The 57,671-nt window shown below is 69.1% G+C and carries 50 protein-coding genes, 1 tRNA gene and 3 pseudogenes (2 of these 54 running past the window's edge); 36 read left to right on the top strand and 18 right to left on the bottom strand.

The window, feature by feature from the left end:
- Both ABZT06_RS33515 and ABZT06_RS33510 read left to right on the top strand, forming a co-directional pair.
- Positions 1-325, top strand: a pseudogene (locus ABZT06_RS33515) (ABC transporter permease) (its annotated part extends 188 nt beyond the left edge of the window); the annotation flags it as partial.
- Between the two features lie 295 nt (positions 326-620).
- The gene (locus ABZT06_RS33510) at positions 621-2,783 is read left to right on the top strand and encodes an ATP-binding SpoIIE family protein phosphatase (RefSeq protein WP_355749522.1); all 2,163 of its coding nucleotides are present in this window, start codon (positions 621-623) and stop codon (positions 2,781-2,783) included.
- 97 nt (positions 2,784-2,880) lie between these two features.
- On the opposite strand, the gene ABZT06_RS33505 is transcribed toward ABZT06_RS33510, so the two are convergent.
- From ABZT06_RS33505 to ABZT06_RS33495, 3 genes are all read right to left on the bottom strand, one after another.
- Entirely contained in the window at positions 2,881-4,065 is a 1,185-nt protein-coding gene (locus tag ABZT06_RS33505) for a type III polyketide synthase (protein WP_355749519.1), read from the bottom strand.
- Between the two features lie 325 nt (positions 4,066-4,390).
- Positions 4,391-4,678, bottom strand: a complete 288-nt coding sequence (locus ABZT06_RS33500) for an SHOCT domain-containing protein (protein WP_355749516.1) — start codon at positions 4,676-4,678, stop codon at positions 4,391-4,393.
- 40 nt (positions 4,679-4,718) lie between these two features.
- Positions 4,719-5,162, bottom strand: coding sequence for a DUF6325 family protein (locus ABZT06_RS33495; protein ID WP_355749513.1), 444 nt, complete (start codon positions 5,160-5,162; stop codon positions 4,719-4,721).
- Positions 5,163-5,314: 152 nt separating this feature from the next.
- Between ABZT06_RS33495 and ABZT06_RS33490 the strand changes: the two genes are divergently transcribed.
- From ABZT06_RS33490 to ABZT06_RS33475, 4 genes are all read left to right on the top strand, one after another.
- Entirely contained in the window at positions 5,315-6,664 is a 1,350-nt protein-coding gene (locus ABZT06_RS33490) for a hypothetical protein (RefSeq protein WP_355749510.1), read from the top strand.
- A 243-nt stretch (positions 6,665-6,907) separates the two neighbouring features.
- The gene (locus ABZT06_RS33485) at positions 6,908-8,326 is read left to right on the top strand and encodes a DUF2252 domain-containing protein (protein WP_355749507.1); all 1,419 of its coding nucleotides are present in this window, start codon (positions 6,908-6,910) and stop codon (positions 8,324-8,326) included.
- A 51-nt stretch (positions 8,327-8,377) separates the two neighbouring features.
- On the top strand, positions 8,378-8,788 hold the full coding sequence (locus ABZT06_RS33480) for a hypothetical protein (RefSeq protein ID WP_355749504.1): 411 nt from the start codon (positions 8,378-8,380) through the stop codon (positions 8,786-8,788).
- A 203-nt stretch (positions 8,789-8,991) separates the two neighbouring features.
- Entirely contained in the window at positions 8,992-10,299 is a 1,308-nt protein-coding gene (locus ABZT06_RS33475; protein WP_355749501.1) for a chloride channel protein, read from the top strand.
- A gap of 78 nt (positions 10,300-10,377) precedes the next feature.
- Here the strand turns inward: ABZT06_RS33475 and ABZT06_RS33470 are convergent, their stop codons facing one another.
- Positions 10,378-11,205 (bottom strand): YhjD/YihY/BrkB family envelope integrity protein, encoded by an 828-nt coding sequence (locus tag ABZT06_RS33470; RefSeq protein WP_355749498.1) that lies wholly within the window; start codon positions 11,203-11,205, stop codon positions 10,378-10,380.
- A gap of 324 nt (positions 11,206-11,529) precedes the next feature.
- Here ABZT06_RS33470 and ABZT06_RS33465 point away from each other — a divergent pair, with 324 nt between their 5' ends.
- Positions 11,530-11,787 (top strand): hypothetical protein, encoded by a 258-nt coding sequence (locus ABZT06_RS33465; RefSeq protein ID WP_355749495.1) that lies wholly within the window; start codon positions 11,530-11,532, stop codon positions 11,785-11,787.
- A gap of 671 nt (positions 11,788-12,458) precedes the next feature.
- Here ABZT06_RS33465 and ABZT06_RS33460 read toward each other — a convergent pair.
- Entirely contained in the window at positions 12,459-12,635 is a 177-nt protein-coding gene (locus tag ABZT06_RS33460) for a hypothetical protein (RefSeq protein ID WP_355749492.1), read from the bottom strand.
- Between the two features lie 532 nt (positions 12,636-13,167).
- On the opposite strand from ABZT06_RS33460, the pseudogene ABZT06_RS33455 reads away from it, so the two are divergent.
- The 4 genes and pseudogenes from ABZT06_RS33455 to ABZT06_RS33440 all read left to right on the top strand — a co-directional run bounded on the left by ABZT06_RS33455 (position 13,168) and on the right by ABZT06_RS33440 (position 16,967).
- A pseudogene (locus tag ABZT06_RS33455) lies at positions 13,168-13,364 on the top strand (hypothetical protein).
- Positions 13,365-13,896: 532 nt separating this feature from the next.
- Positions 13,897-15,231, top strand: coding sequence for a diacylglycerol kinase family protein (locus ABZT06_RS33450; RefSeq protein WP_355749488.1), 1,335 nt, complete (start codon positions 13,897-13,899; stop codon positions 15,229-15,231).
- A gap of 37 nt (positions 15,232-15,268) precedes the next feature.
- Entirely contained in the window at positions 15,269-15,751 is a 483-nt protein-coding gene (locus tag ABZT06_RS33445; protein ID WP_355749485.1) for a potassium channel family protein, read from the top strand.
- Between the two features lie 379 nt (positions 15,752-16,130).
- On the top strand, positions 16,131-16,967 hold the full coding sequence (locus tag ABZT06_RS33440) for a class II glutamine amidotransferase (protein WP_355749482.1): 837 nt from the start codon (positions 16,131-16,133) through the stop codon (positions 16,965-16,967).
- Positions 16,968-17,007: 40 nt separating this feature from the next.
- Here the strand turns inward: ABZT06_RS33440 and ABZT06_RS33435 are convergent, their stop codons facing one another.
- Positions 17,008-18,375, bottom strand: a complete 1,368-nt coding sequence (locus ABZT06_RS33435; protein WP_355749479.1) for a glutamate decarboxylase — start codon at positions 18,373-18,375, stop codon at positions 17,008-17,010.
- An 878-nt stretch (positions 18,376-19,253) separates the two neighbouring features.
- Between ABZT06_RS33435 and ABZT06_RS33430 the strand changes: the two genes are divergently transcribed.
- A complete protein-coding gene (locus ABZT06_RS33430) occupies positions 19,254-19,757 on the top strand; it encodes a lamin tail domain-containing protein (protein WP_355749476.1) in 504 nt (167 codons plus the stop codon).
- Between the two features lie 247 nt (positions 19,758-20,004).
- On the opposite strand, the gene ABZT06_RS33425 is transcribed toward ABZT06_RS33430, so the two are convergent.
- Positions 20,005-20,460, bottom strand: coding sequence for a hypothetical protein (locus tag ABZT06_RS33425; RefSeq protein WP_355749473.1), 456 nt, complete (start codon positions 20,458-20,460; stop codon positions 20,005-20,007).
- Between the two features lie 156 nt (positions 20,461-20,616).
- On the opposite strand from ABZT06_RS33425, the gene ABZT06_RS33420 reads away from it, so the two are divergent.
- Positions 20,617-21,279, top strand: coding sequence for a hypothetical protein (locus ABZT06_RS33420; protein WP_355749470.1), 663 nt, complete (start codon positions 20,617-20,619; stop codon positions 21,277-21,279).
- Between the two features lie 547 nt (positions 21,280-21,826).
- On the opposite strand, the gene ABZT06_RS33415 is transcribed toward ABZT06_RS33420, so the two are convergent.
- Positions 21,827-25,126, bottom strand: a complete 3,300-nt coding sequence (locus tag ABZT06_RS33415) for an FG-GAP-like repeat-containing protein (RefSeq protein ID WP_355749467.1) — start codon at positions 25,124-25,126, stop codon at positions 21,827-21,829.
- Positions 25,127-25,305: 179 nt separating this feature from the next.
- Here ABZT06_RS33415 and ABZT06_RS33410 point away from each other — a divergent pair, with 179 nt between their 5' ends.
- The 5 genes and pseudogenes from ABZT06_RS33410 to ABZT06_RS33390 all read left to right on the top strand — a co-directional run bounded on the left by ABZT06_RS33410 (position 25,306) and on the right by ABZT06_RS33390 (position 31,721).
- A complete protein-coding gene (locus tag ABZT06_RS33410; RefSeq protein ID WP_355749464.1) occupies positions 25,306-27,612 on the top strand; it encodes a hypothetical protein in 2,307 nt (768 codons plus the stop codon).
- A 258-nt stretch (positions 27,613-27,870) separates the two neighbouring features.
- Positions 27,871-28,193, top strand: a pseudogene (locus ABZT06_RS33405) (ATP-binding cassette domain-containing protein); the annotation flags it as partial.
- Positions 28,194-28,530: 337 nt separating this feature from the next.
- Complete coding sequence (locus tag ABZT06_RS33400; RefSeq protein ID WP_355749461.1) at positions 28,531-28,950, top strand: hypothetical protein; 420 nt, start codon at positions 28,531-28,533, stop codon at positions 28,948-28,950.
- Between the two features lie 499 nt (positions 28,951-29,449).
- Positions 29,450-30,919, top strand: a complete 1,470-nt coding sequence (locus ABZT06_RS33395) for a hypothetical protein (protein WP_355749458.1) — start codon at positions 29,450-29,452, stop codon at positions 30,917-30,919.
- A 223-nt stretch (positions 30,920-31,142) separates the two neighbouring features.
- Entirely contained in the window at positions 31,143-31,721 is a 579-nt protein-coding gene (locus tag ABZT06_RS33390; protein WP_355749451.1) for an SMI1/KNR4 family protein, read from the top strand.
- Here the strand turns inward: ABZT06_RS33390 and ABZT06_RS33385 are convergent.
- The 5 genes from ABZT06_RS33385 to ABZT06_RS33365 form a co-directional block, all read right to left on the bottom strand.
- Positions 31,711-32,519, bottom strand: a protein-coding gene (locus ABZT06_RS33385) for an IS5 family transposase (protein ID WP_355749449.1) whose coding sequence is annotated in 2 segments (ribosomal slippage) — positions 31,711-32,165 and positions 32,165-32,519 — 810 coding nt in all. Because the reading frame shifts where the segments join, the coding sequence is not laid out codon by codon here. The genes ABZT06_RS33390 and ABZT06_RS33385 overlap by 11 nt on opposite strands.
- 216 nt (positions 32,520-32,735) lie before the next feature.
- Entirely contained in the window at positions 32,736-33,155 is a 420-nt protein-coding gene (locus tag ABZT06_RS33380) for a hypothetical protein (protein ID WP_355749446.1), read from the bottom strand.
- A gap of 54 nt (positions 33,156-33,209) precedes the next feature.
- Entirely contained in the window at positions 33,210-33,563 is a 354-nt protein-coding gene (locus tag ABZT06_RS33375) for a hypothetical protein (protein ID WP_355749595.1), read from the bottom strand.
- Positions 33,563-33,991 (bottom strand): ATP-binding protein, encoded by a 429-nt coding sequence (locus ABZT06_RS33370; protein WP_355749443.1) that lies wholly within the window; start codon positions 33,989-33,991, stop codon positions 33,563-33,565. The genes ABZT06_RS33375 and ABZT06_RS33370 overlap by 1 nt, the downstream gene beginning before the upstream one ends.
- Before the next feature lie 46 nt (positions 33,992-34,037).
- Complete coding sequence (locus tag ABZT06_RS33365) at positions 34,038-34,445, bottom strand: NUDIX hydrolase (RefSeq protein WP_355749592.1); 408 nt, start codon at positions 34,443-34,445, stop codon at positions 34,038-34,040.
- A 109-nt stretch (positions 34,446-34,554) separates the two neighbouring features.
- Here ABZT06_RS33365 and ABZT06_RS33360 point away from each other — a divergent pair, with 109 nt between their 5' ends.
- From ABZT06_RS33360 to ABZT06_RS33315, 10 genes are all read left to right on the top strand, one after another.
- On the top strand, positions 34,555-35,346 hold the full coding sequence (locus tag ABZT06_RS33360; protein ID WP_355749440.1) for a GntR family transcriptional regulator: 792 nt from the start codon (positions 34,555-34,557) through the stop codon (positions 35,344-35,346).
- A gap of 170 nt (positions 35,347-35,516) precedes the next feature.
- Positions 35,517-35,873: a hypothetical protein gene (locus ABZT06_RS33355; RefSeq protein ID WP_057608710.1), complete on the top strand. Its 357-nt coding sequence runs from the start codon at positions 35,517-35,519 to the stop codon at positions 35,871-35,873.
- Complete coding sequence (locus ABZT06_RS33350) at positions 35,873-37,249, top strand: FtsK/SpoIIIE domain-containing protein (protein ID WP_355749437.1); 1,377 nt, start codon at positions 35,873-35,875, stop codon at positions 37,247-37,249. The genes ABZT06_RS33355 and ABZT06_RS33350 overlap by 1 nt, the downstream gene beginning before the upstream one ends.
- Before the next feature lie 82 nt (positions 37,250-37,331).
- A complete protein-coding gene (locus ABZT06_RS33345) occupies positions 37,332-37,961 on the top strand; it encodes a DUF2637 domain-containing protein (protein ID WP_355749434.1) in 630 nt (209 codons plus the stop codon).
- A gap of 265 nt (positions 37,962-38,226) precedes the next feature.
- A complete protein-coding gene (locus tag ABZT06_RS33340) occupies positions 38,227-38,418 on the top strand; it encodes a mobile element transfer protein (RefSeq protein ID WP_355749431.1) in 192 nt (63 codons plus the stop codon).
- A 16-nt stretch (positions 38,419-38,434) separates the two neighbouring features.
- Positions 38,435-38,638, top strand: coding sequence for a hypothetical protein (locus tag ABZT06_RS33335; protein ID WP_355749428.1), 204 nt, complete (start codon positions 38,435-38,437; stop codon positions 38,636-38,638).
- A 17-nt stretch (positions 38,639-38,655) separates the two neighbouring features.
- Positions 38,656-38,904 (top strand): SpdD protein, encoded by a 249-nt coding sequence (locus tag ABZT06_RS33330; RefSeq protein ID WP_355749425.1) that lies wholly within the window; start codon positions 38,656-38,658, stop codon positions 38,902-38,904.
- Positions 38,905-39,024: 120 nt separating this feature from the next.
- Positions 39,025-40,344, top strand: coding sequence for a replication initiator (locus tag ABZT06_RS33325; protein WP_355749422.1), 1,320 nt, complete (start codon positions 39,025-39,027; stop codon positions 40,342-40,344).
- Entirely contained in the window at positions 40,341-40,553 is a 213-nt protein-coding gene (locus ABZT06_RS33320) for an excisionase family DNA-binding protein (RefSeq protein ID WP_212669479.1), read from the top strand. The genes ABZT06_RS33325 and ABZT06_RS33320 overlap by 4 nt, the downstream gene beginning before the upstream one ends.
- Entirely contained in the window at positions 40,553-41,746 is a 1,194-nt protein-coding gene (locus ABZT06_RS33315) for a tyrosine-type recombinase/integrase (RefSeq protein ID WP_355749418.1), read from the top strand. The genes ABZT06_RS33320 and ABZT06_RS33315 overlap by 1 nt, the downstream gene beginning before the upstream one ends.
- 49 nt (positions 41,747-41,795) lie before the next feature.
- Here ABZT06_RS33315 and ABZT06_RS33310 read toward each other — a convergent pair.
- Positions 41,796-41,869, bottom strand: a tRNA-Gly gene (locus tag ABZT06_RS33310).
- A 514-nt stretch (positions 41,870-42,383) separates the two neighbouring features.
- Between ABZT06_RS33310 and dcd the strand changes: the two genes are divergently transcribed.
- Together dcd and ABZT06_RS33300 are read left to right on the top strand one after the other, a co-directional pair.
- Positions 42,384-42,959 carry a dCTP deaminase gene (dcd, locus tag ABZT06_RS33305; RefSeq protein WP_037735257.1) on the top strand — a complete coding sequence of 192 codons (576 nt, stop codon included), beginning with the start codon at positions 42,384-42,386 and terminating at the stop codon, positions 42,957-42,959.
- A complete protein-coding gene (locus ABZT06_RS33300) occupies positions 42,956-43,465 on the top strand; it encodes a phosphoribosyltransferase (RefSeq protein ID WP_355749414.1) in 510 nt (169 codons plus the stop codon). Before dcd ends, ABZT06_RS33300 begins: the two co-directional genes overlap by 4 nt.
- Positions 43,466-43,957: 492 nt before the next feature.
- Here the strand turns inward: ABZT06_RS33300 and ABZT06_RS33295 are convergent, their stop codons facing one another.
- The 3 genes from ABZT06_RS33295 to ABZT06_RS33285 all read right to left on the bottom strand — a co-directional run bounded on the left by ABZT06_RS33295 (position 43,958) and on the right by ABZT06_RS33285 (position 49,217).
- On the bottom strand, positions 43,958-44,908 hold the full coding sequence (locus ABZT06_RS33295; RefSeq protein WP_355749411.1) for a YIP1 family protein: 951 nt from the start codon (positions 44,906-44,908) through the stop codon (positions 43,958-43,960).
- A 58-nt stretch (positions 44,909-44,966) separates the two neighbouring features.
- Positions 44,967-46,382, bottom strand: coding sequence for an FG-GAP and VCBS repeat-containing protein (locus tag ABZT06_RS33290; protein WP_355749408.1), 1,416 nt, complete (start codon positions 46,380-46,382; stop codon positions 44,967-44,969).
- A gap of 552 nt (positions 46,383-46,934) precedes the next feature.
- Positions 46,935-49,217 (bottom strand): (Fe-S)-binding protein, encoded by a 2,283-nt coding sequence (locus tag ABZT06_RS33285; protein WP_355749405.1) that lies wholly within the window; start codon positions 49,215-49,217, stop codon positions 46,935-46,937.
- Between the two features lie 207 nt (positions 49,218-49,424).
- On the opposite strand from ABZT06_RS33285, the gene ABZT06_RS33280 reads away from it, so the two are divergent.
- The 5 genes from ABZT06_RS33280 (at position 49,425) to ABZT06_RS33260 (ending at position 54,697) form a co-directional block, all read left to right on the top strand.
- The gene (locus tag ABZT06_RS33280; protein WP_355749402.1) at positions 49,425-50,444 is read left to right on the top strand and encodes an MraY family glycosyltransferase; all 1,020 of its coding nucleotides are present in this window, start codon (positions 49,425-49,427) and stop codon (positions 50,442-50,444) included.
- 94 nt (positions 50,445-50,538) lie between these two features.
- The gene (gene dnaK / locus ABZT06_RS33275; protein WP_355749398.1) at positions 50,539-52,389 is read left to right on the top strand and encodes a molecular chaperone DnaK; all 1,851 of its coding nucleotides are present in this window, start codon (positions 50,539-50,541) and stop codon (positions 52,387-52,389) included.
- Complete coding sequence (grpE, locus tag ABZT06_RS33270) at positions 52,386-53,027, top strand: nucleotide exchange factor GrpE (RefSeq protein WP_355749395.1); 642 nt, start codon at positions 52,386-52,388, stop codon at positions 53,025-53,027. Before dnaK ends, grpE begins: the two co-directional genes overlap by 4 nt.
- A 36-nt stretch (positions 53,028-53,063) precedes the next feature.
- Complete coding sequence (gene dnaJ, locus ABZT06_RS33265) at positions 53,064-54,245, top strand: molecular chaperone DnaJ (protein WP_355749392.1); 1,182 nt, start codon at positions 53,064-53,066, stop codon at positions 54,243-54,245.
- A 5-nt stretch (positions 54,246-54,250) separates the two neighbouring features.
- On the top strand, positions 54,251-54,697 hold the full coding sequence (locus tag ABZT06_RS33260) for a helix-turn-helix transcriptional regulator (protein ID WP_355749389.1): 447 nt from the start codon (positions 54,251-54,253) through the stop codon (positions 54,695-54,697).
- 62 nt (positions 54,698-54,759) lie between these two features.
- Here ABZT06_RS33260 and ABZT06_RS33255 read toward each other — a convergent pair whose 3' ends face one another.
- Positions 54,760-56,799 carry a PA14 domain-containing protein gene (locus ABZT06_RS33255; protein ID WP_355749386.1) on the bottom strand — a complete coding sequence of 680 codons (2,040 nt, stop codon included), beginning with the start codon at positions 56,797-56,799 and terminating at the stop codon, positions 54,760-54,762.
- A 241-nt stretch (positions 56,800-57,040) separates the two neighbouring features.
- On the opposite strand from ABZT06_RS33255, the gene ABZT06_RS33250 reads away from it, so the two are divergent.
- Positions 57,041-57,671, top strand: the 5' portion of a protein-coding gene (locus tag ABZT06_RS33250; protein ID WP_355749383.1) for a substrate-binding domain-containing protein. The gene runs 473 nt beyond the window's last position; 631 of the gene's 1,104 nt are visible here — the first part of the coding sequence; its start codon is at positions 57,041-57,043; its stop codon lies beyond the right edge, outside the window.

Below are 57,671 nucleotides of genomic sequence, written 5' to 3'. Positions count from 1 at the left end.
CGCCCTCGTCTCCCTGGCACTGACCTGGATCGCGGTCGGCATGGGCCTGTCCAGCCCGAACCCCGAGGCCGCCAGCAACAACGCCCTGCCCCTGATGGTCCTGCCCCTCCTCTCCAGTGCCTTCGTCCCGGTCGACGCGATGCCGGGCTGGTTCCGGCCGATCGCCGAGTACCAGCCCTTCACCCCGGCCATCGAGACCCTGCGCGGCCTCCTCCTCGGCACCGAGATCGGCCACAACGGTTGGCTCGCCGTCGCCTGGTGCCTGGGGCTGGCCGCGCTCGGCTACGCCTGGTCCAGGTCCCTGTTCGACCGCGACCCGAAGTAGAACCCGACAAGCGCTCGCGACCGGCCCGTACGGTGAGCTGCCGTACGCGCCGGTCACGTCGGCGTCCGGCCGCCGACCTCGAGGGCTGGACCGGCTGACCGACACTGACACCGCGCGGACCCCCGGAAACCGGATCCCGCTGTCCGCGCCGACCGTGCGGTCCGCTGGTGTGGGCGAAGCGGCCCCGGGTGTTATTGAATGAGGTTTGCGGTCAGGAATCCCGGGACTCTGCCGCCCGGGTTCTGGTACGGCTCCGGCGTGGCGCCGGGGCTGGCGAGCGAGCTGAGAGAGCCGCATGGACTCCACCCCACCCCCCTCGTCTGCGTCACCGTTCGACATGGTCAGCAGCGCCTTGGGGCAGTACATGCCAGTCGGCGCAGCGGCAGCGGCCGCCGGTTCCGCCGACCCGCGGGGAGACGACGCCGCCCGCCGACCCATACCCGCCGATGCGCCCCCCGCCCGTCAGGAGCAGATCCTCGGCGCGGTCAATCTGGACTGCGATCTGAGAATCACCCGCTGCAATCTGGACGCCCCCGTCTTCGCAGGGGTGGAGGCCCTGCCCGGGAGCCCTTTCGTCGACCTCCTGCCTTCCTGGGACGTACCGACGGTCACTCGGCGGTTGCGGCAGGTCCTCGAGACCGGGGAGCCGCACGTCGCCCGGGTCCAGCGCCTGCGGCGCGGCGACGGGTCGCAGCTGGTGGTCTCGATGAGCATCCTGGCCGCCGCGGCGCCCGCGGAGGGCCTGACCGTCTCCCTGATCGCCATGGCCAAAAGGCTGCACCTGTACGCCGCCGAGACCGCGATCGGCACCTCGCTGGACATCGGCGAGACCGCCCAGTCGCTGGCGGAGTCCCTGCTGGCCTGGGGGGACGTGACCGCCATCGACCTCGACTTCGCCGTGTGGACGGGCGAGGTGGCCACCGAGCAGCCGCAGGGGCGCATCCGGCTGCGGCGGGCGGCCCTGGTGCCGGACCGGGCGTGGCCCGACGGCTACGTGACGCCGGGCGACGATCTTCCCGGCGATGCGAGTCGCCTGCTGGCGCAGGCGATACGGCGGGACGACGCCGCGCAGGCCCTCGTCATACCCGACCGGAGGACGATCGAGCGGGTGCTCGGCAGCGCGCGGTTGGTGCGTGCCCTGGTGCCCGGTGACGAGGCGGCGGGTGTGGCGTGCATACCGCTGGTCCTGGAGGGAGCGCCGCCCGTCGTACTGGGTGTCGCGGAGGTCTGGCGGCGGGCGGACCGCCCCTTCGCGGACAGCGAGCTCCTCGACCTGCAGGAGCTGGTGGCCAGGACCTCTCACCACGTCGACCTGGCCCGTCAGCACCAGCGCGAGCACACGCAGGTGCTGGCGTTGCAGCGCCGGCTGCTGCCACGGTCCGGCGGCGACACCATCGAGACGGCCAGCGTCTACCAGCCCGCCACCCCCGACAGCGCGGGAGTCGGCGGGGACTGGGTGAACAGCTTTCCGCTGCCGGACGGCCGTACCGCGCTGGTGGTGGGTGACGTCGTCGGGCACGGTCTGGGAGCCGCGGCGACCATGGGGCAGCTGAGCATGGAGGCCCGCGCGCTGCTGTCGGCGGGGCTGGCGCCCGACGAGGTGCTGGAGCACCTGGACGAGACCGTGTCGCTGCTGGACGACGCGGAGTCCGGGCTGGCGGCCGGTTACAGCGCCCTCGGGTCGACCTGCTGCATCGCCGTGTACGACCCGGTCGGCCACCACGTGGCGCTGGCGAGCGCCGGCCATCTCCCTCCGGTCCTGGTACCCCCCAACGGCCCCGCCGGCCCGGTCGCGATACGCCCCCACCCCGGGCTGGGCGCCGAGTTCGCGCTGCGGGAGCCGTATGACGTGCACGTCTTCTCCGCACCCCCGGGCTCACTGCTCGCCCTCTACACCGACGGCCTGGTGGAGGATCCCGCCCTGTCGATCGACGAGGGCATCGACAGGCTGACCGTGGCCGTGTCCGCGGTGCACCCCTGGGACGCCCTGCAGCAGGCCGCGCGGGGCATGGTCTCGGCGCTGGCGCCGAGACGCCGGCGCGACGACGTGACCCTGCTGCTCGCGCGCATGATCGGTCACCGCAAGGGGGACACCGCGACCTGGCGTCTGCCCGCTCGCGGCGACGCGGCCGCCCGGGCCCGCGCGCTGGTCTCCGAGCTGCTGGGGCGATGGGGCCCCAGAGCCGACACCCGGGACAGCGTGCTGCTCGTGGTCGACGAACTGGTCGCCAACGCGGTCCGCTTCGCCGACGGACCCATCACGGTCCGGCTGATCAGGACCGGCCACGGGCTGCTGTGCGAGGTGGGCGACACCGGCAACGGCAGACCACGACTGGGCCATGGCGGGCTCCTCGACGACGGTGGCCGTGGCCTGCACGTCGTGCACGGGCTCACCACCCGCTGGGGGGTGCGGTGGACGGACACCGGCAAGGTGGTCTGGGCGTCGGTCGAGCGGTGACGCGGCTTCGGCCGGGCGGCGGCGCGTGCGTTCGTCAGGCGGTGCCACCCACCTGCGCCACCTTCGCCACCGGCGGTACGCGTGGCGCGAGTTCGCGCTACAGCCACTGCCCTTCCAGGGCGGTGGCCGTGAGGCCCGGGGCCGCCGCGTACAGGACGGCACGGCTGCCCGGCTTCTGCCCCGCGTCGTAGGCCCTGCGCATGATGTCGAACACGGCGGCGCCTCCGCGGTTGCCGGTGGTGTAGCTGTCCCGGCTGTGGTCCAGCAGCCCCGAGGGCCAGCCGTCGGGCATCGTCTGCTCCATGTACTCCAGCACGCGCGTCCCGCCGGGGTGCGCGAGCAGAACGTCGGGGTGCCAGGAGTCGGGGTCGTCCCGGTAACGGAGGCGCAACCACTCCCACATCGCGGTGACCGTCTGCTGCACGGCGCGCGGCCCGCGCCGGTCCATCACGAAGTGGGTGCCGTCCTCGCGTGTCTCCAGGCGGTGCAGGTCCTGGGTGCCGGGCAGCGTGTGGTGCCAGGCTGAGTCCAGCCGCAGCACCGACTCGGGCCTCGGGCGGCCCGTGACCACCGCGGCGACCGCGGTGTCCGCGAACAGCAACCGGACGATCAGGGACTCCAGAGTGTCGTCCGCGGGCTGGTAGGTCGTGCTCAGTGCCTCCGCGATCACGATCAGGACGACCCGGTCGGGGTCCGCGGCCACGAGATCCGCCGCCAGCGCCAGGGAGCGGGTCCCGGCTATGCAGGCCCACTGTGTGGCCGGCAGCAGCATCACGTCGCCCCGGAGCGGGAGCCTGTTGGCCAGCGAGACGTCCAGCCCCGGCAGCGCCGGGGTGGTGGAGTGACTGGTGATCAGACAGTCGACGTCCGCGGCGTCCAGCCCGGCGATCTGCAGGGCCCCGCGCGCCGCACGCTCCCCGCAGGACTGCACGGCCGCCCAGGCCGGCGCGGTGCGCTCCTGGACGGTCTGCGGCGCGGGTATCGACTCGAGGGCGGCGATCACGCGATCCACGTCGTGTTCGGTGAACCCCTCGGCGGCCAGCGTCTCCCGGGTCGGCCCGACACCGGCTGCCGGCAGGCCGCTCCCGTTGCCGGCCGCGACGGCGGCCTCCAACGGCAGCATCCACCCGCGGGTCTCGATGCCCGTACTGGCCGCGATGCCGTCGATCCGCGGCGCCCACGCCGCGTGCGGGTGCCGACCGCGCACCTCGTCCACGATCTGGCTGGTCCGGACGGCGTGCTCGCCGTGTATCACGGCAGGCGGACAGAGGTAAGCGGCCATGAGCGGCACCTTTCTGCAGAGAACGAGATGGAACGTCACGAACGCTGCGTCATGGTCCACTTAGGAGTGATCAATCCAAGTTGATGACAGTGCGCTCCAGTTCGGTATTCCGAATCCGTTTCGAGCATGGACGCCAAACGGGCATGTGCGCTGTGGTCTGGGCAACTTGGGAGGTTCTTCGATGCGTGAAACGACGCACACTGCCGCGGAGGGGGCCGGGACGCACACGGCCCGCCCATGCGAAAGCCCCAGGCCGCCGGCCTGGGGCTTCAAGAAGAGCGGGTGACGTGCTCGCCGAACAGCGGTGGGCCGGGACGAGGCCCGGTCACGCCTGCAGGAGCCTGTGTTTCTGGTCCTCGAACTCGGCCTGGGTGAGTACGCCCTGGTCCTTCAACTCGCCTAGCTGCTTCAGCTGCTCGATCTTGCTGGACATATCGGGGGCCGGCGGAGGCGCCGGCGCTTCGGCGTAGGAAGCCGCCTGGGGTGGGGGCGTCTGGTACGGCTGCTGGGCTGCCCACCGCCCCTGCTGCCGGCGTGACACACGGTTCGACACGGCGGTCGCCGTGCCGGCGACGACCGCGGTGCGCGCGACCCCGCGCAGGAGACCTGGCATGACTCTTTCCCTTCTGTCCGTCGGCGTCATCGATCGTTGTTCACTGAGCGGCCTCGGCCGCGTCGAGGGCGGCGACGAGCGCGGGCACCGGGATCCGCCCGGAGGCGACCATCCGGGCCCCGCCGCGGCGCAGGGCGGCGGCGAAGGGCGCGGCCCACCGGTTCTCGTAGAGCAGGATGCCGGCGGAACTCCCCGGCTCCAGCGCCTTGGCCGCCTCGTCGATGTCGTCCTGGCCCAGGAGCCCCGAGGACGCTCCCTCGAAGACGGCCAGGTCGAGCTCGCCGTCACCGGTGAAGTCGGCGATCTCCATGCCGGTCACGGAACCGTCGTCGTCCTTCCTGACGAACATCAGGTCCAGGATCCGAATGAGTCCGCGGTCCACGAGATCGACGAGGATGGGGAAGCCCTCGCCCGTCATCCGGTTACCGGGGAACTCGACGACCAGGTAGTCGATCGGACCCACTTCTTCGAATTCGTCGCTCACGGCGTCACCTCTGGTGCTCGTGGCTGTCGTCCCCCACGAAACCCCTGAGCCAATTGCATCACCGGGGCGTGGCCCCCGCACCTCGGTCCGTCGTTCACCCGACCGGCCCGCCCGGATCGCGGGCTCCTCGCCGAACAGCTCCGCTTGTCACCATGAGCGGAAGCGGTGACGAACAACTCTCGGCCCAGGAGCGCGGCGAACTGGCCGAACTGCGGCAGCGGGTCCACGCCCTGGAGGGCGGCGGACCACCCAGACCGGCGCGGCACCACCCGCTGCGCTCGCTCGGCTCGGTCCTGCTGATCCTCCTGGCCGCGCTGCTGTCGCTGCTCTCCGTCGTCGCGGTGTGGGCGAACAGCATCGTGAGGGACACGGACCGCTACGTCGACACCGTCGGGCCGCTGGCGAGTGATCCCGACGTGCAGCAGGCGGTCACCAACCGCGTCACCGCCGCCGTGCTGGCGCAGGTCGACGTGGACGCGATCGTCAAGCAGCTGACGGACGCCGCCGCACAGAAGGGTGTGCCGCCGAAGGCGGCCAAGTTGCTGGGCGATCTGGACGGCCCGATCGAGAGCGGACTCAAGACGCTGGTCAGCGGAGCGGTGGAGCGGGTGGTCACCAGCAGCGCCTTCGAGAAGGTCTGGGTGAACGCCAACCGCAGGGCGCACACGGCGCTGGACAAGGCCCTGACCGGCGAGGCCAGTGGCCCTGTCCAGCTGAAGAACAACCAGGTCGTCATCGACCTGGGGCCGATCGTCGCCGACGTCAAGGACCGACTGGTCGCGGCCGGCTTCTCACCCGCCGCGAAGATCCCGGCCGTTCACACGGACTTCGTGGTGTTCGCCTCGAAGGACGCCGGAAAGATCAGGACCTATGTGAGAGTGCTGGAGATCCTCGGCGGCTGGCTGCCCGTCATCGCGCTGCTGATCGCGGCCGCGGGGGTGTACGTGGCGTTCAACCGCCGGCACGCGCTGATCGGGGCCGCGCTCGCGGTGTTCCTCGCCATGCTGGTTCTCGGCATCGGTCTCACCGTCGCCCGCGATGTCTACCTCAACCATCTGCCCCCCGGCGCATCCCAGGCCGCCGCGGGATCCGTGTACGACGCCCTGGTCAAGTTCCTGCGGGCCGGCGTACGTGCCCTCGCCGCGGTCGCCCTCTTCACCGCCGCCGGCGCCTTCCTCGCCGGGCCGTCCCGGATCGCCGTCGTCACGCGCACAGGTTGCAGCAGGAGCATCGGCGCACTGCGTGACGTGACGACGTCGGCGGGCCTTCGGCTCGGTGCCCTCGGGCGGTTCGTCCATCGCTTCAAGCGCTGGATCGGGGTGGCCGTCCTGGTGGTCGCGGCGATCGTCCTGTTCGCCTGGAGCTACCCGACGACGGCGGTCGTGGTCTGGACCGCGGTGATCACGCTGGTGGCCTTGGCGATCCGCGAGTTCCTGGACTACGACGGCGGCACCCCGCCCTCGGACCCCGACTCCGCGGGCGGTGCCACCGCCGCGCGCTGACTCGGCTCGCCGGGTGCCTCCCCCGGGGATACGTTGGTTGAGGAAGCCTGTGAACCGGCCGTCCCGTGGGTGCTGGAGCTCGACCACGGCGAAGGCGGAACACGCTCCGAGAGTGCCCGCCCCGCCGCGCCCTGGCCGCGACGCGGCCCACGGCCCGCGGGTGACCCGGAGCGATCGATCCTCCGTCGGCGGCCCGTCGCCACCGCCGTGTGCGGAGGTGGCCAACCCCCGGGAGCCGCTGCCATGACCGAGATCCACGTGGACGGCCGCGCGATGCGGCACCGTACCCCCAAGGAGCGAGCGGCGCTCGGCAAGGCGGCGAGGGCCGATGTGCCCCGCTCCAGCCACGCCGAGTTCGCGCCGGGACGCAAGCGGCCGGATCCGCTGGAGATCATCGAGAAGCAGTCGGCGACGCGGCTGCACGAGCTCGTACCGGTTCGCTACGGCCGGATGTCCGAGTCACCCTTCCGTTTCTACCGGGGGGCCGCCGCCATCATGGCGTCGGACCTCGCCGAGACGCCGAGCACGGGTTTCAGGACCCAACTGTGCGGCGACGCCCACATGCTGAACTTCCGCCTGCTGGCCTCGCCCGAGCGCCGCCTCATGTTCGACATCAACGACTTCGACGAGACACTGCCCGGCCCCTGGGAGTGGGACGTCAAACGCCTGGCTGCCAGCCTCGTCATCGCCGGCCGGCTCAACGGCTTCAGCACCAAGGAACGGGCCGCGATCGTACGGGCCACCGTGCGGTCGTACCGCGAGAACATGCGCACGTTCGCCGGAATCGGCAACCTGGGTGTCTGGTATGCCCAGTTCGACGAGAAGTGGGTGCTGGACCGGTTCGGACCGGACCTGTCGGCGCGGAGCCAGGAACGCTGGGCGCGTGCCGCGACCAAGGCGCGTTCTCACGACACCCTCCAGGTCTTCGACAAGCTCACCGGGGTCATCGACGGCAAGCGCCGTATCCTTCCCGACCCGCCGCTCATCACCCGCCTCGAGGACCTGCTGCCCGACGATCGGCGCGGCCGACTGGAGCAGGAGATCAGCCGGTTGATCGAGCACTACGGCAGGACCCTGCAGTCGGACCGGCGGTTCCTGCTGGAGCAGTACCGGGTGACCGACATAGCGCGCAAGGTCGTCGGGGTCGGCAGCGTGGGCACCCGGTGCTGGATCGTGCTCCTGCTGGGGCGGGACGGCCAGGATCCACTGTTCCTCCAGGCCAAGGAGGCCGACCGGTCGGTGCTGGCGCCCCACGTCGGAAACACCGAGTACCCGACGCAGGGCGAGCGGGTCGTCTCCGGGCAGCGACTGATGCAGGCCACCAGCGACATCTTCCTGGGCTGGGAGCGGGTCGAGGGCATCGACGGCCGACGGCGCGACTTCTACGTACGGCAGTTGCGGGACTGGAAGGGGGTCGCCGTCGCCGAGGAAATGGTGCCGAAGGGCATGCGGACGTTCGGCGCTCTGTGCGGCGCGACGCTGGCTCGTGCCCACGCCCGGTCCGGCGATCGCATCGCCATCGGCGCGTACCTGGGCGGCGGGGACTCCTTCGACCGGGCGCTGGTGACGTTCGCCGAGCTCTACGCCGACCAGAACGAACGGGACCACCAGGCACTCGTCGACGCCGTCGCCGCCGGGAAACTGCCGGCCGAGGCTGCCTGAGAAGGCGACGGCACTCTCGGATTCAGTCACCGACAAAGTGAGGAACGCACCATGGCCACGACCACGACCCACCGCCACTCGGCGACCACCGAGGCCGCCGCCGGCGGACTGACGGTCTTCGCCGCCGTCCTGCTGTTCATCGCCGGTGTCCTGGACCTCTTCCGGGGCATCATGGCCATCGCCAACGACGACGTGTACCTCTCCACCCCCAACTACGTCTTCAAGTTCGACCTGACCAGCTGGGGCTGGATCCAGCTGGTCCTCGGTGTGATCGCCATGACCGTCAGCGTGGGCCTCTTCTCGCGTGCCACCTGGGCCCGGGTCGTCGGGGTCGGCATCGCGGGGCTGCTGGTCATCGCCAACTTCCTGTCGATGCCGTACTACCCCGTCTGGTCGCTCACCCTGATCGCGCTGTACGGCTTCGTCATCTGGGCGCTGTGCGTCGTGCGCCGGGAAGACTGAGGGCCGAGGGAAGTCCTGGCCGTCGGGATGCTCCGGCGGCCCGGGCGGTCGACGGCGTCACCCGTCCCAGGCGGACGCTCTGACCGACGCGACCACATGACGTGGCGCCGAACCCGGGAGGACCCATCGCCGGAACGACGTCGGAGAGCGGCTCCAGGGCCGCCGCGCGGAGTCAGCCCCCGGAAGCCGACCTGCTGAGGACCATGCTGGGCCGGCCGGAATACCGCAAGGCCTTGCTGTTCTGCGGGCTGATCGGTGTCCCGGTGGCACTGATCGCGTTCTGGTTCCTGGTGGCGCTGAACCAGCTGGAACAGCTGATCTGGACGGACTGGCCCAAGGACCTGGGCTGGAAACGGGCTCCCTGGTGGTGGGCTCTGCCCCTGCTCACGGTGGCCGGTCTCGTCGTCGGCCTGGTGGTCGCGCGGTTTCCGGGCCGGGGCGGACATCTTCCGGCCGGGGGCCTGCACTCGGGCGGCATCACCTGGCAGGCACTGCCGGGAGTCCTGGTCGCCGCTCTGGTGGGTCTGCCGCTCGGTGTCGTTCTGGGGCCCGAGGCACCGCTGATCGCGCTGGGCGGCGGACTGGCCCTGCTCTTCGCGAGGCTGGCCCGGGCGCCCCAGACCCAGGCGAGCACGGCGCTGCTCGGTGCGGCCGGGGCGGCGGCCGCCATCTCCGCGCTCTTCGGGAACCCGATCGTGGGCGCGGTGCTGCTGATGGAGGTGGCCGGGGTCGGCGGGCCGCAGCTGTTCGCGGTGATGCTGCCGGGCCTGCTGGCCAGCGGGGTGGGCGACCTGATCTTCACCGGATTCGTCCGCTGGACCGGCTTCGAGACCGGAAGCCTGGACATCGGCCTGCCCAAGCCGCCGCCGCTCGACTGGGGGGACGTGCCGTGGGTGCTGGTCCTGGCACCCGCCCTCGCGTTCCTCATCCACTGGATCTTCGTGGGCGGACGGTTCACCGCGCGCTTCGTGGCGACCCGGACGGTGCGCAACACCACCCTCTGCGGGCTGGGCGTGGCGGGCTGCATCACTCTCTACGCGGTCACCACGGGCCGTTCGCCGGCCGAGGCGGCCCTGTCCGGGGAGGCCACCCTGTCCGCCCTGGCCAAGGACCCGCACGCCTGGCCGGTGGGCGCTCTGATCGCGGTACTGGCCTTCAAGGGCCTGGCGTACGCGCTGTGTCTGGGCAGCCTGCGCGGTGGCCCCGTCTTCCCCGCACTGTTCCTGGGCGGGGCGGCCGGTGCGCTGCTGGCGCCGTTGCCCGGTCTGGGGCTGGTGCCGGCGATGGCCATGGGGATGGCGGCCTCGGTGACCGCGGCCCTGCGACTGCCCGTGAGCAGCGTCGTCCTGGTCGTGCTCCTGCTGGGAAACGTGGACACGGTGGCGCTGGTGGTGCTTGCCGCGGTCGTGTCCTTCGTGATCACCCAGTGGCTGCCGCTGGGCCCGCCCATCCCGGCGCCCCCCGAGCGGCCCGCCGATCAGACGGCCGGCTCGACGTCGCCACGGTCGTGACGAGCGTCATCCGGTGTCATACGGGTGATGGCCGGCGCGGTCCGCATGACTGCGTAGTTCTATCGCTCGGCAGGGCGGCTATTTCGGTGACGAGGTGCCGGGTGGGTGGCCGGAGGGGGGTGCCGGGGGTTCGGGTGTGCCCAGTCGGCGGGTGACCCAGGGTTCGCGGGCGATGACCGCGCCGGCGGTGACGCACAGGGTCGCGACCACGCAGAGCGTGATGAGCCAGGACAAGAGGGTGAAGACCGCGCCCAGCGAGCCGTACTTGTCCAGGCTGTGGTTGAGGGCCCGGGGCACGTACAGCGGTGCGGTGGAGGTGAGGACGCTCAGGGCCGTTCCGGTCAGCAGTGCGCCCGGCAGCAGTGGCAGCCACGGTACGCGCGCGGTCAGCAGCAGGTGCTGGGTCCACCACCAGATGCCGACCTCGGCGGCCAGCAGCAGCGGCACGCCGAGCCACAGGCCGAGGCCGAAGCCGTTGCGCAGGCTGCCCTGCAGTCCGAACATGACCAGCCAGGTCGCGAGCCAGGCGAGCCAGCGCCAGGCGGCCACCCGCGCGCTCGCCCCGGGCAGGCTCCAGGCGCGCTCGCACAGCCGTTGCATGGCGCGGCTGCACGCGGTGGCCGAGACGAGCACCATCAGGCCGCCGACGACGCCGGTGGTCTGCCGCAGTTCGTCGGACGGCTTGCCGGTGCCCTTGAGGGCCTTGCTCAGTTCGGTGTCCGCGTTCCCGGACAGTCCGAAGGTGTCGTGCAGGGACCTGACGAGCTGGTCGCGCACGGCTTGCGGGGCGATGGAGGCCACCACGAACAGCAGGGGGACGGCGGTGAGGAACGTCTGGGCTGCCAGCCGAGTCGCCGAGTCGAGTACGTTCACCGAGATCAGGTGCGACAGCAGATGCGTGATCACCGGGAAGCGTGTCTCGGCCCGGGTCCGCACTCCCTTGAGCCGGGACTTCGTTGAGGCGACCCGCTCCCGCCGCGACGCCCGGCGTGACGGACGGTCCGGGCGGCCTCCTCCGGCTCCTGTCCCTGGCTGCATACCGCCAGCCTGCCGCCGCAGCGACCGCCAGGCCCTCGGCGGGAGCGTCACACAAGGCCGAACGGGTGAACATCTATGCGGACGTTCAAGTCGGCTTTCCCCTGCGCTCGCCCGCCAGACCGACGGTCACGCTGTGGAGTGGTAGCCGGACTTCGGGATGCGAGGTGATTTCCCCCGTCGGACAGTGGAGTCATGAACCATCACCAGTCCCATGGGGCGATCGAGATCGACACCCGCCTCGTCACGGCCGGTGTCGTGCTCACGGCGACCGGTGCCGTGTTGGCGTGCGCCGGCATGGCCATCGGGGCCTTCGCTGTGTTCACGGCGGGTCGGCGCATGCTCCGCGACATGGACGTGCCCCCGGCCCAGCAGGCGGCCGCGAAGTGGCAGCAGGCCAAGGAGGCGTCCCGAGCGGGTGTACGGGCGTGGCAGTCCGCGTCTGACGCCTAGAACGGGTCGCGGGTGGGGCGTTGCGCAGGTACGCGCGGCTCCGCAGAAGCGTCAGCGGGTTCCGGGGTAACGCGGCCTCGGATCCAGTCTTGGCGCCCGGCATACGCACGGTGAGAACCACACCCCTCTCATCCAGCGGACTACCCGACTGGGCGAGGCGCATGTTGGGCGGGTCCGGCAGGCGTGAACAGGATTACAGCAGGGCTGAGTTGGAAGAGACGGACCTCTACATCCGCGAGACGTCCGGGCAGAGGCGCCATCGCCGACGAGGAATTCCGCCAGGCCAAGGAGGGCGATCCACGCCAGGACGGAAGTGCCCGGGGCTTCCCCTCAATCGGCCCGCTCAGCCGACGGTGCGGTCGCCGCTGTACCGGGCAGGGCGCCTCCATCGGTCCGAATCCGACGCGACAGGGCACCGGCTGGGGCATGGGCCGGGTCGGCGACAGAGCCCAGGGGCGGTAAAGCCCACGCAGCTGTGACGGCAGCGCTCTCCCGCGCCGACCCGGCATACAGCACCTTCGGCCCTGGCGTCCGCAAGTCGTCGGCGACGCGCTGTCACTCTGCGCCTGATCGGATGCGTAGAGCACCCGAGCGGACGAGTCGGCAGGTCAGATCGCAGGCGGCTGAAACAGCTCGGAGCGGCGGCGAACAGCGCTTTCGCACCTACCCTCTCAGCCCCGGGGCGCCTCGACCGGGCTCTCCCTCACCGGTGCAAGGCCCGGGGCCGACGGCATGACCGCCGCCTGCGAGCGGATGACGTTGATCGTCTCGACGAGCTGGTCACGCAGCAGCCGGCAGGCCCCCGCCCGCCCCTCCGGAGCCCAGGTCGGTCCGTCCGGACCACTCATACACACCTCCTCCGGGCGACCCCGCCCTGAACGCTGTCCGTCAGATGCGACGACCCGGTCCGCGACCAGCACGACATCACGCATGCACGGGCACCGGGTGTCGGCGAGGTCCGGCCAGAGCCTCAGCTCGCGGCAAGCTCTCTCACCCCGGCAAAGCTGGTCACCTGCCGACATCGGCACGGCGGCCCCCGCTCTGCCACCGACGCTGACCACCGTGCCGCACCGTCATATCGTCCCCAACGACGCCATCTCGATCCCGGTGGCCCGCCGAAAGGGTGGCTTCGGTCGCCGCCCACCCCAGAAAGGCCGGTGACGGTATGAAAAGCGGAGCGGCCTGATCCCGGACAGCCGTGGCCGATTCCGTGACACATGCCATCGCGCGTTCCGGCCGACGCATGTCACGTCTTCCAGCGGACCGACGGCCGGTCCGCCCTGCCTCACTCACCCGAGTGGCCCCGCTTTCTCAGGCGACGCAGGGTGGAAACGAGGAGCCACGAAGCCGGTGGCCCCAAGCGGGATCGAAGGACGCACCATGACAACAACCGCCACTCCCCGCCGATCGGAGACATCCGCGGCAGCCGCCGGCGGACTGGTGACCTTCGCCGCCGTGATGGTCTTCATCTCCGGCGTTCTCGGCATCTTCCGCGGCATCATGGGTCCATCCCCGATTACCCGGCGTGGTCGATCGCCCTGATCGCGCTGTACTCATTCGTCATCTGGACGCTGTGAAGCCCGCACCACCGACGCCCGTCCCCACGGTGAACGGCCGGCGGCCGGGCCCTCCGGCGCCGCGGAGGCTGCGCGGCGGAGCAAGGGGAAGAGCGGCAAGAGGACGGCGAGCTCGGCTGCGCTCAGGGGCCGGACATCGCTGCGGCCCGGTGAACCCGTCCAGGCCCGTCGGTATCAGTGCCCGCCCGGCGAACCCGTGCCGGACCGCACCGCGCGGTGGCCGTGGTTCTCCGCCGCGCTCGGGTGCATGTCGGAAGCGGAGCAGCGGAGCACTCTCGTCAGTTGCCCGACACACGACGTGCCGGTTGTCTGTCACCGGACACCCTTGCCACCGGCCACCGACCCCTGACAGCCGCCCGAGCCGCCCTGAGCCGCCACCGGACCGGGCCACGTACCCACCGGCCCGCGCGCTGGCCGCTACCGCCCGTTGCGAGGGACGCTCGGTCCGAAGAATCCCCCGGAGCGGGTGATGGAGGACCGGGTGGAAGCGCGGTGACATGGTCCGAGCGCACCCCGCTCGTGGGAGGTCGACATGTCCGGTAGCCGTTCCGCGCTCGCTCCGCGCTGGGCCGCACGCATGGCTGTCACCGCGGGCGCCGGGGCGATCATCGTGCTCCTGCTGTTCGGCGGACTCGACAGCCTGCTGCTCGTGCTCGTCGGGGCCGCCGGACTGGCGGTGACGGCGGCGGGCGTCTGGTGGGCGCTGGTGCACACCGGTCTGGTCAGACTGCTGGCCGCGACACTGGCCTTCGCCGCTCCCGCCGCCGTCGTCGTGCTCTACGTGGTGGCCGGGCTGCTGTGGGTGGTGCTCGTCTCGCTCGCGCTGTGGGTACTGGCCGTCTTCTGCGGCCGGGTCGCGCTGGCAGGCGCCGAGGCCGCCCCGGCACCGGCCCAGGAACGTCCGGAGGAGCCGCCGCGGCGGCCGTACCTGATCATGAACCCGCGTTCGGGCGGCGGGAAGGTCGGCCGATTCCGCTTGCGGGAGAAGGCCGAGGCACTCGGCGCCGAGGTCCTCGTCCTGGACGTGACGCGCCGACAGGACGTGGCCGCGCTCGCCCGCCGGGCCGCCGACGCGGGCGCCGATCTGCTCGGCGTCGCGGGAGGCGACGGCACCCAGGCCCTGGTCGCGGCCGTGGCGGCGGAGCGCGACCTGCCGTTCATGGTGATCTCCGCCGGCACCCGCAACCACTTCGCCCTGGACCTGGGACTGGACAGGGACGACCCGTCGACCTGTCTCGACGCACTCACGGACGGCGTCGAAGTCCGCATCGACCTGGGCTTCATCAACGACCGTGTGTTCGTCAACAACGCCTCGTTCGGTGCCTACGCGGCCGTCGTCCAGAGCCCTGCCTACCGCGACGACAAGGTCCACACCACCCTGCAGATGCTGCCCGATCTGCTGACACATCACCACGGCCCACGCCTCGCCGTGCATGCCGGGAGCACGACCGTCGAGCAGCCGCAGGCGGTACTGGTCAGCAACAACCCCTACCGGACGGACGACCCGGCCGGTCTGGGTCGCCGGGACCGGCTGGACTCCGGCAACCTCGGGGTGCTCGGCGTCAAGGTCGACAGCGCGGCGCAGGCGGCGGGGATGCTCCGAGGCCACCGTGCACCCGGGCTCACGCAGTTGACCGCCCAGGAGGTGGTCGTCGACGCCGATGCCGACGCGATCCCGGTCGGTGTGGACGGCGAGGCACTCACCCTGCCGACTCCGGTGCGATGCCGTGTCCAGCAACGCGCCCTGCGGGTGCGGGTCCCCCGCGACCGGCCCGGAGTGGCGCGTGGCAGACCCCCGATGGACTGGCATCGGGTGCGGCGACTGGCCCTGACGACGATCCGGAGGGCTGCGGGACATGGGGGATGACCGAGCAGGACCGGGCAGGCGCGCGACCCTGTGGGCCGTGGCGCGGTCGATCGGGTTGTCCGCCGGACTGGTCGTCGCCTACTACCTGCTGCCCATGGACGCGCCCTTCGACCGCGGCACGGTAGCCGGCCTCGTCGTCGGCCTGATCGCGGTGACGGCGCTGTTCCTCTGGCAGGTTCGCGCGATCGTACGTTCCCCGTATCCCGGACTGCGTGCGGTGGAGGCGCTCGCCGTCGTCGTCCCTCTGTTCGCGCTGCTCTTCGCCACCTCGTATTTCCTGCTGGCGCGGGCCACACCCGGCAGCTTCACGGAGCCCCTCACCCGTACCGACGCCCTGTACTTCGCGCTCACCGTGATCAGCACCGTGGGCTTCGGCGACATCACCGCCCAGACCGAAACGGCACGCGTCATGACCATGATCCAGATGGCCGGCGGAATCCTGCTCGTCGGGGTCGCGGCCCGGGTGGTGGTCAAGGCCGTCGAAACCGGCCGGCGGCGACGAGACCTTAAGAACAAGTGACCGTGCTCTGCGCTGTGCGTGGCCGCCGTCCTGGCAGGTCTGTAAACCAAGGGCAGCGGAGCAGTGATCTCCGGGCAGTCGGCCGCACCTCGCCCCAACGGCTCACCTCGACGTGCCAATGGTCCAGCCGACGCGCCGCTCGGCCCGCTGTCGGTGCCACCCCGAGGCGGCCGCCGGAGGGGCAGGCCATACGTGCCTCAGCCGAGAAGCGGCGGCCAGTACACCTCGTCCCGTTCTCTCGTCACTCACCTGTCCTGGGCGATGCGGAACCGCACCCAGCGGGCCCACAGTGGAAAGCACCCTGAGGAGCAGCAGCCGGCCCTCCGTCGGGGGATGACCTGCTGCGGCGTAGTTCGAACACCAGGAAGGTGGTGGCCCCATGTGCCGGTGGCTCGCTTACACAGGAACGCCTGTCCTGCTCGACACCGTGCTCTACAAGCCGGTCCACTCGCTGATCGACCAGAGCCTGCACTCCCGGATGGGCGTCGAAACGACCAACGGCGACGGGTTCGGCGTCGGCTGGTACGCACCGGACAACGGCACCCCCGCGATCGTCCGGGAGATCGGCCCGGCATGGAGCAATCGCAATCTGCGGGAGATCGCCGACCACGTCCGGTCCCCGCTGTTCTTCGCTCACATCCGGGCCACGACCGGCACCCCGGTGCAGCAGACCAACTGCCACCCCTTCCGTCACGGCCGTTGGATGTGGATGCACAACGGCGGAATCACCGACTTCCACCGGATACGGCGTGAACTCGCCCTGGCGGTCGATCCGGAACTCTTCCTCGACATCGAGGGATCGACGGACTCCGAGATGATGTTCTACCTGGCACTCACCTTCGGTCTGGAGCAGGACCCGCCGGGCGCCGTCGCGCGCATGGTCGGCATGGTGGAACGGACCGGTCATGAGCATGGGGTGGAGTTCCCCCTGCAGATGACGGTCGCCGTGACCAACGGGCAGCAGACGTGGGCGTTCCGCTACTCCAGCGAGGGAGCCTCCCGTTCGCTGTACTACAGCACCGAGGTGGAGGCGCTGCGAGCACTCCACCCCGACATGGCGTTCCTGCGGGAGGTGTCCGACGAGACCCGTCTCATCGTGTCCGAACCGCTGGGTGATCTGCCCGGCGCCTGGAACGAGGTCCCCGAGAGCAGCTACGGCGTGGTGGGGCGAAAGGGGGAGGACGACCTGCTCCCCTTCACCCCACAACCCGTGTAGTGAGGCGGCGGCTTCGCCGCCCTCCCCCTGGGAGCGTGCGTCAGTAGCCGGTACCGCGCTTGACCTGGGCCCGCTCGATCCCGTGGGCCGCCCCCTTGTCGTCCAGAGTGCGGCACGCGTCGGCGATGTCCTGGCTCAGACGGTCGATCTGCTCGCGGCTCAGGGTCTCCTTGACCAGGGCGCGCAGGATCTTCACCCGCTGCGCGTTGGGCGGGAGCGTGTATGCCGGCACCATCCAGCCGCGCTCGGCCGAGAGTTGCCAGGCGATGTCGGACTCGTCGTAGGCGTTGCTGCCGCTGAGGCGGAAAGCGACCAGCGGCAGTTGCTCGAGATCGCCGCCGATCACTTCGAAGCGGCCGCTGTCGCGCAGGTTGCCCGCCAGCGCGTGGGCGTTCTCCTGCATCATCTTCATGACGTAGGTGTAGCCCTGGCGGCCGAGCCGCACGAAGTTGTAGTACTGCGCGAGCACCATCGCCGCGCCGGTGGAGAAGTTCAGCGTGAACGTCGCGTCGGTCTTGCCCAAGTAGTTCTCGTAGAACACCAGGTCACCGGCCAGGTCGGACTCCTCGCGGAAGACCAGCCATCCGATGCCGGGGTAGACCAGACCGTACTTGTGTCCGGAGACGTTGATCGAACGGACCTGCTCGAGCCGGAAGTCCCATTGCGAGTCCGGGTAGAGGAAGGGCCACACGAAGCCACCGCTGGCGCCGTCGACGTGGATCGGGATGTCGAGGTCCCGCTTTTTGCGGACGTCCCGCAGAAGCTTGTCGATCCCGACGACATCGTCCTTGTGGCCGGTGAACGTGGTGCCGAGGACGGCGACGACGCCGATCGTGTTCTCGTCGAGATGGGGCTCCACGTCCTCCGGGCCGATCGTGTACTTGTCCTCGGCAAGCGGCACGATCCGCGGCTCGACGTCGAAGTAACGGCAGAACTTCTCCCACACGACGTGGACGTCCCCGCCGAAGACCAGGTTGGGCCGGTCGACCGACAGGTTGGCCGCCTGGCGGCGCTCGCGCCACTTCCACTTCAGCGACAGCGCGCCGAGCATGATCGCCTCGGACGAGCCCTGGGTTCGGCATCCGGTGGCCTTGCCCGGCGGCGCGTGGAAGAGGTCGGCGAGCATGCGCACGCAGCGCTGCTCGATCTCGGCGGAGATGGGGTACTCCGCGTGGTCGATGAAATTACGGTGGAGGTTCTCGGCGATCAGCCGTTGCGCCTCCGGTTCCATCCACGTGGTGACGAAGGTGGCCAGGTTGCGCTGTGGGTCGCCCTCCATGGCGAGGTCCTCGCCCACCAGCCTCATGGCGTCCGTCGCGGCCATGCCTTCCTCGGGGAAGGTCTCCGAGGGGGCGGGCACGGTCAGGAATCGGTTGCCGAAGAGAGCCGCGTCGTCGCGCTTAGTCATGCCGACGATTCAAACAGTGACGGATCCTCCCCTTGGTGAGGGACACACCGGGTCGACCGGCGAGCTGTGTCAAGGGCCTCCGCGGCACGTCCGCGCTGTTCCGCGGAGCCGGCCGACGACGGTCCGGGCGCCCTGATCGCCCTCTTCCGGCCGGCGATCGCCCAGGCGCACACCGCCGAGACCCACGGGGAGCGGTGGAGCCCGGGCGCGGAGCTGACGCGGGCGGGCTTCGACATCCAGCACCGCCGCCTACGACGACATCCAGCGGCACTTCGCCGGCCGTCCGGAGACCCCGATCGAGCCCAAGAGGATCGGCGGGACGCTCACCAGCGTCCGTGCGGTCCGCCGCCGGATCGAGCCCGCTCTCGTGCAGGGCCTGAAGAAGGCTTTCGACCTCGCCGAGATCCGCCCCGGCCTGCTCCGTCAGGATCCGGCCGGTCCCTCAACCTGCCGGATCGCTTCCATGCCACCGCGGCGCAGCCGGCTGACGTCCGGCGGGGTCCGAGGCGCCCTTCCTGTGCGCGCCGTGCTCCGCGTTCTGTGACGCACTTTCGGGTGAGCCACTCGGACGGGCCGGGGTGGCGCAGCGTGGCGGCCAGGGCTGAGTGATCAGTACCTGCACGGGATAGCGGCCGGCGAGAGCGTCAACCTGGTGCATTCGACGCATGGATGGACGTTACAGGCGAGAGTTACGGCAATGTGGGCGAACAGTAACGGAGTGCTCGTATCGCGTTCACAACCTGCACGGGTTGGCCATGGTGTGGATGTGCGGCCGACCGGCCGCCACCCGCACACCGCACCAGCCCGTCCCACCCGGCCCGTTGGCCAGGGACGTGAGGGTGCTCGTACAGCCTGGGGGCTTTGTGTCTTCTTCCACGGTGACCGCCCGTCGTCTCTCCGCTGCCGCGCTCGCGGCCGCCGCGATCGTCGGGGCGGTGGCGCTGCCGGCGTCGGCCGCCGACCACCACGCCCGGCCCGACCGGCAGAAGGTGGAGATCAGCGCGGTCCAGTACGACTCGCCCGGCCCCGAGGACCGCTCGCGCCGCTCACTGAACAAGGAGTGGGTGGAACTCACCAACACCGGCCGCCGGGACGTCAACCTCGACGGCTGGACCCTGACGAACAAGGACGGCCGCACCTACACCTTCGACCACTACCGCCTCGAGGGCCGCGCCACGGTCCGCATCCACACCGGCGAGGGCCGCGACAGCGACAGTGACCTCTACATGGACCGCCACAACTACGTGTGGGACAACTACTCCGACACCGCCACCCTGCGCAACGACCACGGCCGCTTCATCGACGACGCCTCCTGGGGCCACCACCGGGACGGCGGTGACCGCCACGGTGGTGGCCACCACGGCGGTGGCCACCACCACTGACCCTTCTTCCCGCACCCGCGGCACCAAGTGATGCTGCGAGGCGACGGAATGCAGCCCCGGCCGGTCCGCCCGGCCGGGGCCTCCGTCGCTTCGCGGGACACAACCCCGGCCGCGCGGAGGGCCTGGCGGAGCGTCGCAGCGCGGGCATACGCGTTCGGCTGCCATGACCAGCACGGCACTCCGAGCGAGAGCGCACGCATAGGCCCCCGCCGGTTCCGGTCGACGGGGGCCTCGGGCCAGCCGTGTGTCAGCAGGCGTCGTACTTCCAGGCGCTGCCCTCAAGCGTCCACGGCTGCGCCTGCTGGTCGAACTTCGGCAGGCCTTTCACCTTGTACGAGACGCGGCCCATGCTCCCTGAGACGGTGGCGTGCAGGTCCGTCGCCGGGTGGTCGGGCCCGTAGTCCTTCGCGGCCTGCTCCACGGTGGCCGTGTACAGGGCCGGGTCTGCCTTGGCCTGGCAACGCTTCGACAGGAAGGCGTACGCGCTCTTTCCGACCCCTGCAAAGTAGAGCGACGTATACGTGTCCGCTACGCGCTCCAGGTCTGCGGCGGCGACGTCGGCCGGCGTCGGTGTGGCGGTCGGCTCCTCAACGGTGGCCGGGCTGCTGCTTGCTGGGGCGTCGGCGCGGTCGTCGGACGACGAGCAGGCGGTGAGCGCGAGGAGCGCGGAGGCGGTCGCGAGTACGGCGGTGGTGGTGCGCATGGTTCCCCCCATGACGGCGTGGCTGAGGGGGCATCGTGCCATGAGCATGGCGGAGCCCTGGCCCAGCCGCAGATCCAACCAGCCCTGTCTATGTTCCGGTGATTGCCTGGTCGAACACAGCTCCCTGGCGTCGGTGATCATTGATACGGTCCCGCCATGGCTGAAGCGCAGGGATCACCGAGCGGCCCGGTCACCGCGGCCGATGTCGAGCAGGCCGTCCGTTTGGCGCTCGCCGCTCTGCGCGGGGCGGACGCGCCGGACTGGAGTGTCAAGGCCGGTTCCCTGGAGTGGGACTGTTGGGAGACCGTCGAGCACCTCGCCGACGACCTGTTCTCTTATGCCGTCCAATTGAGCCCAGCGAACCCGCCGTTGGACACCCATGTCCCGTTCGCGTGGAGTCGGAAGAGGCCGGGCGGCCCGGCGAATGCTGTCTTCGCCGACCGGGAGGCTGGTCCAGCTGGTCTGCTGCAAGTACTGGATGCCAGCGGCGCCTTGCTGACCGCAATCGTCCGCACGACCCCGTCCACGGTCCGGGCACACCACATCTTCGGTTCAGCCGACCCTGAAGGCTTCGCCGCGATGGGCATCGTCGAGACCCTGGTGCATACCTACGACGTCGCTGAGGGCCTTGGCATCGGCTGGACGCCGCCCGCCGGTCTGTGTGACCGCGTGCTGGCTCGGCTCTTCCCCGAGGCCCCGACCGATACCGACCGGTGGCCAACCCTTCTCTGGGCCACCGGTCGCGCGGAACTCCCTGGTCGGCCGCGCCTTACCAAGTGGCGCTGGTACGGCACACCTCGCGCTGACGGCAGGCCGTAGAAGATCGTCAGCTGGCTGGGTGCGCGACGAGATGATCCCCGCAGCACAGGCCACCAGAACAACCCACCACGCACCCCCGCTCCCATCCCGTCCGCCACGGGCCGCGTCTGCTCGACACCGCCTGGGCCGCCCCGCGCTTGCGCGAGCCCTGGCAAGGCGCGCTGACGGGAAGCCGCGCAAGAAGTTTCTTTGTCGGAGCGGGTGACGAGAATCGAACTCGCGCTCTCAGCTGGGGAAGCGACAGCGCTTGGGTGGACTGGGCTCTCCGTTGTCGGCTGAGACTCGGGACGTGCGTGCGGCCGACGCCTTGAGGCGCCAAGTCCGCACTGTCCAGGTGCACTTGGCTACGCCGAAGTTCTGCGCCCGCTCCCGATTGCCGTGCGTTCCGTGCTGACGGTCTTCGTGCCGGCGTCAGCCCAGGGCCGATCCCGCTCCCACACGGGTGCAACGCTGGGGAACCTGCCCCGCAGGCGGAGGCCCGGCGGTTCGCAGAGCGGGCGAACTGCCGGGCCCGGGCCCAGGGACCTGGGGCTGGCAGCGGGCGACCTCATACGACGGCCTTGTACCCCTGCCAGCCTGTCGCGATCTTCGTACGGCCGCCGAACGACCCCTTGCCGTCACCGCTGTTGCGGTACAGGTTGCCGCTGGTGTCGCGCGAGACGAGGTCCGTCCTGCCGTCGCCGGTGATGTCGCCGGCGCCGACGACCGTGTCGTACGAGCCGCCCCAGCTGCCGAACAGTTTCACGCGGGCCTTGAAAGTGCCGCTGCCGGTGCCGTCGTACCGGTACAGGTTGTTCGACGTGTCCTGGGCGAGGAGGTCGCCGATGCCGTCGCCGTTCAGGTCACCGGCCCCGACGACCTTCTTGTACGTCTTCCAGTTGTCGTACAGCTTCACGCGCGCCGACAGCTTGCCTGTACTGGTGCCCTTGTACAGGTAGACCGTGCCGGTCGAGGCGTTGCGGGCGATCAGGTCCGGGCGACCGTCACCGCTCAGGTCACCGGGCGCGGTCAGCACGTCGTACTGGTTCCAGCCGGAGGTGCCGAGTGAGGTGTACGGCGTCGAGGGCGTCGCCGCCTTGCCGCACGAGGGGCGGTAGGCGCGGAGAGCGCCGCTGCTCAGCCGGACCAGGACGTCGTTGCACCGGTCGCCGCTGAGGTCGCCGAACGGCACGAACTTCGCGGTGGTCGGCCAGCCGGTACCGGAGACCTGGCTGCCCAGCGTGCCCGTGTCGGTGCCGCGCCGGATGGTGAGGGTGCCGGAGGAGTTGAGGGTGAGGACGTCGCCGACGCCGTCGTTGCCCGCGTAGTCGCGCGGTGCCGCCGCACCGGCCGTCACCGCGAGGTTGCCGGAGAGGCTGAGGGCGGCGCCCTGGCCGTCTGCGGGTTGGGCGGTGAGCGTCCAGGTGTAGGTGCCGTTGAGGACCAGGCGGCCCGCGGAGTCCTTGCCGTCCCAGGCGGCCGTCAGCAGACCACGGGCGGCGGAGCCGGTCACGGTACGCACGGTGGCGCCGGACGCCTTGTGGCGGACGGTCACCTTCCAGGAGGCGGCGGGCTTCGACAGCCACCAGGTGCCGGACCAGCTCGCGGCCCCGGGGGTGGCCGTGGAGTCGATGGCCGACAGAGCGGACGCCGGAACGCCGGTCTTCACGAGGTGGACGCGCTGCTCGTCGTCGGCATAGGCGACACCGCCGCCGAAGCGGTCCACGGTCCAGCTGGTGCGCACCCCGCTGACCCCGGTCCCGTACCGGCCGAGTTCGGTCCAGTTGACGAGCTTGCGGCTCGGCAGGTCGGTGGAGGACCCGCTGGACGGCAGACCGCCGTGCAGGTCGATGAGCGTCAGCCCGCTGTCCGAGTCGGTGCCGCCGACGTGCTGGACGAGGTAACCGTCTCCGAGGAGGACCTCGCTGGCCGGGGCGGTGGCGGTGAGCTTGGTCGTACGGTCGTAGACACCCGAGCCCTGGTCGTCGCCCCAGGCGTCCTCGCAGGTCCAGTACACCCAGCGGCCCACGGCCTGGAGGTCCGACGGGGTGCAGCCGTTGCGGGTGGTGAAGGACTCCACGGCGGTGCCGGACGGGAGCCGGGTGGCCGTGACCTTGCCTCCCGTGGCCGCGCCGCTCCACAGGGTGTTGCCCCAGACGGCCGCGGCGACCCGGTCGCGCTTCTGCACGACCTTGCCCGCCGAGGCGTCGGGGAACTCGCCGATGTACTGGGTGCCGGAGGAGGCGCCGTCGACGACCGCGTACCGTCCGGAGAGGTCTTTGAGCCGCGGGCTGTCGTCCCCCGTGTCGAGGGTGGGGCCCCAGGTGGTGGCACCGTTGGTGCGCAGCATGGTCAGGCCGGACTCGGTGGCGTCGCGGCGGCCGTGGTGGCCGGTCCCGTCGGCGAACATCGGGATGCAGCGGGTGGCGCCGCCGGAGCAGTCGCCGTCCCACCCGCTGACCAGCCCGTCCACGGTGGTTTTGGCGACGCTCGGGGTGCCGCTCGTGGTGAGCCAGGTGCTGCGATAGGCGCCGAGAGTCGTGTGGGGCTCGTACAAGGTGCTGTTGTCGGCCGTGGTGAGGATGCCGCTGCCGAGCGAGAGGCCGTTGATCTGCGCGGGCATCGGCTGCACGGCGGTCAAGCGGCTGCGGGTGACCGAGCCGTCGGCGGCCGGGGCGATCCGGTACACGCCCCAGTCGAGGTCGCCCTGCTCGACGTACTGCGCGGCGCCGGCCACGAGGACGGAGCCGTCCGGCGCCTGGACGATCTGATGGGCGGCCGGGTCCATGACCTTGGTCAGGTCGGTGTCCGTGCCGTCGGACGTGAGGGCCCACAGCGGCTGGCCCCGGTACTTGTTGTCGCCGGGCGACACAGGTTCGACGCCGAGCAGCTTGTCGCCGACGATCCCGTACGCGGCTTGGTAGGTCAGGGCGCCTGTATCGAAGGTACGGGGCGCGGCGGACAGTTCGTCGCGGTCGTACACGTCCACCTTGCCGCGCCCACTGCGCAGCCGCACCACCGAGTCGGCACCCAGCCGGAAGCCGGTCACCTCCCAGCCGTCCTCCGGGTCGACCGGGCCGGGCAGCGCGCTGAGCGCGCCGGTGGCGAGGTCGACGATGCCCCAGTGGCCCCAGCTTTGCTCGCTGTCGCCGGTGTTGTAGCGGAGGATGACGGACCGGGCGTCGCCGTCCTCGACCACCACGTCGGACGCGCCCTCCGGCAGCCCGGTCACGGGCGTCTCAGCGACCCCGCCCCCGTCCTGGACGCGCCACAGCTGGTAGGCGTTCGGGTTTCCGCCGATGCCGCTGGTGCTGGTCAGGACGGTACTGCCGAAGGTGCCCCGGTAGGTGTGGTAGTCGGGCACGGGTACCACGGCGGTGCTGCCCGAGGTGCCCGCGCCCTGGAGGAGGGTGACTCGGGAGTCCTCCTCCGAGTAGAGGGCGACGGTGTCGGACCCGTCCCCGTAGTAGCCGGGCTGGAAGGACGCGGCCTCATGGAAGTAGCCGCTGTCGATGTCGTACTGCACCGGGACGTCCAGCCGCTTCTCCAGTGCGGTGGTGGTGCCGGTGGCGTAGTCCGTCCACAGGAACCGGTCGTCGCCCTCCTGGGCCCAAAGGAATCCGCTGGTCCCCGCGTTGAGGATCTGGGTGGCCCTGGGGACGGCGCGCGGGGCGGCGGGCAGCACGGTCTCGTCGGCCGCGGCTGCCGACAGCGGAGCGGCTGCCGCCGAGGACGGTACAGCGGCGAGCGGAAGGCCGAGGCTCAGTGCCGTCGCCAGGGCGGCGGCGGTACGTGTCGCCGATGTGCCGAGGCGTGCTGAGCGTGAACCATGAGCTGGTCTGTGTCGGCGTCGGCCGAGTCGAGCCACCGTTCCTCCTGAAAGGCAAGAAGAAGGCATGACGGGACGTACGGCAACACCTTGGCGCTTCCCCCGGCCCCCCGGCCGCTCCCCCCACGCGCGTGACGGGAGCCTAACAGCATGTCCATGACCGACCTTCCCGTGCTAGGTTGCGCCCCTTGATCGTGAAGGTTGTGTGGGGGCCTTTCATGAAGCTGGCGCGCTTCTCGCCGCCAACCGCCGCAGCGCTGTTCCTGGGACTGACGATTGCCATCGGTCCAGGTGCGGTCGACTCGTACGCGGCGTCGGATGTACCACTGCCGATCGCGCACTTCGCGCACATGGTGGTGGATGCCCCGCACGGCCACCTGTTCATCAGCGGCGGCTCCGGCACCGACGGCATTCTCGTCACCGACCTCGACGGCGGGAACCCGACGATGATCAGTGGCGAGCCGGGGGTCACCGGTCTTGCCCTCTCCGACGACGGATCCGCCCTGTACGCGGCTCTGCCGGACCACGACACGATCGCGGCGATCAGCACGGACAACCTGACGGAGTCTGCTCGTTACGGCACGGGCGCGGCCACCCATCCGGACTCGCTGGCCGTCGCCGGGGGCACTCTCTGGTTCGGGTACGGCACGGCGGGCACCGGCGGCGTCGGATCCGTCGACGCGGTCGGCACGGTCACTCTGCCGCAGGATTCGGGCAGTTGGGCAGCACCGCCCATGCTGGCGACGACCCCGACGCCCTCCGGTGTACTCGCGGCCGCCGCGCAGACGGGCGACACCTCCGCCTTCGTCACGTACCGGGCGGAGGGCGGTGCGCTGACCCGGCAAGCCGCGAAGGCGCTGCCCTTCCGCGATCTCAGCGACCTCGCGGTCACCGCGGACGGGCAGCATCTGGCGGTCTCGTCAGAGCAGGACCTGAACGCGAGCACCCGACGGTTCCGAACCTCTGATCTCGCAGCGGACGGGCGGTTCGCCGAAGGGATGTACGCCACCGTCGCCGTGGCCCCGGACGGGACCATGTCCAGCGGCGACGGCGGCCTGCTCACATTTCCGGAAACGGGCGAGGGCGACTACACCGAGTACAGCTACACCTATCCGCTGCGCCTGGCCGCACACGGCCTTGCCTGGGCACCGGACGAGAGCCGGGTCTACGGCGTGGCCGTGGACGCCTCCGGGGGATCACCGACGCTCCACATCACTCGCACCCCGGAAACCGCGTGGGTCCGTCTCCACGGAAGCTCGACCACCACTCCGCTGGCACCCGGCGAGGCCTATTCGTTCCGGGCGGGCTTCGATTCCCCCCTCAGGCTCAGTGCCGGAGAAACGATGATTCCGGGCACGGTACGGATCACGCGCTACGACGACGCCGATCCGGACGGCGTGCTCATCCCGGACCGGACAACCACCCCGGCACGCGTGCCCGTCGACTTCTTCGGCTCCTACCTCGTCGCCGGCACCGCCCCCCTCACCGGCTCACTGAGCTTCCGCGTCGACTACTCCGGCAGCGGCCACTACGCCCCGGCAAGCCAGACCTTTGACCTCCCCGTCGCGAAGTACGCGCCCACCATGGCGCTGACGGCTCCCTCCGCCGGCGACCGTGCCACACCGATGACCGTCACCGGGCAACTCACCTGGCCGCATGCGCACGTGGCGACCGGCGCGGTCCACGTCGTCAAGACCGACTTGGCACACCCCGTCGGCTACTCGGCGGGCACCGTGCCACTCGCCGCCGACGGCAGCTTCGTCTTCCACGACACTCCGCAGACCGGCGGCGCGAACACGTACGCCTTCACCTACGACGGCGGCACGTCCTACCTCCCGGTCACGGCGTCGGCGAAGGTACAGGTGTCCCGAGCCACTCCGAGCCTGAGGGTGGCGACCGACGCGAAGTCGTACCGCTCCGGCGCGACGGTAAAGGTCACCGCACATCTGGGGACGACGTACAACTCACGTCTCGTGACGCTGTACGACCAACCTGCGGGCAAGTCGCGGACGCAGCTCAAGACCGGCAAGGTCGACGCGCAGGGGAACCTCGTCGCGTACTACAAGATCACCCGCAACACCGTCCTCAGCGCGGCCTTCGCCGGTGACTACCGCTACGAGCCGCGCACGGTGACCACCAGTGCGATCCTCACGCCGACGGCCCGGACGCAGATGCAGTGGCCGACGGGGACCACCCGCATCGGAGCCACCACCTACCAGGTCTTCTACAAGTCTGAAGTCAACCTGGGGTTCAACGTCCAGGTCACCCCCCACCAGTCCGGCGGCTGCACGTCGGTGTACCTCGAGCACTACTACTCGGGAGCCTGGCACCAGGTGACCTCGCAGAGATGCGTGCCCTTGTATTCCGACGGCTGGTACGGCTACGGCCGGGCTCTGAAGCTGTTCGTGAGCAACGACCACTACCGCATCCGGGCTCACTACACGCCGCCGGCCACGGGCGCACAAACCGGTAGCGTATGGAGCCAGTGGACCTACCTGACGGCCCGCCCCGGGAGCCCTTCGTGAGACCCCACCGCTCGGGGCCGTCCAGCACCCGCACCTGAGCCGAAGCGAATCCGCACGGGTTGCTTGTCTTCCTGGACCGGTGAGGCGCGGTCGTTGTTGCAGCGCTTCGCCCACTCGGCGCGGCAGCTGGATGCGCCGCGGCCGGGTCGTTGTGCCGGAGATCAGGGAGGACCCCTGGGCGCCGCTCAGACAATTGGTTGGAGCGGCATTCGTCGAGGCGGGCCGCTGTCGTGCTGGACAGGGCAGACTGAGAACCTTCTGTCATGCCCACATCCAGTCAACACTCCTCCCCCCGCCGCCGTCTCCACCACCGACCTGTGCAAGTCGTACGGAGACAAGACCGTCCTCGACGGCATCGATCTGCACATTCCGGCCGGGTCGGTGTTCGCCCTGCTGGGCCCCAACGGCGCCGGCAAGACCGCCGCCGTGAAGATCCTCTCCACTCCGATCTCCACCGACGGCGGCGAGGCCCAGGTAGTGGCCCACGACCTCGCCGCCCACCCGCAGGCAGTGCGGGTGCGATCGGGGTCACCGGCCACTTCTCCGCGGTCGACGGGCTGATCACCGGCGAGGAGAACATGCGTGCCTGCAACGGCCTTTCGGTCTCGACTTAGGGCACGCGGAGGTCATGCCACCTCCGAATTGGTCTAGACAACAAACAAACCCCAGGCTGATGGCCTGGGGTTTCATCATGGAGCGGGTGACGAGAATCGAACTCGCGCTCTCAGCTTGGGAAGCTTGGGTCTTCTATGGGCGGCTGCTCGGCTGACCTGCGGCGGAGAGGCTACGGCAGCTGACTGGTCGGCGACCTGGTCCCCGCCGTTCCCCGTGGTTCCCCGCACGACCTGGCACGCGTCTGGCACGCGTCCTGTCACCGACCACATGGTGATGTCAGTGCGGTCGGACACAATGCGCGCCATGAGTGATCACTACGAGGTTGTCTTCTCCTGCTTCCTCCGCGACGACACGCCGACCCCGGTTCTGGCGGCCCTGCGCTGGCATATGGGCATGGACGACGAAGGTCCGGATGACCTGGACCCAGACGATCATCCGTACCCGTTGCTTCTCTCGGGCCAGGGCCGGCTTCCTGGTGGCGACATCGTGTCCCTACGCCGCACGGTGCAGGAGTTCACGTCATCGGGGAAGCGGTACGAGTGGGAGCTGTTCGTGCGCATCTACTGGGTCGATGACCTCACGCTCCACCTCGACGCACTGCTAGAGCTGATCGCTCCTCACGTCGCGCGCCGGGGCTACGGCGGCTACATACGCGACGAGTACGACATCGAGGTTAAGACCTTCAAGTTCCATGACGGTACGTACGATCCCGTCGAGATCTAAGAAGGAGCGTTTTCACCACCGACGGCAAGAAACACCCCATCTTGCCTGAGGTCCACCCTCGGGTGGTAACCCGTTTGGTCGGGGGGCTGTGACCTGGGGGTTCGCTGCTGGCGGTTGTAGATCGACTGTCACTGTCGGTCGTCGTCGCGTGGCGTCGGGGAGCCTTGAACGGCCCAGGGACGGCCCGAGCGCGATCACTCCGAAGGTTCCCGGCACTCATCGAGCCGGACCCGCACCTGATGGTTGTGGGCGTGCCAGAGGACCTCTCCCTTGATGGCACCCCCCGAGGCCAGGCGGATCTATCCCGTGCGGCATGGCCGTTATCTCGGCAAGCGCCACGGCATCTATCTATACGTATAAGGACCCCGAACGGCTGGCGCCCGATGACCTCTCCGGCGATCTGGGCCCCCACGGGCAGAGCAATGGTTGCCGCCCAGCCTCGTAGGACAAATCGTCAATCCATGCCACAGGCGAGATCACTCCATCTATAATGTGACCCATGTCACAGAATGAAGCCTCCGCGGACGCAGCACCCACTCAGGCCGAGCTCTTTGCCGCGCACATAACTCAGTTGCAGGATGCATTCTGGTGGCATCTGGATGCCCTTTTGGAAGTGATGGAAGCATCCCTCCCAGAAATCGAGAAGCTTGATTCATCAGACGAAGCTTCGTCCACCGTAACGAAACTCATGTCGAGCCTCAGCGGGGGCAGTGTTGAAAAAGTTGTGGCAGCTTTCAAAAAGTATCACGACGGAAAGAATGAAGAGAGCGGCAAGTCGCTAAACTTCATGGCAGTAATGTGGGAGGAAGTGAAGGCCGAACCATGGGGGCCAACTCTCATGAGATACCTCCACGAAGCGCTTCGAAGGCCCCCAAGACTCCCGATCCTCCTGCAGTCCACGACAGTGTCAGCCGTGAGCAATTTCGAAGTACTGCTATCTGGGCTAGCCTATCAGTATTACCAAACTACCCCTCAGGCGCTAGAGGCCACCTCGCGGGAAAAGGAAAAGGAGTTCTCACTCAAAGACCTCAAGGAAATGGCCAGCATTGACGATGCAGTCGATATGGCTATCACCCGGCGCGTTGACGAGCTAATGTTCGGAAGCTTCGGTGAGTGGCGAAAATTCTTCATCGATAAGATGAATCTCAAGTTTGACGACTACGCAGTAGACTGGGAGGTTCTTCAAGAGATCTTTCAGCGCCGTCACGTTATCGTGCACAACGGTGGGCGGGCCAGCAAGCGTTACCTAAGAAGCGTCGCCTCAAGGTTTTCTGAGGGTGTTCGCGAGGGAGACCTCTTGGAGGTCGACCAAGACTACGTGCTGCGCGCAACCCATGAGCTCCTGACCTTTGGCTTCCTACTAAGCACCGCAGTAGGAATAAAACTGGCAAAGAGTGAGAGAGAATACTTCCTTGCACGCCTTCACCATTTCATGTACAGAAACCTCGTGAAGGGTCGGAACGAACTGGTTAATAAGTGTGCGTCTTACGGAGAAGAGGGGACTCAGAACATGAATGACGAGCTCACCTTCCGAGTAAACAGGTGGATTGCAAGGCAGCGACTTTCTGATAGCTCCGTCCAGTCCGAGGTAGAGAATTGGGATGTGCGCGCACTCAGCCCCAGGTATAAATTGGCCAAACATTGCCTGCTAGGCGAAAAAGATGCCGCGATGAACGTCTTGCAGTCGCTTTACGCGGCGGGCGATATTGGTTTTGAGGATATAATTGAATGGCCCTTGCTTGAGCCTCTGCGCGGCACCTCAGCGTACGTTTCCATGACGAGAAATATGGAGATCCCGGAGGGGTGGCATCTTTCGGATTTGATTCTTTACGAGAATCCCAAATCGGGAACTTTGCACCTGCGGAGTTGTTCTCTTGTCCGGCCCGATTTTAAAAGAAGGGCAGCCGATCAGGTCGACGCATCTTCCGTAGGCCTATGTAAACGATGCAAGCCGAAGCTAGCGCAATAGGTCGGCGGAGCGGCTTTGGGCTGGAGCTGCTTTGGGGCGAGTGATCATGGCCCCGTAAGCTTCCGGCGAGTCGGGCAGTCTGTGGACCTGCCCGTTAAAGCACGACGTTGGGGCCATGATCTTAGAGGCTCGCCCCAAAGTGGCTGCCTAAGACGACGTTTCCTTTGGCTTCGTGTTCAGGCCGTCGCCCCAGAGCGGCATGTTGGTCTGGCAGGGTGTTCTCGTGGACGATCTCATCGGCACCCAGGCACCACGCCGTCGCCTGCACGCACCAGTCGATGCCGTTGAGGAACTGGAGCGTACGGTGCCAGGGCTGGTTGGCCACCGTCGCTCAGTCCCCGTAGACATCAACTGGGCGATGGTCGAAGCAGATCTCGGCGTAGGGCTGCCGGACGACTACAAGCTGCTTTGCGAGCTGTTCCCAGCGTTCGCGCTGGGAGACTTCCTGCTTCTCGGCGGACCTCAGCCTGGCACGGAGGCGGCATGGGTGCAGGGCACTCGCGAGGAGTTGGAGATCGTCGCGGAGTGGTGCGCTGATGCCGACTTGGCCGTCCCGCTCCAGCCGTATCCGGCCGCAGGTGGTCTGCTGCCTTGGGCGGCTTCCAACGAGGGCGACATCTTCCTCTGGGAGACGGGCCCGACCGCTTCCCGGGAATGGACGGTCACTGTCGCCTCCCGGAACGGCGGCTGGTGGCACTACACGGGCGGGGCGGTCCAGTTCGTGGCTGATCTGGTCAGTGGCGCGCTGGAGCCGTGGGGGCTGCCGAGTGTGCAGCCTGAGGTGAGCTGGGTCATGCGCTGAGTCGGCGGTAGCCAATCAAGGCCGCGGCTATACCGACGAAGGCGAGGAAGTGTTCGGCCTTGCGTTCGTAGCGTCGGTGCAGGCGTCTGCACCCGGCCAGCCAGGATACGGTCCGCTCGACCACCCACCTGTGGCGGCCCAGCCGCGCGGAGGACTCGATGCCTTTGCGGGCGATGCGGTGGCGAATACGCCGCTCGCTCAGCCATCGGCGCAGGTGGTCGTAGTCGTATCCCTTGTCGGCGTGGAGCTTGGCCGGGCGTCTTCGGCGCGGCCCACGTCGGGAGCGGATGGGCGGGATGCCCTGGACGAGCGGCTTCAACCCGAGGCTGTCGTGCATGTTGGCGCCGGAGATGCCCAGCGACAGCGGCAGTCCGTTCCGGTCGGTGATCAGGTGGATTTTCGATCCGTTCTTGCCGCGGTCGGTCGGATTCGGTCCGGTCAGCGGCCCCCTTTTGCGGCGCGCACGCTGACGGAGTCGATCGCACACCGCGACCAGTCCAATTCACCGCGGGCGCCGAGCTCGTCGAGGATGACGCGGTGAAGCTTCGCCCAGACCCGCGCCTGGCTCCACTGGGCGAAGCGTCGGTACACCGTGGGCCAGGCCGGTCCGAACACTGGCGGGAGCTGCCGCCAGGTGCAGCCCGAGGTGGCCACGAAGATGATCGCTGCTAGGGCTTCACGGTCACCGGCTCGTCGCCGGCCCCCACCTTGCGGGCGCCTGATCTCGGTCGGCGGTACCACCCGCCGAAACAGCAACCACAGCTCATCCGGCACCAGACGCTCGACAAGACTCGCCATGCCCTGAGCAACGACCGGAGACACCAAAGGAAACGTCGTCTAAAGCCGCGGAGCCGACCGCCCCAGCCACAGAGGGTTTCCCGCTCTTCGCCCGCATGCACGCAGCGCGCCGCCGTGGCGCGGCCAGCCGGGGCGAAGACAGAGGCAGGCCGCGCCGTCGAGGCGGCGCGCGCCCGCGCCGTGCGCGGGCCTTGAACCAGTAGAGAAAGTTGTAACTCAGTCTGCAGCGTGGGCCTGTTGGGTCTCTGTCTGAGAGTGCTTGACGGGCTTGGTGTCGGCTCGGAACTCGTCCAGGAGCTCGAAGAACATCTCCATGGCGAGCCTGCCGGACCGCTCTGCTTCACGTTCGATCTCTGGAGCCCAGCCGAGGGAGGAAGGGCGGCCTTGGCGCTGACATAGCCACTCGGAGAAGTGGCTCGGGCTGCCTGGGGTCCAGAAGTCGAACGGCTCGGCGATGTCGTGGATGCCTAGCGCGACGCGGTAGCCGGTGAGCATGGAGTCGAGGTGCTGCAAGGAGTTGTTGCGGACCCACATGCCGGGGCGGAGTCGTACTTCCTCAAGGAAGTCGTACACGTCGGTGAGATCTTCGATGCGTCTGGGTTTGCGTCTCGTACCGGGTGCGTCTGAGTCGGTCATGCGGGCACTCTATTGAGGAGCAGTGTCTGTTGAAGGCCCTGTATGGGGCTTGAACTAGTGCGCGCAGGCTGGGCTGTCGAGGCCCTGGCGGTGTGCGAGAGGCAGGAAGAGCACTGGTCGGATCGTCCATGTGATGCGGGTGCCGGCCTGCGTGAGCGACACCGTGCATGCCTTGGCACGTACAAGGGCTCTCCTTGTCGTAATGCGGCCGTCGTACAGCCACTCCCACGCCTCCTGGGACGCGTCGGGGTCCAGTGCCGGTGAGATTGTGCGCAGTGCCATCGCTACCCATCTGTCGGCCTGCGGAGCCGAGTACGCGTCGAAGGACGCCCGCAGAATCGGCCGCGTCTCGCTTGTGAGGTCTTGGGTCCAGCACTCGCACCAGTAGCCCCGCTGCGGCTTGTCCATCAGCACGGGTGACCTCCCAGGGGCGGGGCCGTGAACAACTCCGCGGTGATCGTGTGGCCGACGTCGCTCTCGTGGACCACGACCCGGTGAGCGATCATGCTGACCATGCCCAGGCCCCGGCCGTGCTCGGCGTCCTGGTCTTGGCGCTCGATCTTCGGAGCGGTGCCGGCGCCTCCGTCGTCCGTGACCGACAGCGCGATGGCCTGTGCCGATACCGCCAGTGCCAGATGGAAGCTGCCTGAGTCCTGGCCGCTGGCGGTGTGGAGGATGGCGTTTGCGCTCAGCTCGCTCACGATCAGCTCGGCGTCCGCAGCCAGTGGCGATCCGCGCAGGATGTCGCGGGTCCAGCGGCGGGCCCGGCTGACCTCTTCCGGGAAACCTGGGCAAGTGAGCCCCCAGACCCGGGCTGTACTCGTATACTCGTGCATACAAGTTCCTTCGTGCTGGTAGGCCGCCATGTGCAGCGGGTTCGGGCTAGACGAGTTTCACGCCGTCGTGGGCGCGGATGGCAGGTGGAGACGCCGCGTCCATCGCGTCCAGGACGCGGATGGCGTATGCCTCGTCGGCAAGCTCGGAGACTTCTTCGCGGGTGGCCCAGCGCAGTGCGCGGGTCTCGTCGCCGGTGGTGGGCGTGCCGTCGGCGGCCTGGCAGCGGAAGACCAGGGAGACGATCAGGCCCGTCATGTTCTTGTAGATGCCGGTCAGGGTCGCCGGAAGGGCGATCTTGATGCCGGTCTCTTCGAGGACTTCGCGTTGCAGGGCCTCGGGAACGGTCTCCCCGCGTTCGAGGACACCGCCCGGGGGCTCCCACTTGCCGTTGTCCCGGCGCTGGATCAGGAGGGCCCGGCCCAGGTCGTCGACGACGACTCCGGCCACGCTCACGGAGTGCGGGCGTTCTGTGCTCACGTTCCTCGGCCCTCTCGGATGGCTAGGCTCTCCACCGTAGCAACAACACTCGCCCACACGTCTAGATACCTAAAGGAGTGCACTCGTGACCCCTGCTCTTCCCTCCGGCCAGCTCGGTGATCTCGACCCCACGAGCGATCGTGCGGTCTTTAGGCAGATCGCCGACCAGCTGCGCGAGGCCATCGACCGTGGGCGGTTCCGAGAGGGCGAGAAGCTGCCCTCCGAGGCGGAGCTGGTGGACCACTACGGGGTATCCCGAATGACCGTCCGCAACTCCTTCTCCATCCTCCAGGGGGAAGGACTCGTCCACGCCGAGCACGGCAAGGGCGTCTTCGTCCGGCCCCGCCCGCCCGTGCGGCGGCTCGCCTCCGACCGGTTCGCCCGCCGGCATCGCGAGCAGGGCAAGTCCGCGTTCATCGTCGAGGCAGATACGGTCGGCAGCCATCCGCAGGTCGACAGCCTTGAGGTCAAGGAAGAGAAGGCCAGTCAGGACATCTCCACGCGGCTCGGCTCGGTACGGCGGGTGCTCGCCCGGCGCCGGCGATACCTCCTCGACGGACGGCCGGTCGAGTACGCCACCTCCTACCTCCCCCTCGACATCGCCCGCGGCACGCAGATCGCCGAACCCAACCCCGGACCCGGCGGCATCTACGCCCGCCTCGAAGAACTCGGCCACCGCCTCGACCACTTCGAGGAAGAGATCCGAGCCCGGATGCCCTCACCGGACGAAGTCAAGACACTCCGGCTCGCCTCCGGCGTGCCCGTCATCCACCTCATCCGCACCGCCTTCGACACCGAGGGGCGAGCGGTCGAGGTCTGTGACACGGTCATGGCGGCGGACGCGTATGTGCTGTCGTATCAGCTTCCGGCGACCTGATCGTCATGGTTTGCGGTGGTGCGCGGGGACGCCTTCCCGAACTCGTACACCCCAGCATGCATACTCGTATAGACGAGTGGGCAAGTTGTGTGGCAGGGTGATCGTCGTGAGCCCGGGAGATCGGGTTCGCAGATCGCTACATGTATAGACGAGTAGATAGGGAAACCGTCTTGCGCACCATCCGTGTTGAGACCTCCGCCGCCACGATCCTCCTCACCGAGGCTCCTGAGCCCAAGGTCCGCGACCGTCAGACCGGCGAGATTGCCAAGGACGCCGTCAGCGGTGAGGCGCTGATGACGCTGGGCGTCGTGTACATCGAGGACGGTGAGTCCTCACTGATCAAGGTCACCGTGCCGGAGGGCGGTGTCTCCGAGGGCCTGAACCTCGGTGCTCCGGTCTCGCTGCCGGGGCTCATCGCCCGGCCGTGGGAGTCCGTGTTCAACGGCCAGCAGCGTCACGGCATCGCCTACCGGGCCGCCGCCGTCACCCCGGCCGCGTTCCCGGCCGCCATGGGGGCCACCGCCTGATGACCGACCTGACGACACTCCTGGAGGTGGGTGGTCCCCTCACTGCGCTCGGCGGCGGGACCGCCTACACCCGGGCCAAGCACCCGGCGCTCTACTGGTCCGCCATCGGCGGCCCGATATCCACCGCCCGCCTGCTCAGCTCGTACAGCTCCGTCATGGAGGCCTGCGGCCTGACCGTCGCACCCTCGCGGCTGCGAGTCCTCGCCGTCAAGGCCACCACCCGGCGGGAGGTCCGGCCGGTCCCGCCCCGCCGGGGCATCATCCGGCCCACCTCGACCGTGCTGCGCATCCGGCTGCGGCTCGCCCCCGGGCAGGAACCCGCTGACGTCGCGGCCTCAGCCGAACGGCTGCGGCACGCCTGGGGTGTGCACGCCGTCTACGTCAGCACCGTCAAGCCGGGTGTCGTGGAACTGCGGCTTGTCGGCTATGACGTCTTGCGGCGGGTCCGGATGCCGCGCAAGGCCGACTCCGGTTTGCTCAAGGTGCCGGTTGCTCTGCGGGAGGATGCCACTCCGTTCGTACGGGACTACCGGACGGTTCCCCACCAACTCACCCTGGGCGCAACCCTGTCGGGCAAGTCCATGTACCTGCGACACCTCATCGCCGGACTGGCTGCTCAGCCCGTCGCCCTTGTCGGGATCGACTGCAAACGCGGTGTCGAACTGGCGCCCTTCGCTGCTCGCCTCTCCGCCCTCGCCACCGACCCGGACGAAGCCGCCGAACTCCTGCCCGTCCTGGTCAAGGAAATGGAGGACCGCTACGACCTGATCAAGGCGCGGCAGGGCATCGCGCCCGGCACCCCGGACGAGGAGATCACCTCCGACATCTGGGGCTTGCCCGAGAACGAACGGCCCGTGCCCATCGTCCTGTTCGTCGACGAGGTCGCCGAACTCTTCCTCACCGCCACCCGCAAGGACGAAGATCGGCGGGATGAGATGGTCACCCATCTCATCCGTCTCGCCCAGCTCGGCCGTGCGGCCGGCATTTACCTGGAGGTTTGCGGGCAGCGCTTCGGCGCCGAACTCGGCAAGGGCGCCACCATGCTCCGCGCCCAGCTCACCGGCCGCGTCTGCCACCGCGTCAACGACGAAGCCTCCGCCAAGATGGCCCTCGGCGACATCGCCCCGGAAGCGGTGCATGCCGCCTGCGCCATCGCCCCCGAACTGCCCGGCCTCGCCGTCGCGGGCGACACCTCCGGCGGCTGGTCCCGCATCCGAACCCCGTACCTCTCCCTCGGCGACGCCGCTGAGATCTGCCGGGAATCGGCGCACCTGGTGCCCGACCTGCCGGCGCTAAAGCCCTTCCGGCCCGCCATCCCCGTGCGCCTCGTCGCGGCCCCGGCACGGGCAGTCCTGCCGCACCCGGTAACCGACTGACGCTCACCTCTATCCGGTCGGCGTGACCGCCTCGCGCCACGTCCCTACCCCTGCCATGCCCGAAACCGAAAGGAGCCGGACCGTGCGCGCCTATCTGGCCCGTGTCGACGCGGTGTTGGTCCAGGCGCTCATCGCCGCCGCCCTGTCCTTCGCCCACATCCACGACATCGCTGCGGCGGCCGGACAGGACGGATGGAAAGCGTGGGCATACCCGATCAGCGTTGACCTGCTGCTCGTCGCCGCATGGCGCCGACTCCGCACCGGTACGGCCAAAGCAGCGGCCTGGTGCTGGTTCGTCATCGCCCTCACCGCCTCCCTCGGCGCCAACGTCGCCACCGCCGGACTGCTCGATATGGCCGACGTGCCGGCCTGGCTGCGCATCCTCGTCGCAGGTTGGCCCGCGGTTGCCTTCCTCGGCGGGACCCTTCTCGCGCACTCGGCGCCCAAGGAGACCACCGACGAGATCGGCCCAGAGGTCTCGGAGGACCAGGAGGACGAGCCCGAAGCCACACCCGGCCCGCCTGTCCAACCCGCCACCGAATCGACCCCGCCGACACCGTCCGTCTCGGTCCCGGTCGCCCTGGTCGACCACGCCCGCAAGGTCGCCGCCGAACACCACACCCGCACCGGCGCCCCGATCGACACCTCGACTCTCCGCACCCGCCTCGGCGTTCCTGCACCCATGGCCGAAGCCATCGCCGCCCAGCTCTGAAGGCGGGCCCTGTCGGGGGCTTTACCGCTTCCGCATCACTCGCCGCGTTCCGATAGCGGCCGAAATGATCAGTGCCTCAAGGCAGCACATGGTGATCACGGTGGCCCAGGACTCGCCCAACCACCACCTTCCCCCGACACCCGCGAGCCCAAGTACCAACGCGGCCGAACCGAAGGCGGCCAGCTGCCGCGCACCTTGTGACATGCCGCTGATTTACACACGGCCGCGCGCCCCAGGCAACCAAACAAAGGAAAGGAAACCGGCTGTGCCAGCCAACCGCCGCTTCCGCAACGTCACCCGCATCGGTCCCGTCCAGGTCGCTACCTCGTATGACGGCAGGGGCCGCGAGAAGCACACCGCCGCCTGCACCGCCCCGCGCTGCAACTTCTCCGCCGACTACGACAGCCGCGCCGCCGCCGAACTGGCCGCCCGTACCCACCGCTGCCCCGTTCGCTGAAAGGACCCGCCCTCCCGTGACCGTCAGCCTGCCCCTCGTCGTCGTCCTTGGCTTCTTCGCCTGGGGAGCGGTCAAGTTCCTCGGCGTCCGCACCTGGATCGTCGTGCTGATCGCCCTCTTCGGCTTCTGGCTCTCCCACACCTTCCTCGCCCCCGCCATCGAGTCCGGCACGCGTTCCGGCGTGACTGTCATAAACGGCCTAGCACATCTAGACGAGTAGATAAGAAGGGCTCCGCCGTGTTCCTGCCCAAGTACCCCGACAACCCCACCCCGCCGCCCGCGCATACCCACACCGCCACGACCGACCCGGCACCCGCTCGCCGCTCGCTGCCCTCGGTGTCCATCGATCAGAAGACGGTCGCCGCCCTGGTCGTCGGCGGAGTCGTCCTCACCGCGCTCCTGGCCGCCGTCGCCGTCACGGCCATCTCGGTAGCCGTGGCCGCCATCGTTCTGCGCTCCATGCTCCGCGACCAGCACCGCCGCTAGATCCCGCCCGGCCTCCGGGGCGACGGCACACGACCAAGCATTACGCCGCCCCGGGGCCTTCCTCCCGACCGAGCCAGTCAGAAGGGAAACGCCATCTTCACCCGCACCACCCCGGCCCCCGTGCCGGAACTCGCGAACCTGGCCGCCCAGGGCACCCTCCCCGGTATCCTCCGTCAACTCTCCGTCCTCGGCGGCTGCACCCACCCCATCCGCCTCGACGGCCACCGCACCGAATACGACCTCGACACCACCACCGGCGAGATCGGCCGCATCCTCCAGCACCTCGACTCCACCGGCCTCCCCGCCGGCCAACTCCTCGTCCGCTGCAACAACCGCCGCACCACCCGCTGCCCGGCCTGCGCCGAGGTCTACCGCCGCGACACCTTCCACCTCATCACCGCCGGACTACGCGGCGGCAAAGGCACCCCCGAGCAGGTCGGCACCCACCCCCGTGTGTTCGCCACCTTCACCGCCCCCGGCTTCGGCCCGGTCCACAACCGCCGTACCGACGGCCGCCCCTGCCGCTGCGGCCTCCACCACGACCAGGACGACAACACCCTCGGCACCCCACTCAACCCCGACACCTACGACTACGAAGCCGCCGTGCTTTGGAACGCCCACGCGGGGGCTCTCTGGCGACGCTTCTCGATCTACCTCCGCCGAGAGGTCGCCAAGCGCGCGGGCCTCTCCCAACGCCGCCTCCGCGACCACGCCCGCGTCTCCTTCGCCAAGGTCGCCGAGTACCAAAAGCGCGGAGCTGTCCACTTCCACGCGGTCATCCGCATCGACGGCCCGGGGGGCGGCAACACCGCACCGCCCGCCTGGGCCACGGCCGAACTCCTCACCGACGCCATAGAAACCGCCGCCGACAAGGCCCGTGTCGACGGCCCGACCATCGACGGCCGCACCCACACCTTCACCTTCGGCCGCCAACTCGACGTGCGCACCATCCGATCCGCCGACTTCAACGACGGCCAGGAACTCACCGAACGAGCCGTCGCCGCCTACATCGCCAAGTACGCCACCAAGGGCGCCGAAACAGCGACCGGCGCCCTCGACCGCCCGCTCAAGTTCGTCGCCGAACTCGCCCAGCTCGACATCAGCGACCACGCCCGCCAACTCATCCGAACCGCCTGGACTCTCGGCGCCCGCAAGAGCCTCGAACACCTCCGCCTGCGCGCCTGGGCCCACATGCTCGGCTTCCGCGGCCACTTCTCCACCAAGTCCCGCCGCTACTCCACCACCCTCGGCGCCCTCCGCACCGCCCGCGCCGAATATCGCCGCGCCCAAGCAGCAGCCACCACACCTGACCGCGCGACCGAGACGACGTACGTCCTCGCCCACTGGGTCTTCGCCGGAACCGGCCTCTCCGACACCGAAGCCTGGCTGTCCGCATCCCTCGAACGCGCCCCCGGAACGGAAGGGGAACCCACCGCATGACCGATCGCTACCTGTCCGTCGACCAGGTCGCCGAGTTGCTCGGCACGACCGCCCGCTTCCCTCGGCGGCTGATCGAGGAGCGGCGCATTCGGTATGTGAAGCTCGGCCGGCATGTGCGCATCCCGGAGAGCGCGGTCGAGGAGTTCATCCAGGCCCGGACCGTTCAGCCGTTGAGGCGGCCTCGCCCTAGCTACAGGAGGGCTGCCTGATGGCCAACAGCAAGGGGAGGCGTCGCCGCTTCGGCGCGATCAGACGGCTTCCGTCCGGCCGTTACCAGGCGCGCTATCCGGGCCCGGACGGCGTGATGCGTCCCGCACCCGACACCTTCGCGACCAAGGCGGACGCTGACGACTGGCTCGCTGAGAAGCAGACGGAGATCAGGCGGGGGGAGTGGCGTGCCCCGGAGGCTGGGTCGGTCAACTTCAAGGTGTACGCGGAAAAGTGGGTGGAGGAACGGGAGCTCTCGATCCTCAGCGAGGACCTCTATCGCTACCTCCTCAACGACCACGTCCTTCCGACCTTCGGCGAATCGGACCTCGACGAGATCACCGCACCCCGCGTCCGCGAATGGCGTGCCGAACGCCTCCGTACGACCGGTGCCAAGACCACGACCGCCAAGGCGTACCGGCTCCTGAAAGGCATCATGGAGACGGCCGTGGACGACGACCTCCTCAAGCGCAACCCGTGCCGGATCAAGGGTGCCGGAAAGGAGAAGGCGGCCGAACGTCGCATCGCAACCGTCGCCCAGGTCGACGCCCTCGCCGACCAGCTCGGTCCCCGCTGGCGCCTCATGGTGTACCTCGGCGCTTACGGCCCTCTCCGCCCCGAGGAACTTGCGGGCCTCCGGTGCCGTGACATCGACGTCGACCGACTGAAGATCACGGTCCGCCTCGCCGAGCCGGAGCGTACGAATGGTCGTCGTGCCCCCGGTGACACCAAGTCCGAAGCCGGTACCCGGACCGTCCACCTGCCCGAGTTCCTCCGCTCGGAGCTGCGCGTCCATATGGAGTTGTTCGCGGGCAAGGGTGCTGACGGGCTGGTCTTCCTCGGCGAGAAGGGCGCTCCCTTCCGGCGCAGCAGCTTCGGCCGGAAGTGGCGGAAGGCTCGTACCGTCGTTGGCGTCCCCGAGGGTTTCCGGTTCTACGACCTTCGTCACACCGGGCACACGCTGTCGACGCGCTCGGGCGCCACCCTCAAGGACACGATGGTTCGTGCCGGCCAGTCCTCCGAAAAGGCCGCGCTGATCTATCAGCACTCCGACGACGATCGGCAGCAGGAAGTTGCAGCCGGCCTCGACGCGACCGTACGGAGGGCGCGCCAGGAAGCTGCTGGTGTGCCGGATGATCCACCGGGTACGGCGGACGATCAGCGTTCTGGCACGAATCTGGCACACGACCGCTGATCATCATGGACAGCAAAAAGGCCCGGGTCTCTGACCTGGGCCTTAGTCATGGAGCGGGTGACGAGAATCGAACTCGCGCTCTCAGCTTGGGAAGCTGATGTTCTACCATTAAACTACACCCGCGTGATTCGCCGGACGGAACCGGTGTCGAACGCAACGTTACCTTACCTCATCCCAGGCCCCCGGCGACGAAGCCGTGGGGCCTGAGTGCGTCTGCGGGGTGGGACGGGGCTGCGGGGCACGGGAGTTGGGGCGTACGGTGGAGGGGTGGAAGAGGGTCCGGGCGGGACCGGAGTGCCGCCTGGAGGGCCGTCCCGTCCATCCCGTAATGTGCCTTTTGTCGTCAGCTGAGCAGTAGCCCGACGCGGCTCTTGGGGAAGGGACTCAGGACTTGATGGAGCAGGACTTGATGGAGCGCACCGTCGTCCGTTGTGCCGATGGACACGTGTTCAGCACCGCTTCGTTCCCGATGCAGCAGGCCGAGCGCCTCGGTCCCGGACGGCTCGTCCGGTGTCCTCGCTGTGCCCGGCTTCGCAGTGTCGTTCAGGTGACCTCGGAGAAGCACTGAAAGATCGGTAGGAGGCGCGCGGGTCCGTCCGATGGTGGCCGGTCCGCGCGCCTTGCGTATCCTCGGGGCGTGCTTCTCTCAGACAAGGACATCCGGGCCGAGATCGACGCCGGGCGGGTACGGATCGATCCCTACGACGAATCCATGGTGCAGCCGTCCAGCGTCGACGTGCGCCTCGATCGCTTCTTCCGGGTGTTCGAGAACCACCGCTACCCCCATATCGACCCCTCCGTCGAGCAGGCCGATCTCACGCGGCTCGTGGAGCCGGAGGGCGACGAGCCGTTCATCCTGCACCCCGGGGAGTTCGTCCTCGCCTCGACGTACGAGGTCATCACCCTCCCCGACGACCTCGCCTCCCGCCTGGAGGGCAAGTCCTCCCTCGGCCGCCTCGGCCTCGTCACCCACTCCACCGCCGGCTTCATCGACCCCGGCTTCAGCGGACACGTGACCCTGGAGCTGTCGAACCTCGCCACGTTGCCGATCAAGCTCTGGCCGGGGATGAAGATCGGCCAGCTGTGCATGTTCCGGCTCAGCTCGCCGGCCGAGTTCCCCTACGGCAGTGAGCGCTACGGCTCCCGCTACCAGGGCCAGCGCGGCCCCACCGCCTCCCGCTCCTTCCTCAACTTCCACCGGACCCAGGTATGAGCGCCGTACGCGAGAACCTGACCTACGAGGCGTTCGGCACCGCGGTCCGCGAGCTCGCGCAGACCATCGCCGACGACGGCTACGAGCCCGACGTCGTGCTCTCCATCGCCCGCGGCGGAGTCTTTGTCGCCGGCGGCCTCGCGTACGCCCTCGACTGCAAGAACATCCACCTGGTGAACGTCGAGTTCTACACCGGCGTGGGGACCACCCTGGAGATGCCGGTCATGCTGGCCCCCGTCCCCAACGCCATCGACTTCTCCGACAAGAAGGTCCTCATCACCGACGACGTCGCCGACACCGGCAAGACGCTCAAACTGGTTCGGGACTTCTGCCTCGACGCCGTCGCCGAGGTCCGCTCCGCGGTCATCTACGAGAAGTCGCAGTCCCTGGTGAAGTGCGAGTACGTCTGGAAGCGGACGGACGACTGGATCAACTTCCCGTGGAGCGTTCTGCCTGTAGTACGTAGGTCGGGGGAGCCGATCACCCCGTCAAAGGAAGCGCTCTGACCTGACCCGTTATCGGCTGCTTCAGCCATACGCGTAACGTGCATGTAACGCAGTGTATGTGGGGGGCAGCAGCTTAGGGATCGCACCTCGATACCGAGGCTGCCCCGCCCGAACGGCGGTTTCGCGAAGGCGGCCGGTACACCCGAGACGTACGGGCCGTTGCGCAGTTCGGCCACGGGGGAGCCGATCGTGTTGCGGGCGAGCACGCCCCAGTGATCCGTGGTTCCGCCGCCGCTCCCGTCGGCGACCGCCGATCCCGGGAGGATCGCCGCCATCACGGTGGCCAGCACAGCGGCCGCGAGCACGGTTCCCCTGCTCCTACCAGAACGAGATCTCACGAACACTGGGCACTCCTTACAGAGGGTGTAGGAGTGGTTAAATGACTCTCAGTTACATAAAGCGGGTGACATGCCCGGAATGTAACCCGTTCGCCCGATTCGAACGCGCGAAAACGCTCACTCTGCGTTACGAAGTGTCCGGTGGCCGTCAGACCTAGAACGTGCCGAGCTTCACGATCATCAGCAGGGCGATCAGCTGGATTGCCGATGCGCCGAGGGCCTTCGGCCAGGGGAGGTCGTGGCTGCGGCTGACCATGAGGGTGAGCAGGGCGCCGGCCGCGACCCAGGTCGCCCAGCCCAGGAGCTGGACGAAGGACGCGTCGCCGCCGAAGAACATGGCCACGATCAGACGGGGGGCGTCGGTCAGGGACATGATCAGCATGGAGAGGCCGACCGTGGGCTGCCACGCGCCGTCGCCGCCGAGCTGGCGGGCCAGGGCGTGGGTGACGACGCCCAGGACGAAGGCCGACAGGACCATGGCGACGGCCGTGGTCAGGACGATCGGGATCGCGTTCGACAGGGTGGCGTTGATCGCGTCCTCTCGGGCGCCCTCGAAGCCGAACACCGCGAGCAGGCCGTAGAGGAAGGTCACGACGAGGGCCGGGCCCCACATCGTGTAGTCCCGCATCTGGAGGAAGGTCTGCCTGGGGGAGAGCAGGATGCCCTTCAGGAGTTCCTTCCAGTGCAGGCGGGGGCCCACCGGGGCCGCGGGGGCCGAGCCCGCGCGGTAGGTGCCGCCCTGGTTGTACGGGTCTTCACCGACCGAGAACGCCTGGGTGTGGCCCGGGTTGTTCGCCGCGTACGGGTCGTGCCCGCCCTGCGGGGCGCCGGCGCCGTCGCCGAAGTACTCCGGCTCGTCGTAGCCCCCGCCGCCGCCCTGGGTCCACTGGCCCGGGTGGGGCTGCGGCGCGGGGGGATAGCCGTACGACTGTCCCTGGGGCGCCTGCTGCCCGTACGGAGGTTGTTGCGGTCGCGCGTGAGGAGCGCCGTTGTCCCGGCCGCGTCCGATCCTGAATCCAGCCACGTCTTCGAACGTACCTGGTCCTGGAGAGTGACGGGCGCGGCCGGGCGTTTCGGGGACGGCTTTGCTGCCGAGCTGTGACATCCCTTAAGGGAGCTCCCATCCGTCCCCTACGGGGCTTCCGCACCCCGGGCGACGCCCTTCAGTCGGCGAGCGCGGCGCCGAAGTACGGGCGGTTGCCCAGGCCCAGGCCGCTCACCGTCAGCGTGGCCGAGCCCGTGCCCGCCGGGCCGGAGGCGGTGCCGGGGAAGAGGTGCAGTCGGCCGATCTCCGGTGCGGCGGCGACCAGTTCGGCGCGGCCGTCGCGGTTGTAGTCGCGCAGCAGGACCGAGGCGCCGAACCAGGAGTCGTTCTCGTCGGCCGGGCGCTGGAAGCCGGCCGTGGTGTAGTCGATCTGGCGGGCGTTCGTGCCGGTGAGCCCGGACTTTCCGCCGCGCAGGAGGGTGACGGCGCCCGCCCGCATGAACTCGCTGCCGAGCGTCTCGTTCGGGGCCCCCACCGCGAGGTCCGGGTAGCCGTCACCGTTGGTGTCCCCGGCCGAGACGTCGAAGCCGAAGTCGTCGCCGGTCTCGCGCACCCCCGGTACACCCGCGGTGTCCTGGGTGAGCGACCTGACCGTGCTGCTGAAACCGGTGGCGGTGCCGTTGAGGAGGTGGACCGCCTCGCCCTTGCCCGCGCGGGCCGCTCCGACGGCCAGGTCGCCGTATCCGTTCTTGTCGAAGTCGGCGATGGTGGCGGACGCGGCGTAGGAGAGGTCGGCTTCGCCCGGGAGCGGCAGGTCGTACTTCTTGGGCGGTGCGACAGGGCCGCTCGCGCCGCCGCGGAAGAACCAGACGCGCTGGTGGGCGCTCCAGTCCTCGCCGATCACCGCGAAGTCGGCGGTGCCGTCCTTGGTGACCTTGCCCGAGACGACCAGTGCGGGCCTGATGTCCTCGCCGTCGACCGGGTCGAGGTTGGTGGCCTTGCCGCGGGAGCCGGACTTGGTGAACGGGCCGCGCAGGAACCAGACGTAGTCGCCGCCCACCGAGACCACGTCGACCTTGCCGTCGGCGTTGAAGTCGCCCACGGCCACGTCCTTGGCGAAACTGTCCGAGCCGCCCGGGATCGCGTAGTCGCTGCCGCCGCTCAGGCCGGTCTTGGAGCCCCACAGGATCGTGAAGGTGCCGCGGTGGGAGGAGCCCACGACCTCGCCCGGGGCGGTGGCGACGACATCGGCGAAGCCGTCCTTGTTCACGTCGGCCGTGGTGACCTTGGTGCCGAAGAAGTCCTTGCTCTCCGCCGCGCCCTCGACGCCGGGGCTGTTCTGGGTGACGACCGTGCGCTTGGTGAAGTCCAGCCCCTTCGAGGTGCCCCACACGACCACCACCGCGCCTGCCTCCTTCCTTCCTCCGGCCGTGGCGGTGCGGTCGCCGACGGCGAGGTCGCGGTAGCCGTCGCCGTTGAAGTCGTCCGGATACTTCGCGGCCGCCGCGCCCGCCGGGGCGGCGAGGGCGAGGGGGCTCAGGCCTGTGGCGAGGAGGGCGGCGGCCAGGAGGAGTGGGCGGGTGCGGGGGGTCAAGAGGACTCCATGGGGCGTTGATTGATCCCGGGATCGCGCGACGTCGCGACGTGGCGACCAGAAGATCTCCGACGGATCTCCGATCGCGATCAGTAGACCTCCGGCAAGAGGCAGGGGTTGTACGGGAGTTCGAGCCACCCCGGCCGCACCTCCGGCGCCCTGGTCCTGACCTTCACGGTGGGCCCCCGGGGCCCAGCAGAAGCTCGCGTGGTCGGCGCCGGTCCAGACGGTCCACGCCGTCCTGATCACCGCCGTCATCCTCGGCTGGCGCCCGCTGCTCCTGGGCCACCCGGCGAGCCTCGCGGAGGGCTTCTCGGGGTGTGCGGCTTCGGAGTCCTGGTCCTGACCCACATGGTCCTGGCGGGGCGGAGCATCGGGGAGAGCTGAAGGCCGGGTCAACACCCGCCGCGAGCCGTCGAGTACGGGCGGCCGAGGAGGCAAGTGCTGGACGCGGAGGACGTGTTGGAGGTCCCGGAACGACGACGGCGCCCCCAGGTCCCGCAGGACCTGGGGGCGCCGAACAGCACCGTCGTGACCGTTACTCCACCGGCGTCACTTCACCGGCTCCGGTTCCGGCTCGCTCTCCGTCTCCGCCGTGTCCTGCGGGTCGAGCGGGGTCTTCACGGACTGCAGCAGCAGCTGGGCGACGTCGACGACCTGGATCGACTCCTTCGCCTTGCCGTCGTTCTTCTTGCCGTTCACCGAGTCGGTGAGCATGACCAGGCAGAACGGGCAGGCGGTGGAGACGATGTCCGGGTTCAGCGAAAGGGCTTCGTCCACGCGCTCGTTGTTGATGCGCTTGCCGATCCGCTCCTCCATCCACATCCGCGCGCCACCGGCGCCACAGCAGAAGCCGCGCTCCTTGTGGCGGTGCATCTCCTCGTTACGCAGGCCCGGGACGCCCGCGATGATCTCGCGCGGGGGCGTGTAGATCTTGTTGTGGCGGCCCAGGTAGCAGGGGTCGTGGTAGGTGATGATGCCCTCGACCGGGGTCACCGGGACCAGCTTGCCCTCGTCGACGAGGTGCTGGAGCAGCTGGGTGTGGTGGATGACCTCGTAGTCGCCGCCGAGCTGCGGGTACTCGTTGCCGATCGTGTTGAGGCAGTGCGGGCAGGTCGCGACGATCTTCTTCGCGGACTTCGGCTTCGCGGACTCGGCGACCACCTTGCCGTCGTCGTCCAGCTCCTCGCCGAACGCCATGTTCAGCGCCATGACGTTCTCCATGCCGAGCTCCTGGAACAGGGGCTCGTTGCCGAGACGCCGGGCGGAGTCACCGGTGCACTTCTCGTCGCCGCCCATGATCGCGAACTTGACGCCCGCGATGTGGAGGAGTTCCGCGAACGCCTTGGTCGTCTTCTTGGCGCGGTCCTCCAGGGCGCCGGCGCAGCCGACCCAGTACAGGTACTCGACCTCGGTGAGGTCCTCGATGTCCTGGCCGACGACCGGGACCTCGAACTCGACCTCCTTGAGCCACTCCAGGCGCTGCTTCTTCGCCAGGCCCCAGGGGTTGCCCTTCTTCTCCAGGTTCTTGAGCATCGTGCCCGCCTCGGACGGGAACGCGCTCTCGATCATCACCTGGTAGCGGCGCATGTCGACGATGTGGTCGACGTGCTCGATGTCGACGGGGCACTGCTCCACGCAGGCGCCGCAGGTGGTGCAGGACCACAGGACGTCCGGGTCGATGACGCCGTTGTCCTCGAGAGTGCCGATCAGCGGGCGCTCGGCCTCCGCGAGGGCCGCGGCGGGCACACCGGCCAGCTGCTCCTCGGACGCCTTCTCCTCGCCCTCCATCGTCTTGCCGCCACCGGCCAGCAGGTACGGGGCCTTGGCGTGCGCGTGGTCGCGCAGGGACATGATCAGGAGCTTGGGGGAGAGCGGCTTGCCGGTGTTCCAGGCCGGGCACTGCGACTGGCAGCGGCCGCACTCGGTGCAGGTGGAGAAGTCCAGCAGGCCCTTCCAGGAGAACTGCTCGACCTGGGAGACACCGAAGACGTCGTCGTCACCGGGGTCGGTGAAATCGATCGGCTTGCCGCCGGAGGTCATCGGCTGGAGACCGCCGAGGGCCGTCCCGCCGGTCGCCTCGCGCTTGAACCAGATGTTCGGGAAGGCCAGGAAGCGGTGCCAGGCCACACCCATGTTGGTGTTGAGCGAGACGACGATCATCCACACGAAGGACGTGCCGATCTTGATCGTCGCGACGAGGTACACGAGGTTCTGCAGCGTGGCGGTGCTCAGGCCCTTGAAGGCCAGGACCAGCGGGTACGAGGCGAAGTACCCGGCCTCGTAGCCGTCCACGTGGTGCAGCGCGCCCTCGAGGCCGCGCAGCACGTAGATGGCGAGGCCGATGGTGAGGATGACGTACTCGACGAAGTACGCCTGACCCGCCTTGGAGCCCGCGAAGCGGGACTTGCGGCCGGGGCGGGAGGGCAGGCTCAGCAGGCGGATGACGATCAGCGTGAGGATGCCGAGGGTCGTCATCACTCCGATGAACTCGATGTACAGCTCGAACGGCAGGAAGTCGCCGATGACGGGCAGTACCCAGTCGGCCTTGAAGAGCTGGCCGAACGCCTGCGCCAGGGTCGGCGGCAGGGTCAGGAAGCCGACGGCAACGAACCAGTGGGCGAAGCCGACGATGCCCCACCGGTTCATCCGGGTGTGGCCGAGGAACTCCTTCACCAGCGTCACGCTGCGCGCGTAGGGGTTGTCGGTCCTGCTTCCGGCGGGCACCGGCTGGCCCAGCTTGAAGTACCGGACGAACTGGCCGATGGCGCGTGCGAGCAGTGCCACGCCGACCACGGTCAGTACCAGCGACACGATGATCGCGGCGAGTTGCATTTCGGGGCTCCTCGGGCCTGCGAGGGGTTCTACGAGCAAGATCAGGGTGAGATTACTAAGCGGTAACTTATGCAGTCCGTCTGAGACTACCCCCATCATCCGTCGCAATGTATCCGGGCACGGGGTGATCTGAATCGCTGAGGGTTACCTTAAAACCCGATCGTGTTATTCGTGAGGAATTGGTACATACGGCGCTAATTTAGGCTCGTGCTCTACGGGATCCTTGCTGCCACCTCCGCCCTGCTCCTCGCCGCCGTGCTCACCGCCGTGCTGCGGGTGGCCGCCCTGCGCCTCGGCATCGTCGACCGGCGATGGCGACGGCCGATGCCGCTCTCCGGCGGGGTCGCGATGGTGGCCGCCACCTGTGGTGTGGCCTTCGTCGGGGACTGGTGGGGCGTCACCCCGCTGGGGCCCGAGGTCGGGCGGCTGCTCCTCGCCGGGGCCTGCGTGGCTCTCCTCGGGCTCGTCGCCGACGTACGGCGGGTCAAGGCGCGGTTCCTCGTGGGCGGTACGGCCGTGGCGGCGGCGTGCGTGGTGCCGTACGAGGAGACGGGGGTGCCCGCCGGGATCCTCGCGGTCGGCTGGATCGTCTTCGTCGCCCTCGGGTTCAAGGCGCTGGACCACGCCGACGGACTCGCCGGGACCGTCGGTGTCGTCACCGCCTTCGGGGCGGGGGCCCTGGCGGCGGCCGAGGTGATGGACGGGCTCGCCGTACTGCTGAGCGTGCTGGCCGCCGCGCTGACCGGGTTCCTGATGCACAACTGGCATCCCGCGCGCGCGGGACTCGGCGCGTGCGGCGCGCTGTTCACCGGTTTCGTGCTCGCCGCCGCGGCCGTCACGACCCGCGCGGGGCAGGAACTGGGCTCCGGCGCAGGGGTGTTGTTCGCGCTGACGGCGGTGGTGAGCGCCGACGTGGTGCTCGTCGTCCTGGCCCGGAGACTGTCCGGGCGGCCGCTGCTGCGGGCCGCCCCCGACCATCTCGCCCACCGGCTGCGGCGGCTCGGGCTCACTCCGCAGGGGGTGTCCGTGGTCCTTGGTACGGCGGCCTTCGGCGGGGTACTCGTCGGGGTCCTGATCGACCTCGGGTGGCTCGCCGCGACCGGCGCTCTCTGGGTCGCCGGGGGAGCCCTGGTCGTCGTACTCGTACTCCTTCGCATCAAGCCCAGCAGTGCCTCGCGTCCGGTATCGACGCAGGTCAGAGCCCAGTTGCGTGTAAGGAACGGATAAGAGTTGAGCCCGTACGACTCAGGTCTGTTGACCGAGCCGGGGACGTCGTGCACACTTGAGCCTGTTCCACTCAAGTCAGCTGGAGGAATCAACCATGGCACGTGCGGTCGGCATCGACCTGGGCACGACTAACTCCGTCGTCAGCGTTCTCGAAGGCGGCGAGCCCACCGTCATCACCAACGCCGAGGGTGCCAGGACCACGCCGTCCGTCGTCGCCTTCGCGAAGAACGGCGAAGTGCTGGTCGGCGAGGTGGCCAAGCGCCAGGCGGTCACCAACGTGGACCGGACCATCCGTTCGGTGAAGCGGCACATGGGCACCGACTGGAAGATGGAGCTGGACGGGAAGCCCTTCAACCCGCAGCAGATCTCCGCCTTCATCCTCCAGAAGCTGAAGCGGGACGCCGAGTCCTACCTGGGCGAGAAGGTGACCGACGCGGTCATCACCGTCCCGGCGTACTTCAACGACTCCGAGCGTCAGGCGACGAAGGAGGCCGGCGAGATCGCGGGCCTGAACGTCCTGCGCATCGTCAACGAGCCCACCGCGGCCGCGCTCGCGTACGGCCTCGACAAGGACGACCAGACGATCCTCGTCTTCGACCTCGGTGGCGGCACCTTCGACGTGTCCCTGCTGGAGATCGGCGACGGCGTCGTCGAGGTGAAGGCCACCAACGGTGACAACCACCTCGGTGGTGACGACTGGGACCAGCGTGTCGTCGACTACCTGGTGCAGCAGTTCAAGTCCGGTCACGGCGTGGACCTCGCCAAGGACAAGATGGCGCTGCAGCGTCTGCGTGAGGCCGCCGAGAAGGCCAAGATCGAGCTGTCGAGCTCCACCGAGACCTCGATCAACCTGCCCTACATCACGGCCTCCGCCGAGGGCCCGCTGCACCTGGACGAGAAGCTCACCCGGGCTCAGTTCCAGCAGCTGACCGCGGACCTCCTGGAGCGCTGCAAGACCCCGTTCTTCAACGTCATGAAGGACGCCGGCGTCTCCATCAACGAGATCGACCACGTCGTCCTCGTCGGTGGCTCCACCCGCATGCCCGCCGTCGCCGAGCTCGTCAAGGAGCTCACCGGCGGCAAGGACGCCAACAAGGGCGTCAACCCGGACGAGGTCGTCGCCATCGGCGCCGCCCTGCAGGCCGGTGTGCTCAAGGGTGAGGTCAAGGACGTCCTGCTCCTCGACGTGACCCCGCTGTCCCTCGGTATCGAGACCAAGGGCGGCATCATGACCAAGCTCATCGAGCGCAACACCACGATCCCGACCAAGCGGTCCGAGATCTTCACGACGGCCGAGGACAACCAGCCGTCCGTGCAGATCCAGGTCTACCAGGGCGAGCGCGAGATCGCGGCGTACAACAAGAAGCTCGGGATGTTCGAGCTGACCGGTCTGCCGCCGGCCCCGCGCGGTGTCCCGCAGATCGAGGTCGCCTTCGACATCGACGCCAACGGCATCATGCACGTGACCGCCAAGGACCTGGGCACGGGCAAGGAGCAGAAGATGACCGTCACCGGCGGCTCCTCGCTGCCGAAGGACGAGGTCGACCGGATGCGCCAGGAGGCCGAGCAGTACGCGGAGGAGGACCACCGCCGCCGCGAGGCCGCCGAGACCCGCAACCAGGGCGAGCAGCTCGTCTACCAGACGGAGAAGTTCCTCAAGGACAACGAGGACAAGGTCCCCGGCGAGGTCAAGACCGAGGTCGAGGCCGCCGTCGAGGAGCTGAAGGCCGCGCTCAAGGGCGAGGACACCGCGGAGATCCGCACCGCCACCGAGAAGGTCGCCGCGGTCTCCCAGAAGGTCGGCCAGGCCATGTACGCCGACGCCCAGGCCGGACAGGCCGCCGGCGGCGACGAGACCGGTGAGGGCGCCTCGCAGGCCAAGGCGGACGACGACGTCGTGGACGCCGAGATCGTGGACGACGAGCGCAAGGACGGTGCCGCGTGACGGAGGAGACCCCGGGCTTCGACGAGAAGCCCGACGTCCCCTCCGGCGCCACCCCCGACGACGCCGAGCCGAAGGCCGCCCCCCAGGAAGGGGCGGCCCCGGCCGGGGACGCAACAGCGCAGATCGCCGGCCTGACGGCCCAGCTGGACCAGTCCCGCAAGGCGCTCGACGAGCGCACCGCGGACCTCCAGCGGCTCCAGGCCGAGTTCCAGAACTACCGACGCCGGGTGGAGCGGGACCGGATCACGGTCAAGGAGATCGCCATCGCGAACCTCCTGACCGAGCTCCTGCCCACGCTCGACGACATCGGCCGCGCGCGGGAACACGGTGAACTCGTCGGCGGCTTCAAGGGCGTCGCGGAGTCCCTGGAGACCGTCGCGGCGAAGATGGGGCTGCAGCAGTTCGGCAAGGAGGGCGAGCCCTTCGACCCGACGATCCACGAGGCCCTGATGCACAGTTACGCGCCCGACGTCACCGAGACGACGTGCGTGGCGATTCTGCAGCCTGGGTATCGCATCGGCGAGCGCACCATCCGCCCCGCGCGGGTGGCCGTGGCCGAGCCGCAGCCGGGCGCGCAGACGGTCAAGGACGAGTCCGAGGCCGGCGAGGAGAAGGACAACGGCCCTGAGGAGGGCTGACGTCGTAGGGGATGAGCGAAAGGAGGGACGCTGGGGATGAGCACCAAGGACTTCATCGAGAAGGACTACTACAAGGTCCTCGGCGTCCCCAAGGACGCCACCGAGGCCGAGATCAAGAAGGCGTACCGGAAGCTCGCCCGCGAGTTCCACCCGGACGCCAACAAGGGCAACGCCAAGGCCGAGGAGCGCTTCAAGGAGATCTCCGAGGCGAACGACGTCCTCGGTGACCCCAAGAAGCGCAAGGAGTACGACGAGGCCCGCGCCCTCTTCGGCAACGGCGGCTTCCGCCCGGGGCCGGGCGGCGCGGGCGGCTCCTTCAACTTCGACCTGGGCGACCTCTTCGGAGGCGGCGCCCAGGGCGGGAGCCAGCAAGCCGGCGGCTTCGGCGGCGGACTCGGAGACGTCTTCGGGGGCCTGTTCAACCGGGGCAGCTCCGGAACCACGCGCGTCCAGCCCCGGCGCGGGCAGGACATCGACACCGAGGTCACCCTCAGCTTCACCGAGGCGATCGAGGGCGCGACGGTCCCGCTCAGGATGTCCTCGCAGGCCCCCTGCAAGGCCTGTTCGGGCACCGGCGACGCCAACGGCAACCCGCGCGTGTGCCCGACGTGCGTGGGCACCGGCCAGGTGGCGAGGGGTTCCGGCGGAGGGTTCTCCCTCACGGACCCCTGCCCGGACTGCAAGGGCCGCGGCCTGATCGCGGAGAACCCCTGCGAGATCTGCAAGGGCTCCGGGCGGGCCAAGTCCTCCCGCACCATGCAGGTCCGCATCCCCGCGGGGGTGTCGGACAGCCAGCGGATCCGGCTGCGCGGGAAGGGGGCGCCCGGTGAACGCGGCGGCCCCGCGGGCGACCTGTACGTCACCGTGCACGTCGACGCGCACCCCGTCTTCGGCCGCAAGGGCGACAACCTCACGGTGACGGTCCCGGTGACCTTCTCCGAGGCGGCGCTCGGCGGCGAGGTCAGGGTGCCGACGCTGGGCGGCCCCGCCGTGACGCTGAAACTGCCCCCGGGCACGCCCAACGGCCGCACCATGCGGGCGCGGGGCAAGGGCGCGGTCCGCAAGGACGGCACCCGGGGCGACCTGCTGGTCACCGTCGAGGTGAGTGTCCCGACCGAGCTGTCGGGGAAGGCTCGTGACGCGCTGGAGGCGTATCGCGAGGCGACCGTGGGTGAGGATCCACGGGCGGAGCTGTTCCAGGCCGCGAAGGGAGCATGATTCGAGTGGACGGTCGTCGACGCAACCCGTATGAACTGACCGAGGAGACCCCGGTCTACGTCATCTCGGTGGCGGCCCAGCTCTCCGGCCTGCACCCGCAGACCCTGCGCCAGTACGACCGCCTCGGCCTGGTCTCCCCGGACCGCACGGCCGGGCGGGGCCGGCGCTACTCGGCCCGCGACATCGAACTGCTGCGCACCGTCCAGCAGTTGTCGCAGGACGAGGGCATCAACCTCGCCGGCATCAAGCGCATCATCGAACTGGAGAACCAGGTCGCGGCGCTGCAGTCCCGGGTGGCCGAGCTCCAGGCGGCCGTCGAGGGTGCCGCGGCGGCCATCCAGCAGCGTGAGGCGGCGGTGCACGCGTCGTACCGCCGTGACCTGGTGCCGTACCAGGAGGTCCAGCAGACCAGCGCGCTGGTGGTGTGGCGGCCCAAGAGGGCGAAGGACTAGGCAGCACTGCGCGAAGGGGCCCGGAGAGATCTCCGGGCCCCTTCGCCGTGCTCACACCCTGTTCACTCGGACGGCGGGGCCAGGGCCACCCAGGCGTCGTCGGGGGCGGATTCCCTGCCGTCGGCGTGCACCGCGCTCACCCAGTAGAAGTGGGTGGTGCCGGCCGCGGCCGTGGTGTCGGTGTACGACAGGCCGGTGACCGGTTCGGCGGTCAGCGGCTCGTAGGCGGCGGTGGCCGGGTTCCAGCGGTGGATCCGGTAGCCGGTGATGTCCGTGCCGTAGTAGGAGGTGGACAGCCGCCACGTCAGATCGACCCCGGTGCCGCTGGCGGCGGGCTCGGCGTCGGCGTCGACCAGCCAGTCCACGGGGGTCTGGACGGTGGGTCGCAGGTCGTACTCGGTGACGGTGGTGGACACCTCGGTCTCCGCGGAGACGTCGGTGGTGTTGCCCGAGGTGTCCACCGCGTCCACGAAGTAGGTGAGGGTCTCTCCGTCCTGGAGGTTCGCCGAGTCGACGAGCCGGCTGGTCCCCGCCTCGACCCGGCCCACGTAGGTGTACCGGGTGCCGTCGTCCACCGTGCTGAGCCGGTGCACGTGGTACTCGGCGATGTCGGCGGCCGGACTGTCGTCCCAGTCCAGGACCGTGCCGTACTCGGTGGCGGTGGCCGTGAACCCGGTGACGAGCGGCGGGGCGGTGCCGTCGGAGTGGGTGATCGAGGGCTGGGTGGACTGTTCCGACTCCCGCCCGAGCGCGTCCACGGTGGTCACGCCGTATGTGTAGATCCCGCCCGGCACGGCCGTGCTGTCCGTGCAGGTGTAGGTGTTCTGGGTGCCGTAGGCGGTGTCGGTGAGCTTCGGAGCGCAGGGCACCACCCGGGCGTCGACGACGACATCCTTGCCGGCCGCGCTGTCGTAGCGCTGCTCGACGCGGTGGACCCGGAACTCCTGCGGTGCGTGCGGCGACACCTTCCAGAACAGGTCGACGCCGCCGCCGTTCTCCGGCCGGTTCTGCAGGTTGTAGAAGTAGGGCTCGGCGAGCGGCCGGGCGAACGGGACGACCGATGAGTACCCGGTGTTGCCCGCCGCGTCGGTCGAGGCGATCTTGTAGTAGGAGGTCTCCCCGTACGGGGCGGTCTCGTGGACCGCGGAGCTGCCCAGGTTCGTCTCGGCCACTTCGAACGGCCCGTCGGGCGATGCGGACCTCAGCAGCTGGGTCGTCAGATCCGGCTCACCGGGCCACCAGGTGAAGGTCACCCCGAACAAGGCCGACTCCGCGACGACGGTCAGCCCGGTGACGGTCGGCGCGGTCCGGTCCACGGTGGTGACCGGCTGGTCGGCGGTCCCGCCCGACTCGTTGCCTGCCTTGTCGTAGGCGCGGACCTCGTAGTAGAAGGTCGTGCCCGCCTTCGGGAGGGTGGTGTCGGTGTACGAGGCCGAGGCGGTCGTCGCCAGCGGCTTGACGGGGAACGTACCGCCCTTGCCGCGCCGGTAGACCCGGTACCCGGCGAGGTCCATCTCCTTGTTCGTCGCCCAGGTGAGCTCGGCCTTGCCGGTGGTCTTGTCGTAGGACACCGAAGCGCCGGTCGGGGCAAGGGGCTTGACCTTGTCGACGCTCGCCGAGGTGCGGGGTGTATAGGTGACCTTGACCTTGGCGGTGCCGGTCCAGTTGGCGTAGTCGATGCGGAGGGTGTGCTTGCCGGAGGGGATCGTGGTGTTGACGGTCTTGCCCACCGTCGTGGACGTGTTCTTCCACAGGTCGATCCTGCGGACGCCGTCGACGTACACGCGGATGCCGTCCAGGCCGGTGGCGTTGAGCGCGAAGGGGCCGCCGGAGCCGAAGTCGCGGGTCACGCTCCAGCGGACGCCGAAGTTGTCCTTCGGGAGGCCGGAGAGGGGGGCGCCGCTCCAGCTCTGGTCGATCGCGTTGTCGCAGTCGGTCTTCTTCGGGGTGCCCGACAGGCTCGTGTTCGCGTAGAACTGCCGCTTGAACACGGGGGAGGCGCACGACACGGTCGCCGAGGCGGGGGTCGCCGTCAGGGTGACGAGGGTGCCGGCGGTGGCGAGGACGACGGCGGTGGCAGTCGTCCGGCTGGCTGACTTCATTCGATCCTCTGGTCGGACATGGAACAGCAGTTGTGGGGCTGCTGTGATCACGACTCACCAGGTGTGAAGTTGGTTGTACTAGTGTTCGCGCCAAGTCTTCACACCATCGGCGGAGAGTGGCGTTGCGCACTCGTTAAGTGATTCCGCTTGACGCCGGTGGGCGGCCCCGCGTTGTCTTTTCAGACACCTGGGCCGCAATGCCGCGCCCGCGTCCCGGAAAGCACCAGAAGTGAGCAGCCCCATGCGTCGTATCGCCATAGCCGTGGCCGCGTCCACGATGACCCTCTCGCTGGCCGCCTGCGGGGCGCTCGGCGCCGCGAGCGGGAGCGAGGCGAGCCCGACCAAGGGCAACGACGTCACCGTCGGTGTGCTCATGCCGGAGAAGACGAACACGCGCTACGAGGAGTTCGACTACCCGATCATCAAGAAGAAGGTCGCCCAGCTCACGAACAACCAGGGCAAGACCGTCTACGCCAACGGCGAGGCCAACGCCAAGAAGCAGGCCACGCAGATGCAGCAGATGATCGACGACAAGGTCGACGTCATCCTGCTGGACGCGGTGGACTCGCACGCCATCGCGGGCATGGTGCAGAAGGCCAAGGACGCGGGTATCCCGGTCGTCGCCTACGACCGGCTCGCCGAGGGCCCGATCGACGCGTACGTCTCCTTCGACAACGAACTCGTCGGCGAGGTGCAGGGCCGCTCCCTCATCGAGGCGCTCGGTTCCGGTATCGACACCTCCGACAAGATCGTGATGATCAACGGCTCGCCGTCCGACCCGAATGCCGGTCAGTTCAAGGCGGGCGCGATGTCCGAGCTCAACGGCAAGGTGACCATCGCCAAGAGCTACGACGTCGACGGCTGGAAGCCGG

The sequence above is a fragment of the Streptomyces sp. NPDC005483 genome, assembly GCF_040606035.1.
Lineage (GTDB): Bacteria > Actinomycetota > Actinomycetes > Streptomycetales > Streptomycetaceae > Streptomyces.
This window is presented reverse-complemented; position numbering and strand designations above follow the sequence as displayed.

Excerpts from the sequence above, each read along its gene's own strand:
- ABZT06_RS33425 (WP_355749473.1), bottom strand. The coding sequence starts at position 20,460 with ATGCGCACCACCACCGCCGTACTCGCGACCGCCTCCGCGCTCCTCGCG.
- dnaK (WP_355749398.1), top strand. The coding sequence starts at position 50,539 with ATGGCACGTGCGGTCGGCATCGACCTGGGCACGACTAACTCCGTCGTC.
- ABZT06_RS33490 (WP_355749510.1), top strand. The coding sequence starts at position 5,315 with ATGAGCGGAAGCGGTGACGAACAACTCTCGGCCCAGGAGCGCGGCGAA.
- ABZT06_RS33475 (WP_355749501.1), top strand. The coding sequence starts at position 8,992 with ATGCTGGGCCGGCCGGAATACCGCAAGGCCTTGCTGTTCTGCGGGCTG.
- ABZT06_RS33295 (WP_355749411.1), bottom strand. The coding sequence starts at position 44,908 with ATGTCACAGCTCGGCAGCAAAGCCGTCCCCGAAACGCCCGGCCGCGCC.
- ABZT06_RS33380 (WP_355749446.1), bottom strand. The coding sequence starts at position 33,155 with ATGACCGACTCAGACGCACCCGGTACGAGACGCAAACCCAGACGCATC.
- ABZT06_RS33420 (WP_355749470.1), top strand. The coding sequence starts at position 20,617 with ATGGCTGAAGCGCAGGGATCACCGAGCGGCCCGGTCACCGCGGCCGAT.
- ABZT06_RS33370 (WP_355749443.1), bottom strand. The coding sequence starts at position 33,991 with ATGCACGAGTATACGAGTACAGCCCGGGTCTGGGGGCTCACTTGCCCA.
- ABZT06_RS33300 (WP_355749414.1), top strand. The coding sequence starts at position 42,956 with ATGAGCGCCGTACGCGAGAACCTGACCTACGAGGCGTTCGGCACCGCG.
- ABZT06_RS33255 (WP_355749386.1), bottom strand. The coding sequence starts at position 56,799 with ATGAAGTCAGCCAGCCGGACGACTGCCACCGCCGTCGTCCTCGCCACC.
- ABZT06_RS33315 (WP_355749418.1), top strand. The coding sequence starts at position 40,553 with ATGGCCAACAGCAAGGGGAGGCGTCGCCGCTTCGGCGCGATCAGACGG.
- ABZT06_RS33400 (WP_355749461.1), top strand. The coding sequence starts at position 28,531 with ATGAGTGATCACTACGAGGTTGTCTTCTCCTGCTTCCTCCGCGACGAC.
- ABZT06_RS33440 (WP_355749482.1), top strand. The coding sequence starts at position 16,131 with ATGTGCCGGTGGCTCGCTTACACAGGAACGCCTGTCCTGCTCGACACC.
- ABZT06_RS33395 (WP_355749458.1), top strand. The coding sequence starts at position 29,450 with ATGTCACAGAATGAAGCCTCCGCGGACGCAGCACCCACTCAGGCCGAG.
- ABZT06_RS33500 (WP_355749516.1), bottom strand. The coding sequence starts at position 4,678 with ATGCCAGGTCTCCTGCGCGGGGTCGCGCGCACCGCGGTCGTCGCCGGC.
- ABZT06_RS33375 (WP_355749595.1), bottom strand. The coding sequence starts at position 33,563 with ATGGACAAGCCGCAGCGGGGCTACTGGTGCGAGTGCTGGACCCAAGAC.
- ABZT06_RS33285 (WP_355749405.1), bottom strand. The coding sequence starts at position 49,217 with ATGCAACTCGCCGCGATCATCGTGTCGCTGGTACTGACCGTGGTCGGC.
- ABZT06_RS33465 (WP_355749495.1), top strand. The coding sequence starts at position 11,530 with ATGAACCATCACCAGTCCCATGGGGCGATCGAGATCGACACCCGCCTC.
- ABZT06_RS33485 (WP_355749507.1), top strand. The coding sequence starts at position 6,908 with ATGACCGAGATCCACGTGGACGGCCGCGCGATGCGGCACCGTACCCCC.
- ABZT06_RS33460 (WP_355749492.1), bottom strand. The coding sequence starts at position 12,635 with ATGAGTGGTCCGGACGGACCGACCTGGGCTCCGGAGGGGCGGGCGGGG.
- dnaJ (WP_355749392.1), top strand. The coding sequence starts at position 53,064 with ATGAGCACCAAGGACTTCATCGAGAAGGACTACTACAAGGTCCTCGGC.
- ABZT06_RS33505 (WP_355749519.1), bottom strand. The coding sequence starts at position 4,065 with ATGGCCGCTTACCTCTGTCCGCCTGCCGTGATACACGGCGAGCACGCC.
- ABZT06_RS33435 (WP_355749479.1), bottom strand. The coding sequence starts at position 18,375 with ATGACTAAGCGCGACGACGCGGCTCTCTTCGGCAACCGATTCCTGACC.
- ABZT06_RS33450 (WP_355749488.1), top strand. The coding sequence starts at position 13,897 with ATGTCCGGTAGCCGTTCCGCGCTCGCTCCGCGCTGGGCCGCACGCATG.
- ABZT06_RS33510 (WP_355749522.1), top strand. The coding sequence starts at position 621 with ATGGACTCCACCCCACCCCCCTCGTCTGCGTCACCGTTCGACATGGTC.
- ABZT06_RS33410 (WP_355749464.1), top strand. The coding sequence starts at position 25,306 with ATGAAGCTGGCGCGCTTCTCGCCGCCAACCGCCGCAGCGCTGTTCCTG.
- ABZT06_RS33320 (WP_212669479.1), top strand. The coding sequence starts at position 40,341 with ATGACCGATCGCTACCTGTCCGTCGACCAGGTCGCCGAGTTGCTCGGC.
- ABZT06_RS33480 (WP_355749504.1), top strand. The coding sequence starts at position 8,378 with ATGGCCACGACCACGACCCACCGCCACTCGGCGACCACCGAGGCCGCC.
- ABZT06_RS33350 (WP_355749437.1), top strand. The coding sequence starts at position 35,873 with ATGACCGACCTGACGACACTCCTGGAGGTGGGTGGTCCCCTCACTGCG.